General features: G+C 60.5%; 49 protein-coding genes (1 of these 49 running past the window's edge). 27 read left to right on the top strand and 22 right to left on the bottom strand.

The genetic code is table 11. The annotated features are described in order from the left end of the window. From ALTER154_RS04560 to ALTER154_RS04545, 4 genes are all read left to right on the top strand, one after another. On the top strand, positions 1-146 hold the 3' end of the coding sequence (locus ALTER154_RS04560) for an FxsA family protein (protein WP_160085436.1). The gene continues 304 nt to the left of window position 1, outside the view; the window shows 146 of its 450 coding nt (coding positions 305-450); the start codon falls outside the window, past its left edge; its stop codon occupies positions 144-146. Between the two features lie 224 nt (positions 147-370). Next, complete coding sequence (locus tag ALTER154_RS04555; RefSeq protein ID WP_090249058.1) at positions 371-664, top strand: co-chaperone GroES; 294 nt, start codon at positions 371-373, stop codon at positions 662-664. A 59-nt stretch (positions 665-723) separates the two neighbouring features. Continuing rightward, the gene (gene groL, locus ALTER154_RS04550) at positions 724-2,367 is read left to right on the top strand and encodes a chaperonin GroEL (protein ID WP_090249056.1); all 1,644 of its coding nucleotides are present in this window, start codon (positions 724-726) and stop codon (positions 2,365-2,367) included. A 595-nt stretch (positions 2,368-2,962) separates the two neighbouring features. After that, on the top strand, positions 2,963-3,187 hold the full coding sequence (locus ALTER154_RS04545; RefSeq protein WP_160085435.1) for a hypothetical protein: 225 nt from the start codon (positions 2,963-2,965) through the stop codon (positions 3,185-3,187). A gap of 59 nt (positions 3,188-3,246) precedes the next feature. On the opposite strand, the gene ALTER154_RS04540 is transcribed toward ALTER154_RS04545, so the two are convergent. The 7 genes from ALTER154_RS04540 to ALTER154_RS04510 form a co-directional block, all read right to left on the bottom strand. After that, positions 3,247-6,294: a multidrug efflux RND transporter permease subunit gene (locus tag ALTER154_RS04540; protein ID WP_160085434.1), complete on the bottom strand. Its 3,048-nt coding sequence runs from the start codon at positions 6,292-6,294 to the stop codon at positions 3,247-3,249. A gap of 27 nt (positions 6,295-6,321) precedes the next feature. Further along, a complete protein-coding gene (locus ALTER154_RS04535) occupies positions 6,322-7,458 on the bottom strand; it encodes an efflux RND transporter periplasmic adaptor subunit (RefSeq protein WP_160085433.1) in 1,137 nt (378 codons plus the stop codon). A 189-nt stretch (positions 7,459-7,647) separates the two neighbouring features. After that, positions 7,648-9,273 (bottom strand): methyl-accepting chemotaxis protein, encoded by a 1,626-nt coding sequence (locus ALTER154_RS04530; protein ID WP_160085432.1) that lies wholly within the window; start codon positions 9,271-9,273, stop codon positions 7,648-7,650. 190 nt (positions 9,274-9,463) lie between these two features. Then, positions 9,464-10,573 carry a DUF1513 domain-containing protein gene (locus ALTER154_RS04525; RefSeq protein WP_178126357.1) on the bottom strand — a complete coding sequence of 370 codons (1,110 nt, stop codon included), beginning with the start codon at positions 10,571-10,573 and terminating at the stop codon, positions 9,464-9,466. A gap of 9 nt (positions 10,574-10,582) precedes the next feature. Continuing rightward, positions 10,583-11,644: an imelysin family protein gene (locus ALTER154_RS04520; protein WP_160085430.1), complete on the bottom strand. Its 1,062-nt coding sequence runs from the start codon at positions 11,642-11,644 to the stop codon at positions 10,583-10,585. A gap of 10 nt (positions 11,645-11,654) precedes the next feature. Beyond that, entirely contained in the window at positions 11,655-13,070 is a 1,416-nt protein-coding gene (locus ALTER154_RS04515; protein ID WP_160085429.1) for a di-heme oxidoredictase family protein, read from the bottom strand. Positions 13,071-13,407: 337 nt separating this feature from the next. Then, entirely contained in the window at positions 13,408-14,742 is a 1,335-nt protein-coding gene (locus ALTER154_RS04510; RefSeq protein WP_160085428.1) for an imelysin family protein, read from the bottom strand. A gap of 200 nt (positions 14,743-14,942) precedes the next feature. Between ALTER154_RS04510 and ALTER154_RS04505 the strand changes: the two genes are divergently transcribed. Both ALTER154_RS04505 and ALTER154_RS04500 read left to right on the top strand, forming a co-directional pair. After that, positions 14,943-15,515, top strand: a complete 573-nt coding sequence (locus ALTER154_RS04505; protein WP_160085427.1) for a LemA family protein — start codon at positions 14,943-14,945, stop codon at positions 15,513-15,515. A gap of 3 nt (positions 15,516-15,518) precedes the next feature. Continuing rightward, positions 15,519-16,415 carry a GIDE domain-containing protein gene (locus tag ALTER154_RS04500; protein WP_160085426.1) on the top strand — a complete coding sequence of 299 codons (897 nt, stop codon included), beginning with the start codon at positions 15,519-15,521 and terminating at the stop codon, positions 16,413-16,415. A 60-nt stretch (positions 16,416-16,475) separates the two neighbouring features. Here ALTER154_RS04500 and ALTER154_RS04495 read toward each other — a convergent pair whose 3' ends face one another. Beyond that, positions 16,476-18,539, bottom strand: a complete 2,064-nt coding sequence (locus ALTER154_RS04495; RefSeq protein WP_090249034.1) for a bifunctional diguanylate cyclase/phosphodiesterase — start codon at positions 18,537-18,539, stop codon at positions 16,476-16,478. 256 nt (positions 18,540-18,795) lie between these two features. Here ALTER154_RS04495 and ALTER154_RS04490 point away from each other — a divergent pair, with 256 nt between their 5' ends. Next, on the top strand, positions 18,796-20,091 hold the full coding sequence (locus tag ALTER154_RS04490) for an ammonium transporter (RefSeq protein WP_160085425.1): 1,296 nt from the start codon (positions 18,796-18,798) through the stop codon (positions 20,089-20,091). A gap of 1 nt (position 20,092) precedes the next feature. Then, entirely contained in the window at positions 20,093-20,737 is a 645-nt protein-coding gene (locus ALTER154_RS04485) for a hypothetical protein (protein ID WP_160085424.1), read from the top strand. Between the two features lie 60 nt (positions 20,738-20,797). Here the strand turns inward: ALTER154_RS04485 and ALTER154_RS04480 are convergent, their stop codons facing one another. From ALTER154_RS04480 to ALTER154_RS04470, 3 genes are all read right to left on the bottom strand, one after another. Then, a complete protein-coding gene (locus ALTER154_RS04480) occupies positions 20,798-21,379 on the bottom strand; it encodes a superoxide dismutase (protein WP_090249029.1) in 582 nt (193 codons plus the stop codon). Between the two features lie 176 nt (positions 21,380-21,555). Then, positions 21,556-22,167 (bottom strand): LysE/ArgO family amino acid transporter, encoded by a 612-nt coding sequence (locus ALTER154_RS04475; protein ID WP_160085423.1) that lies wholly within the window; start codon positions 22,165-22,167, stop codon positions 21,556-21,558. 5 nt (positions 22,168-22,172) lie between these two features. Continuing rightward, positions 22,173-22,574, bottom strand: coding sequence for an ACT domain-containing protein (locus tag ALTER154_RS04470; protein ID WP_160085422.1), 402 nt, complete (start codon positions 22,572-22,574; stop codon positions 22,173-22,175). A gap of 90 nt (positions 22,575-22,664) precedes the next feature. Between ALTER154_RS04470 and ALTER154_RS04465 the strand changes: the two genes are divergently transcribed. Then, positions 22,665-23,570, top strand: a complete 906-nt coding sequence (locus ALTER154_RS04465) for a LysR family transcriptional regulator ArgP (RefSeq protein WP_256665683.1) — start codon at positions 22,665-22,667, stop codon at positions 23,568-23,570. A 4-nt stretch (positions 23,571-23,574) separates the two neighbouring features. Here ALTER154_RS04465 and ALTER154_RS04460 read toward each other — a convergent pair whose 3' ends face one another. Together ALTER154_RS04460 and ALTER154_RS04455 are read right to left on the bottom strand one after the other, a co-directional pair. Continuing rightward, positions 23,575-25,533: a methyl-accepting chemotaxis protein gene (locus ALTER154_RS04460; RefSeq protein WP_160085420.1), complete on the bottom strand. Its 1,959-nt coding sequence runs from the start codon at positions 25,531-25,533 to the stop codon at positions 23,575-23,577. 280 nt (positions 25,534-25,813) lie between these two features. Further along, complete coding sequence (locus ALTER154_RS04455; protein ID WP_160085419.1) at positions 25,814-26,869, bottom strand: trans-acting enoyl reductase family protein; 1,056 nt, start codon at positions 26,867-26,869, stop codon at positions 25,814-25,816. A gap of 166 nt (positions 26,870-27,035) precedes the next feature. On the opposite strand from ALTER154_RS04455, the gene ALTER154_RS04450 reads away from it, so the two are divergent. Further along, positions 27,036-28,028, top strand: a complete 993-nt coding sequence (locus tag ALTER154_RS04450) for an NAD(P)-dependent oxidoreductase (protein WP_160085418.1) — start codon at positions 27,036-27,038, stop codon at positions 28,026-28,028. 17 nt (positions 28,029-28,045) lie between these two features. On the opposite strand, the gene ALTER154_RS04445 is transcribed toward ALTER154_RS04450, so the two are convergent. Beyond that, positions 28,046-28,357, bottom strand: coding sequence for a hypothetical protein (locus ALTER154_RS04445; protein WP_090249018.1), 312 nt, complete (start codon positions 28,355-28,357; stop codon positions 28,046-28,048). A gap of 311 nt (positions 28,358-28,668) precedes the next feature. Between ALTER154_RS04445 and ALTER154_RS04440 the strand changes: the two genes are divergently transcribed. After that, positions 28,669-29,514, top strand: a complete 846-nt coding sequence (locus ALTER154_RS04440; protein WP_160085417.1) for an ATPase — start codon at positions 28,669-28,671, stop codon at positions 29,512-29,514. A gap of 204 nt (positions 29,515-29,718) precedes the next feature. Here ALTER154_RS04440 and ALTER154_RS04435 read toward each other — a convergent pair whose 3' ends face one another. From ALTER154_RS04435 to ALTER154_RS04425, 3 genes are read right to left on the bottom strand one after another with little or no spacing between them, the layout of a single operon-like run. Further along, positions 29,719-30,768 carry an alkene reductase gene (locus ALTER154_RS04435; protein WP_090249014.1) on the bottom strand — a complete coding sequence of 350 codons (1,050 nt, stop codon included), beginning with the start codon at positions 30,766-30,768 and terminating at the stop codon, positions 29,719-29,721. 17 nt (positions 30,769-30,785) lie between these two features. Then, complete coding sequence (locus ALTER154_RS04430) at positions 30,786-31,952, bottom strand: MFS transporter (protein ID WP_160085416.1); 1,167 nt, start codon at positions 31,950-31,952, stop codon at positions 30,786-30,788. Between the two features lie 38 nt (positions 31,953-31,990). Continuing rightward, a complete protein-coding gene (locus ALTER154_RS04425) occupies positions 31,991-32,293 on the bottom strand; it encodes a helix-turn-helix transcriptional regulator (protein ID WP_090382593.1) in 303 nt (100 codons plus the stop codon). 127 nt (positions 32,294-32,420) lie between these two features. On the opposite strand from ALTER154_RS04425, the gene ALTER154_RS04420 reads away from it, so the two are divergent. Next, on the top strand, positions 32,421-33,005 hold the full coding sequence (locus ALTER154_RS04420) for an ACP phosphodiesterase (protein ID WP_160085415.1): 585 nt from the start codon (positions 32,421-32,423) through the stop codon (positions 33,003-33,005). Here the strand turns inward: ALTER154_RS04420 and ALTER154_RS04415 are convergent. Together ALTER154_RS04415 and olsB are read right to left on the bottom strand one after the other, a co-directional pair. Beyond that, positions 33,002-33,781 carry a 1-acyl-sn-glycerol-3-phosphate acyltransferase gene (locus ALTER154_RS04415; protein ID WP_160085414.1) on the bottom strand — a complete coding sequence of 260 codons (780 nt, stop codon included), beginning with the start codon at positions 33,779-33,781 and terminating at the stop codon, positions 33,002-33,004. The two genes, ALTER154_RS04420 and ALTER154_RS04415, sit on opposite strands and share 4 nt — an antisense overlap. Before the next feature lie 83 nt (positions 33,782-33,864). Continuing rightward, positions 33,865-34,623, bottom strand: coding sequence for an L-ornithine N(alpha)-acyltransferase (olsB, locus tag ALTER154_RS04410; protein ID WP_090249004.1), 759 nt, complete (start codon positions 34,621-34,623; stop codon positions 33,865-33,867). 291 nt (positions 34,624-34,914) lie between these two features. On the opposite strand from olsB, the gene ALTER154_RS04405 reads away from it, so the two are divergent. The 6 genes from ALTER154_RS04405 (at position 34,915) to ALTER154_RS04380 (ending at position 40,310) form a co-directional block, all read left to right on the top strand. After that, the gene (locus ALTER154_RS04405; RefSeq protein WP_160085413.1) at positions 34,915-35,808 is read left to right on the top strand and encodes an acyl-CoA dehydrogenase; all 894 of its coding nucleotides are present in this window, start codon (positions 34,915-34,917) and stop codon (positions 35,806-35,808) included. An 87-nt stretch (positions 35,809-35,895) separates the two neighbouring features. Further along, entirely contained in the window at positions 35,896-36,681 is a 786-nt protein-coding gene (locus ALTER154_RS04400; RefSeq protein WP_090249000.1) for an MBL fold metallo-hydrolase, read from the top strand. 226 nt (positions 36,682-36,907) lie between these two features. Then, the gene (locus ALTER154_RS04395) at positions 36,908-37,999 is read left to right on the top strand and encodes a serine hydrolase (protein ID WP_256665682.1); all 1,092 of its coding nucleotides are present in this window, start codon (positions 36,908-36,910) and stop codon (positions 37,997-37,999) included. Next, positions 37,996-38,328 (top strand): amidase, encoded by a 333-nt coding sequence (locus tag ALTER154_RS04390; protein ID WP_160085411.1) that lies wholly within the window; start codon positions 37,996-37,998, stop codon positions 38,326-38,328. The genes ALTER154_RS04395 and ALTER154_RS04390 overlap by 4 nt, the downstream gene beginning before the upstream one ends. 123 nt (positions 38,329-38,451) lie before the next feature. Beyond that, a complete protein-coding gene (locus ALTER154_RS04385; protein ID WP_160085410.1) occupies positions 38,452-39,609 on the top strand; it encodes a phosphatidylserine/phosphatidylglycerophosphate/cardiolipin synthase family protein in 1,158 nt (385 codons plus the stop codon). Between the two features lie 89 nt (positions 39,610-39,698). Beyond that, a complete protein-coding gene (locus tag ALTER154_RS04380) occupies positions 39,699-40,310 on the top strand; it encodes a DUF2846 domain-containing protein (protein ID WP_160085409.1) in 612 nt (203 codons plus the stop codon). 75 nt (positions 40,311-40,385) lie between these two features. Here ALTER154_RS04380 and ALTER154_RS04375 read toward each other — a convergent pair whose 3' ends face one another. After that, entirely contained in the window at positions 40,386-41,561 is a 1,176-nt protein-coding gene (locus ALTER154_RS04375; protein ID WP_160085408.1) for an acetyl-CoA C-acyltransferase, read from the bottom strand. 182 nt (positions 41,562-41,743) lie between these two features. On the opposite strand from ALTER154_RS04375, the gene ALTER154_RS04370 reads away from it, so the two are divergent. The 4 genes from ALTER154_RS04370 (at position 41,744) to ALTER154_RS04355 (ending at position 50,086) form a co-directional block, all read left to right on the top strand. After that, positions 41,744-43,426, top strand: coding sequence for a fatty acid--CoA ligase (locus ALTER154_RS04370; RefSeq protein ID WP_160085407.1), 1,683 nt, complete (start codon positions 41,744-41,746; stop codon positions 43,424-43,426). Positions 43,427-43,787: 361 nt separating this feature from the next. Then, positions 43,788-45,683: a DUF1302 domain-containing protein gene (locus ALTER154_RS04365; protein ID WP_160085406.1), complete on the top strand. Its 1,896-nt coding sequence runs from the start codon at positions 43,788-43,790 to the stop codon at positions 45,681-45,683. Between the two features lie 34 nt (positions 45,684-45,717). Further along, positions 45,718-47,085 (top strand): DUF1329 domain-containing protein, encoded by a 1,368-nt coding sequence (locus tag ALTER154_RS04360; protein WP_160085405.1) that lies wholly within the window; start codon positions 45,718-45,720, stop codon positions 47,083-47,085. A gap of 277 nt (positions 47,086-47,362) precedes the next feature. Further along, entirely contained in the window at positions 47,363-50,086 is a 2,724-nt protein-coding gene (locus tag ALTER154_RS04355; protein WP_160085404.1) for a LuxR C-terminal-related transcriptional regulator, read from the top strand. On the opposite strand, the gene ALTER154_RS04350 is transcribed toward ALTER154_RS04355, so the two are convergent. Next, positions 50,075-50,941 (bottom strand): hypothetical protein, encoded by an 867-nt coding sequence (locus tag ALTER154_RS04350; RefSeq protein ID WP_090251223.1) that lies wholly within the window; start codon positions 50,939-50,941, stop codon positions 50,075-50,077. The genes ALTER154_RS04355 and ALTER154_RS04350 overlap by 12 nt on opposite strands. A 99-nt stretch (positions 50,942-51,040) precedes the next feature. On the opposite strand from ALTER154_RS04350, the gene ALTER154_RS04345 reads away from it, so the two are divergent. Together ALTER154_RS04345 and ALTER154_RS04340 are read left to right on the top strand one after the other, a co-directional pair. Further along, positions 51,041-51,721, top strand: a complete 681-nt coding sequence (locus ALTER154_RS04345; RefSeq protein ID WP_160085403.1) for a TetR/AcrR family transcriptional regulator — start codon at positions 51,041-51,043, stop codon at positions 51,719-51,721. Positions 51,722-51,800: 79 nt separating this feature from the next. Then, a complete protein-coding gene (locus ALTER154_RS04340; protein WP_160085402.1) occupies positions 51,801-52,742 on the top strand; it encodes an alpha/beta fold hydrolase in 942 nt (313 codons plus the stop codon). Between the two features lie 106 nt (positions 52,743-52,848). Here ALTER154_RS04340 and ALTER154_RS04335 read toward each other — a convergent pair whose 3' ends face one another. After that, a complete protein-coding gene (locus ALTER154_RS04335) occupies positions 52,849-53,688 on the bottom strand; it encodes a metal-dependent hydrolase (protein WP_090248979.1) in 840 nt (279 codons plus the stop codon). A 388-nt stretch (positions 53,689-54,076) separates the two neighbouring features. On the opposite strand from ALTER154_RS04335, the gene ALTER154_RS04330 reads away from it, so the two are divergent. From ALTER154_RS04330 to ALTER154_RS04320, 3 genes are all read left to right on the top strand, one after another. Further along, positions 54,077-55,096, top strand: a complete 1,020-nt coding sequence (locus tag ALTER154_RS04330) for an AraC family transcriptional regulator (protein ID WP_160085401.1) — start codon at positions 54,077-54,079, stop codon at positions 55,094-55,096. Positions 55,097-55,098: 2 nt separating this feature from the next. Next, a complete protein-coding gene (locus ALTER154_RS04325; protein ID WP_160085400.1) occupies positions 55,099-55,746 on the top strand; it encodes an MBL fold metallo-hydrolase in 648 nt (215 codons plus the stop codon). A 107-nt stretch (positions 55,747-55,853) separates the two neighbouring features. Continuing rightward, positions 55,854-56,510 carry an OmpA family protein gene (locus tag ALTER154_RS04320; RefSeq protein WP_160085399.1) on the top strand — a complete coding sequence of 219 codons (657 nt, stop codon included), beginning with the start codon at positions 55,854-55,856 and terminating at the stop codon, positions 56,508-56,510. The last annotated feature ends 84 nt before the right edge of the window (positions 56,511-56,594 follow it).

Below are 56,594 nucleotides of genomic sequence, written 5' to 3'. Positions count from 1 at the left end.
TCACCCGCCGCTTGCTGGTCAACAAGGTGCGTCTGCGCGCCGCCGAACAAGCCATGCGTCAGCGCGCCTTTTTTGACGACCAGGCCGCACGCTCCGGGCAAGTTCGTCCCAATGTGCTGGAAGGCGAATTTGAGCGCCGCGACTGATTTTCGGCTCATAAGAAAAGCCTGTAGATCGTAAAAATTTCACCCTCAGCCCTTGAAATCCCCTTGTGCGCCCTTATGTAGCGGTCACCGCAAGGTTTTCTGTCGTCAGACAGATTCAGACTTCAGCGCTGCGCCTGGCGTAGCGCTACCGGCCTCGCCGGACTTTGCTAACCCGCCGGTGATTGCACCGGCCGCTGTAAACCACCTATTGGGAGAGATCGACAATGAAGCTTCGTCCTCTGCATGACCGCGTCGTAATTCGTCGCAGCGAAGAAGAAAAGAAAACCGCAGGCGGCATCGTGCTGCCAGGTTCCGCTGCCGAGAAAGCCAACAGCGGTGAAATCCTCGCTGTCGGTACTGGTCGCGTGCTGGACAACGGTGAAGTGCGTGCCCTGGCCGTTAAAGTCGGCGACAAAGTGGTGTTTGGCCCTTACTCCGGCAGCAACACCATCAAAGTTGACGGCGAAGACCTGCTGGTAATGAGCGAGAGCGAAATTCTCGCTGTCGTTGAAGGTTGATTTCAGCGCTCCGTCGCTACGAATTCCGCTCTATTTGAACGAATCAAGGAATAACCATCATGGCTGCTAAAGAAGTTAAATTCGGCGATTCCGCCCGCAAGAAAATGCTCGTCGGCGTTAATGTTCTGGCTGACGCAGTAAAAGCCACCCTCGGCCCGAAAGGCCGTAACGTGATCATCGAGAAGAGCTACGGCGCTCCGACCATCACCAAGGACGGCGTTTCCGTTGCCAAAGAAATCGAGCTGAAAGATCGCTTCGAAAACATGGGCGCGCAACTGGTTAAAGACGTTGCTTCCCGTGCCAACGATGACGCGGGCGACGGCACCACCACTGCTACCGTTCTGGCTCAAGCCATCGTCAACGAAGGCCTGAAAGCCGTCGCTGCCGGCATGAATCCAATGGATCTCAAGCGAGGCATCGACAAGGCGACCATCGCCATCGTTGCTGAGCTGAAGAAGCTGTCCAAGCCTTGCGCTGACACCAAAGCCATCGCTCAGGTAGGTTCGATCTCCGCCAACTCCGACACTTCCATCGGCGAAATCATTGCTGAAGCCATGGAAAAAGTCGGTAAAGAAGGCGTGATCACCGTTGAAGAAGGCTCGGGCCTGGAAAACGAACTGTCGGTTGTTGAAGGCATGCAGTTCGACCGTGGTTACCTGTCCCCGTACTTCATCAACAAGCCAGACACCATGGTGGCTGAGCTCGACGGCCCGCTGATCCTGCTGGTCGACAAGAAGGTTTCGAACATCCGTGAGCTGCTGCCAGTTCTGGAAGCTGTGGCCAAGTCCGGCCGTCCGCTGCTGATCGTGGCCGAAGACGTTGAAGGCGAAGCCCTGGCGACTCTGGTTGTGAACAACATGCGCGGTATCGTTAAAGTTGCTGCCGTTAAGGCACCAGGCTTTGGCGATCGTCGTAAGGCCATGCTGCAGGACATCGCTGTGCTGACTGGCGGTACCGTAATCTCCGAAGAGATCGGTCTGAGCCTGGAAAGCGCCACCCTGGAGCATCTGGGTAACGCTAAGCGCGTGATCCTGAGCAAAGAAAACACCACCATCATCGACGGCGCTGGCGTTCAGACTGATATCGAGTCTCGCGTACTGCAGATCCGTAAGCAGATCGAAGACACCTCGTCCGACTACGATAAAGAGAAGCTGCAAGAGCGTCTGGCCAAGTTGGCTGGCGGTGTTGCGGTGATCAAAGTCGGTGCAGGCACCGAAGTTGAAATGAAAGAGAAGAAAGCCCGCGTTGACGACGCCCTGCACGCGACCCGCGCAGCCGTTGAAGAAGGCGTGGTACCTGGCGGTGGCGTGGCTCTGGTTCGCGCTCTGCAGGCCATCAGCGAGCTGAAAGGCGACAACGCCGATCAGGACGTGGGTATCGCTCTGCTGCGTCGTGCTGTTGAAGCGCCGCTGCGTCAGATCGTTTCCAACGCCGGCGGCGAACCGAGCGTTGTGGTCGACAAGGTTAAGCAGGGTTCGGGTAACTTCGGCTTCAACGCCGCGACCGACACCTACGGCGACATGATCGAGATGGGTATTCTCGATCCGGCCAAGGTCACCCGTTCGGCGCTGCAAGCTGCAGCTTCGATCGGCAGCCTGATGATCACCACCGAAGCGATGATCGCTGAAGTGGTAGAAGACAAGCCGGCCGCTGGCGGTATGCCAGACATGGGTGGCATGGGTGGCATGGGCGGCATGATGTAAGCCAGCCCGGCTCCCGCAGGCCATCGCCAGATGGCCTGCATGCAGTAAAGAAAACCCCGTGCCTGTCACGGGGTTTTCATTTTTCTCGGCTATAACAGTCCCTCGCGGCAAAGCGGTACGCCAATTGCTTTGTGTGATGCGCGCTCCCGGACTGGAGCCTGTCAATCTGCGCTGTGCTGCTGCTACGCATGGTCGCTCCGTGTTTTGACCTCACCTGGATGTGCTCTACCACGCCGTTTTCAATGGATGGTTGGAGATTGTGCCGGTTACGGTTTTGCCTGCGATTGTTTTAAAACCACAGGTTCTATTGCGCACCACGCTGATGCAATTGGGCAATTAAGTGACTGTGAGGGTGTTACCGCCAGGTGCGGTGATGCGATCCCCATCCTTGGTTTGCTCAACGATTGAACCAACGGTGCGAATCTGGCTCGAAGCCTGGCCTGCTGAATGGCTGCGTGTGGATCAGGATGATCAGAATGGCATTGCCGGCAGCGTCCGGCAGTAACGACCACTTGTCGCCCGATACGGCGCGGTGGTTAACAGTGATCTAGGGTCTACAAACAGCGTTTGGCAGCGCTATCAAGAGGTTGCAGTGATGAAGCTAGAAATCGCACGAGGTTTGTTCCTGGTGACTGCGCTCAGCGTGGCCTCGCTCGCGGCGGCGGCTTGGCAGGAAGCCAGTCCCCAGGTCATCACACTCAACGAGCGCGGCTACTGCCCGTTGCCGCCCCAGGCGCGAACGGCCGAGGTGCTAAAACCGGACCAGGACCTGCTGCTGTTTATGTTCAGCCTGTCCCAAGGCGCCCGTTCGCAAGGTTGATCCTGCTGACCAAGCAATTCGACAGATAGAAAAAAGCCCTGCACTGCAGGGCTTTTTTGTTAGTGGGCCTTGGCCGTTGTCGGTGGCGCATCGGGCTGCGCCAGCAGGCTGTACACGCAGGGCAGCACAAACAGGGTGAACAACGTGCCAATCGACATGCCGGTGGCGATCACCAGGCCGATGTCGAAGCGGCTGACTGCACCAGCACCGGTTGCCAGGATCAGTGGCACCATGCCGAAGACCATCGCGGCCGTTGTCATCAGCACCGGACGCAGGCGAATCGCTGCGGCCTCTTCGACCGCCTCACGTCGCGACAAGCCCTTCTCACGGCGTAGCTGGTTGGCGAACTCGACAATCAGGATGCCGTGCTTGGTGATCAGACCGATCAGCGTGACCAGGCCCACCTGGGTGTAGATGTTCATGCTCGACAGGCCCAGGAACAGCGGAATCAGCGCGCCACAGATCGACAACGGCACCGTGACCATGATCACCAGCGGGTCGCGGAAACTCTCGAATTGTGCCGCCAGCACCAGGAAGATCAGCGCCAGGGCTAGGCCGAAGGTGATGTACAGCGCGTTGCCTTCCTGCACCAGCTGGCGCGACGCACCGGCGAAGTCGTAGGCATAACCGGCTGGGGCTTCCTCCAGCATGATCTGCGTTACCGTCTCGACGGCTTCACCCATGCTGACGATGGGTACGCCCTGGATGATCGCCGAGTTGAGCTGCTGGAACTGGTTGAGCTGGGTCGGCCGCGCACGGTCGCTGACCTTGACCAGTGTCGACAGGGCCAACATTGCGCCGCTTTCGCTCTTCACGTAGTAGCTGCCGAGCCACTCCGGGTTGTCGCGGTAGGCGCGTTCGACCTGAGCAATAACCTTGTAGCTGCGGCCGTCGATGGTGAACCGATTGATCTCGCCTTCACCGAGCAGGCTGGCCAGGGTCAGGCCGAGGTCTTCCATGGACACGCCCATCTGCGCAGCTTTTTCGCGGTCGATTTCCACCACCACTTCCGGCTTGTCGAAGGCCAAGTCGACGTCGAGGAAGGCGAACTTGCCGGACTCCACGGCGCGTTGCTTGACCCGTTCGGTCACTTGCAGCAGCGACTGGTAGTCGTTGGGTGTGTTGATCACGAACTGGAACGGTAGGCCCTCACCCGTACCCGGCAAGGACGGCAAGTTGAAACCGAAGATCTGCAGGCCGGCGATCTGCGACAGGCGACCTTGCACCTCCGGGAGAATCTCCATCTGAGTGCGTTCGCGCTCGTTCCACGGCGTCATCAGGAAGCCGCCAATACCCGACTGCACACCGTTGAAGCCGTTGATCTGGAACGAGGAGTAGTACTCCGGGAACTCCTTGAAGATGCTCACGAACTCGTCGGTGTACTTGTTCAGGTACTCCAGGTTGGTCGGTTGCGGTGCGTTGGCAATCATGAAAATGATGCCCTGATCTTCTTCCGGGGCCAGCTCGCTCTTGGTGAACTTGAGCAGTACCGGAATCAGGCACATGACGATTACCGCGAATACCAGCACCACCGGACGGGTATCCAGGGTGCCATGCAACGCCCGCTGGTAGCGTTTCTTGAGTGCGTCGAAAATCTGGTCGAGCTTGTGCGCCAGGCCCGACGGATTCTCCTCATGGCGCAGCAGCTTGGCGCACATCATCGGTGACAGGGTCAGGGCCACGATGCCGGAGATGATCACCGCGCCGGCCAGGGTCAGGGCAAACTCTTTAAATAGCGCGCCCGTGAGGCCCTCGAGGAAGCCGATAGGCGCGTATACCGCCGCCAGGGTGATGGTCATCGACACCACCGGCACGGCGATCTCGCGGGCGCCTTCAATGGCCGCATCGAACGGCGTTTTGCCTTCTTCGATATGTCGGTGAATGTTCTCCACCACGACGATGGCGTCGTCCACCACCAGGCCGATGGCCAGCACCATGGCCAGCAGGGTCAGCAAGTTGATCGAGTAGCCCATCAGCTGCATGAAGAACATCACGCCGATCATCGACAGCGGGATGGTGATCACCGGGATCAGTACCGAGCGGAACGCACCGAGGAACAGGAACACCACCACGATGACGATCAGCACCGCTTCGCCAAGGGTCTTCACCACTTCGTCGATGGAGGCCTGGATAAACAGCGTGGCGTCATAGGCGATGGAGACTTTCAGGTTGGGCGGCAGCTGCGCTTCGAGGTCCGGCATGACCTTGCGCACTTCCTTAATCACGTCCAGCGGGTTGGCCCCCGGCGTGCCCTTGATGGCGATGTACACCGATGGCGTACCGTCGAAGGAACTGATCGCGTCGTAGCTTTCCGCGCCCATTTCCACCCGCGCCACATCGCGGATCAGCACGCGGCTGTCCCCAACAGTTTTCAGCGGGATGGCGGCAAAGGCCTCGGCCGATTTCAGGTCGGTTTCGGCGTTGATGCTGGTGACCACGTACTCGCCCTTCACTTCACCGGCTGCGGCGAGGAAGTTGTATTTGCGCACCGCGTCATTCACGTCGCCTGCGGTCACGCCGTAGGCGGCCATTTTCACCGGGTCGAGCCACAGGCGCATGGCAAACACCTGGTTGCCGAGAATCTCAGCTTCGGCCATGCCAGGCAGGGTGGCCAGCTTGGGCTGGATGACTCGCGACAGGTAATCGGTGATCTGCGGGTTGCTCAGTTCCTGGCTGTAGAAGCTGATGTACATCAGCGCCGTGGAGTCCGCGGCTTCCTTGCTCAGCACCGGGTCTTCGGCGTCCTGCGGCAGTTGGTTCTTCACCTCGTTGGCTTTTGCCAGCAGTTCGGTGAACAAACGGTCGCTGTTGGCACCGATGCGCGCATAGATCGAGATGATCGACACGTTCTGCCGGCTAACCGAAGTCATGTAGTCGATGCCGTCGGCGCTCGCCAGGCTCTGCTGCAGCGGCTGGGTGATATAGCCCTGGATGGTCTCGGCATTGGCCCCGGGGTAAGCCGTGGTCACCGTGATCAGGGCGTTTTCCATCTGCGGGTACTGGCGGATGGTCAGTTTGCTGAATGCCTGGAAGCCAAGCAGGATGATCAACAGACTGACCACGGTCGCCAATACCGGGCGACGGATAAAGGGATCAGTAAAAGCCATAAATAAGTTCCTGTGTGCCGTGCTCGATTACTCGGCGCTCGGCTTGGCCTCGACAAGGGCATTGGCGATGCTGACGTGGGCGCCGTTATCCAGCTTCAGCTGACCGGCAGACACCACCTGCTCACCGGCCTGCAGGCCTTTGAGAATCACCACCTGGCCTTCGCGGCGCTCGCCGGTTTCGACGAAGCGGCGTTCGACCTCCAGTTCGGCCTGGCCTTTGTCGTCTTTGACCACCTGGCCGTCTTCCCCTTTCTTCTCGCCGATCACGTACACCGAGTTGCCGTAGAGGGTGTAGGTGATGGCCGTTTCCGGAATGACGATCTGTGCCTGTTCGCCGGGTAGCAGCACTTCCAGGTTGGCAAACATGCCGGGCAGCAGCTTGCTCTCCGGGTTGGCCAGCATGGCGCGCACCTGCACGTTACGGGTGGTGTCTTCGACTTTGGGGTTGATTGCGGCAATCTCGCCTTCGAATACTTCGTCCGGGTACGCCGCTACGCTGAAACGCACGCGCTCACCGATTGCCAGCTTGGGCACCGCCTGCTCGGGCAGGAAGAAGTCGACGTACAACTTGCTCAGGTCTTGCAGGGTAGCGATGGTCGTGCCCGAGGCGAGGTAGTCGCCGACATCCACCTGGCGAATACCGATGGTCCCGGCGAACGGCGCAAGGATGCGTTTTTTCGCCAGTTGTGCCTGCAGCTGGGCCACGCTGGCGTTGGCTTTCTGCAGGCTGGCGGAGAGGCGGTCGAACTCGCTTTTCGAGATGCTCTGACGGCTGACCAGGCTGCGGCCGCGCTCATATTCCACGCGGGCCAGACCCAGTTCGGCCTGAGCGGTGGCCAGGCTGGCCTGCTCGACATCGCTGTCCATCTGGATCAGGGGTTGTTGCAGGCTGACCTGCTCACCGGAGCGGAACAGCACTTGCTGCACCGTGCCACCGACTTCCACAGTCAGGTCAACGCCCTGAAAAGCCTTGAGCGTGCCGATAGCGGGCAGACGACCCTGCCATGGACGTTCTTCTGCTGTCGCGGCGTCGACGCTGATGGCCGGCTGCGGTGCGGAGAACATCTGCACTTGTTGGTAGATGGAGAAGCCTTTGTAGGCGGCGAGGGCGAGTACCACGACGAGTACTGCGCCGAGCATAAAGAGCATACGGCGGAGCAACATATTCCGGATCCTTGGCGAGGCGGATAGAGGCCTGGGAATAGGCAAGACGGGCACATTAGACCTCGCGCAGGGGCCTGTCAAAGATTCGCATTTGCAAAACATTGTTGTGCAAAAGTTGCCTCAAGGTTCAAGGCGATATTAAGCAAAATGCCAGCATCGGCTGACATTTTGTTGTACGCAGGTCGGGTGTCAGGCACTCAAGCGTTGGGTGACTTCATTCAGTTGCCCGGAGAGGACGTGCAGGTTTTGCCCGGCGCTTTCGGTGCGTTGCACGTTTTCCTGGTTGGCAGTGGCAATTGCGGTGATCTCGGTCAGGTTGCGTGAAATGTCTTCGGCTACCGAGGTCTGTTCTTCGGCGGCAGTGGCGATTTGCCTGTTCATGTCGCGAATGGCTTCCACCGCACTGGTGATCAACTGCAGCGTGGCGCCGGCCTGGGTCACCTGGGTTACACCTTCCTCGCTGCGGTTCTGACCACTTTCAATGGCGCGCACGGCATTCACCGCCCCAGTCTGCACAGTGTCGATGATCTGGTGGATTTCTGCGGTCGACTCGGCGGTGCGCTGGGCCAGGGTGCGTACTTCATCCGCCACCACGGCAAAGCCGCGGCCCTGTTCGCCGGCACGCGCCGCTTCGATGGCGGCGTTAAGCGCGAGCAGGTTGGTCTGCTCGGCGATGCCGCGAATCACTTCCAGCACTTTGCCGATGCGCCCGCTGTCGGCTTCCAGGCGACGAATCACCTCCGAAGTGTTGCTGATCTCACCGCGAATGTCGGTGATGGTCTTGATGGTGGCCTGCATCACTGTTTCGCCCTGGCGTGCGGCGCTGTCAGCGGCATCGGCGGCGCCGGCGGCTTCGGCGGCATGACGCGCGACTTCCTGGGCCGTGGCGGACATTTCATGCATGGCGGTGGCGACCTGGTCGGTGCGCGAAAACTGTTCACGCGTGCCCTGGGCCATCAGCGTGGCGATGGAGTTGAGTTCGCCGCTGGCAATGTCTAGGTCAGCCGTGCTGCGCTTCAGGCGGGTGAAGGTGTCCGAGAGGAAGTCGCGCAGAATGTTCGCAGCAATGGCCAGCTTGCCCAGCTCATCCTGACGGGTCGCGTCGACATGCTGGCCAAAGTTACCGTGGCTGAGTTGGGCAATGTGCTCGATCAGCTCGCGGATCGGGTTGATCAGGTTGCGGTTGACCAGCCACAGGCTGAACAGCGCGATCACCACAGTGGCCCCCAGCATCAGCAGTGTGCCAAAGGTGATGGTGCGCTCGGCCGAGGCATTGATCAGGCCGGCTTGCTCCAGGCTCTGCTTATGCAGCTCGCTGGACAGGGCTTCCATCTGTTGGGCGGTATTGCGGTCAATGCCTGACACCGCCTTGTCACCCACCGCAGCGTCGCCGCCGGCCGCGACAAAGGCATCACGCCCTTTGCGGTAGTTGGCGCCGAGCGTCTGGTGCTCGCTGCGCAGAGCGTCAACCTTGCTCTTCAGCGCGCGATCGTTGTTGGCCAATTCACTCAATTGGCCCAGTAAGTCCTGAACCTTGCGCTCCTGCGCTTCAAACTGGCCCCAGTATTTGTCCAGTTGCGCCTTGTCGCTGCCGCGCAGCAGAACGTTTTTCCATTCCTGTACCTGGGTCTTGAAGTTCAGGTTGGTCGAGTCGATCAGGGACGACGCTTCAAGTGGGCCCTCAAGTAGGCTGCGGTAGGCCTGCATGCCATTGGACAGAAAGCTGAAGCAGGCCAGTGCCGTGACCAGAATCAGCGCCAGACTGCCGCCAAGTAAGGCGAGAATCTGCGCGCGCAAGGATTTTTGCAGAAACATGGGTGATACCCCTGAGTGTGGAAGGCGGGATGCCAGTGACGCTGAGCGCGTCCAAACTGCGAAGATCCCTATCGACTGGTACCAGCTGGGCCGGATTGCCGGAAGCAGCAGCTAGTCAGGAGTATAGATCGGCTCTGCGGCAGCGTTCTTTAGCGTGCCGCAGGCGTATTACAGGTTTAGCTGTACGGTGTTAAACCAGGCGCAAGTGGTTGTCCCACAGGCCGGCCGGCAGGTGCAGTGGGGTGCTGCTGATTTGGGGATTGCGGCAGTCGTACAGGCGACAGCGCCCGACGCCGCTGCTGACCACAAAGCCATTCGCCACGGCGCCAACACCGGCGCAATCAGCCAGCGGCGCGTCCAGGCGCAGCGCGGCGCTGTCAAGGTCCCAGATAAATACCCGGTTGCCGCGCGGGGCGGTCAATGCCAGCAGGCGTAGCTCGCTGTGAATCGCCACGCTGGCGGTGTACTGGCTCATCAGCTGACGTTGTGCGTCGGCCACGGGGAAATGCTGGAAGGGCTGGTCAGGGCGTTTGATCGCCAACAGCGGCACCGCATCGCTGAGTTCGCCCATGTATTGCTGGCCGGTGACCAGTGTGCCGTCGTTGGCCACGGCCATATGACGCACGCTGTTCATCCGTTCCGGCAGTTGCTCCTTGCTGACCAGGCTGCCGTCGCGGCGCAGCAGCACCAGGCTGGACTCCATGGCGTTGAGGTTCATTTCCACCCGGCTGTCAGCCTCGGTGCGGATACCGCCGTTGGCCACCGCCAGGGTTTCACCGTCGGGCATCCAGAGCAGCTGGTGCGGACCGATGCCATGAGTCGACAGTTCGCTTACACGTTGCAATTGCTCGCCTTGCAAGCGGTAAACGCCCAGTACACCGCGACCGGGATCGGAGGTGTCGTTCTCGGTGGCGTACAGCCATTCGCCATCCTTGTGGAACACCGCGTGACCATAGAAATGGCGCTGTTCGGGTGAGTGAACGGTTTGCAGCAGACGACCGTCACGGGTGTCGATCAGGTAGCTTTGCGTGCTTGGACGGCGACCGACAAACAGCGCCATCGGCAGAAACGGGTGGCCGATGACATCGTGGCAGCGCTCGTTCACCTGAGTGGCAAATACCTGGCTGCCATCCAGTCGGTAGCCGACCGCGAAGTGCTTACCGGCGCTGTCGTTACGTGCCGACAGCAATAGCGGCTGCGCGCCGCTGTGCATCAGCGTCCAGCCACCGTAAGTACCGGCGGCCGCTGCCGTAGCGGCAACAGCAGCGATGCTCAGCCCTAGAAAGGCACGGCGATTGATCTGCATGACTCAGTCACCGTCGTGAGCGTTAAAGCCCAGCTGGATGCCCAGGGTCTTGGCCAGCTCGGATTCATGTAGACGATGCAGCACATTCAGGCTGTCATACAGGGCGTTGACCTCGGCGCGGCCGGCTTCGTCGCTAAGCAGCTCACCGAGCGGACGCTGGGCGGCAGCCAGGCGCTGGCGGGTGTCGCTGTAGGCGGCGTTGATGCGTTGTTTCAGTGCGTCGTGATCACTGCCGAGCAGCGCCTGGATGCCATCCTGTTCGGCGCCCAGCCAGATGCGTTCGGCGCTGGCCAGGCTGGCAGCGAGGTTGGTCAAACTGGCGTTACTGCGCCAGGCTTCAGCCTGATAGGGCTGCGGTTGGCCTTTGCTCTGGCGGCCGAGTGGCGTGCCGAGCTTCTTCTTAAGTCCGTCGATGGCGCTGACCTGGGTGCGCAGCAGTTCGGCCACCGCTTCCGGGGCTTCGGCGTAGCGCGCGTTGGGGAAATCCTTGAGCAGCGCGGCCATTCCGTCCTTAGCTTGCCACTGGCTTAGCACATCGGCGGCGAGGACTTGCTGGTGCTGACCGATGGCAACGATCAGCGGGCAGTAGCGGGCTTTCTGCTCGGCGACGTTCAGATCAATGGCCGGGTCGAACAGCAGGTATTCATAGGCGGTAAGGCCTTGCACCACGACGCTGGATTTATCCAGATCGGCTGGGGTCAGCTCGGGTTTGCTGTTGACCAACGCTTCAACCTGGCGCGCTACCAGGTTCTTCTTGTCCGGCCAGAACTGCACCTGCCAGGCGCGGTTGCCTTCTGCCAGCGGGCCGAAGGCCACCGGTTGCACGGCTGCCCAGGCACTTTGCGCGCTGGCAAAGGCCTGGCGGGCCTCGGCGAGATTCTGTTGGCCAGCGCAGAAGGCTTGGCCGCTGGCGGCCAACTGGCGGTCAGCTTCGCTCCAGGCGCTGTAGATCGGTAGCAATACGCCATCGGTGAGTGCGCGGCTGACCTGTTGCTGCGGGTCGCTGGGGCTGCAGGCGGTGAGCGTGATACTGAGCAGGGCGAGCGTGAGGGGTGAGCGGATCATCTGCGGCTCCTTACAACGAATTCAGAAAAGCCAACAGCGCGGTGCGCTCTTCGGCATTAAAAGTCATGACCTGCTGCTTGGCTGCCTCGGCCTCGCCGCCGTGCCAGAGAATGGCCTCAAGCAGGTTGCGGGCGCGGCCGTCATGCAGGAACTGGGTGTGGCCGTTGACAGTTTCGGTCAGGCCGATGCCCCAGAGTGGCGGGGTGCGCCATTCGCGGCCGCTGGCGAGAAACTCCGGGCGGTTGTCTGCCAAGCCTTCGCCCATGTCATGCAGCAGCAGGTCGCTGTAGGGGCGAATCAGCTGATTGGCCAACTCAGGCTCGGCAGCATCGGCAGCGGTGGTGAATTGCGGGGTGTGACAGCCCTGGCAACCGGCCTGGTAAAACAGGTTTTTGCCGGCCAGCACCTGCGGCGTATCGGCGCCGCGGCGTGCCGGCACGCCGAGGTTACGGGTGTAGAACAGCACGCTGGCAAGGATGTTATCGCTGACCTCTGGCTCGCCGCCATGGGGCGCGCTGCGGCAGTCGGTCTGCGCCATTGTGCAGTTGTCATGGGCCACCAGCGTGCTGGTAAGGCCCATGTCATTGGCAAAGGCTTCAGCATTCTGCTGATTGAGCGTGGGCTGGCCGGCCTTCCAGCCAAAGCGGCCGAGCACCGTGCGTTGTTGCTCACGGTCCCAGACCTGGTTGGCGCGCCCGGAAATGCCATCGCCATTGCTGTCTTCGGGGTCGGCATTGGCCAGAATGGCTGCTTCGGGAATGGCCTCCAGCAGACCCAGACCGATCATCGGCGGGGCGATGCGTGCGGAAAATAGCGTGTCGGGATGCAGGGCGCCGTAACCGAGCTGGCTGATTTCCAGATTGGGCTTGCGCAGCTCGACCTGGAGGCCGTCGGCAAAGCTGACCAGCTGCGTGCTGTAACTGACGCGTACCTTGCCTTCTGGTGCGACACCTGGATTAGCCATGTCCTGCAGTTGGCCGCCGTAGGTGGGTTCGGCGAGCACGCCGAGGCGCTGGATAATCTCGGCATGTTCGCTGCCGGCAGGAATCGACAGGCGTACCAACATTGACACTGAGCTGATCGCATCAGGCGCTGGCGGATGGCCGCGACCATCCTTGATATGGCAGTTCTGGCAGGCGTTGGTATTGAACAGCGGGCCGAGACCATCGCGCGCGGTAGTAGTGGCCGGTGCGGTGACCCAGGGATTGCGGAAGAAACTGTTGCCGACGCTGAAATCCAGGCGACGTGACGGCGACAGGTTGGCTGAAGGCAGGGAGAAGGCGTTCTGATCGGCCTTGCGCACGGTAGTGCTGCCCGCAGACAGGGCTTCGCCAGGCTCGGCTTGGGTGAACTGTGGGGTTTTATCGCAGGCGGCCAGGCTCAGGCCCAAGGCCAACAGCAGCGCAACGCGATGCGGCGCAAACATGAAAGGACATCCGCAGCAGAAAAACAGGCGGCTGATCTTAACAGTCTGATCAGTTTTAAATAAGACGGATTTGCATTATCGGTGGCGGTCAAAGGTCGCAGGCATTAAAAAGCCGCGGCTCCGGTTTAGGAGTCGCGGCTTTTTATGCACTACAAATTTTCGGACTTCGCGAGTTTTAGCTAGTCCATGTGCTTCTTAGAGCCTGTTCACGATCTCGCGAGCTAGAGACCTGCAAGGCAAAAACAGGCGAGGAAGCGGAGCGTACTGTTGTACATGAGCATTCCGAGCCTGTTTTTAACGCCGCAGGGCCGACGCGCAGCAGATCGTAAATAGGTGCTTAGAAGCTGTGGTCAGCGGTATCCGGATTGAGATCACTGATACCCAGCTTGCCAGCGGCCTGCTCGATTGCGCCGGTCTGTTTGACCAGCGCGGCGATTGCATCACGAACGATCTGCTGGCCTTCGGCGTTGTCGGCAGCGATCAGCTGATCGAAGTGCTTGCCGTTGCCCGCGCTGTCGACCAGAGCCTGCAGCTTGCCTTCGGTGGCTTCGAGGTCGGCTTTCAGAGTGCTGTCGGCGGCGGCGTCAACCTTGGCTACCAGCGACGACAGGCTTGGGCCGGTCAGGGTGGTGCCATCGACCTTCTTGTATTCGCCCAGGTAAACGTTGCGAATACCTTTGCCGTTGTAGAAGTGCGAGTTGTGGGTGTTGTCGCTGAAGCAGTCGTGCTCGTCTTCGGTGGAGTTGGCTTCCAGTGCGACCTTCATGCGCTCGCCTGCCAGCTCGCCGAGGGACAGGCTGCCCATGCCGAACAGCATCTTGCGCAGGCCGTTTTCAGCCGTGTCGGCTTCCAGCGTGGCGCGGTAGTTGTCGGTTTTGCCGGCTTGCCACTGCACAACCATGGCGTCGAGGTCGCTGACCAGCAGGTCGGCGGCGGCTTTGATAAAGGCGCGGCGACGCTCGTTGTTGCCGCCAGTGGCGCCTTCACCGACGACGAAATCGCTGGCTGGGCGCTCGCCGGCACCTGGGCCGCTGCCGTTCAGGTCTTGGCCCCAGAGCAGGAATTCGATGGCGTGGTAGCCGGTGGCGACGTTGGCTTCTGAGCCGCCCAGCTCATTCAGGCTGGCCAACAGTTCCGGGGTGATGGTGGTGACATCGAGCTTGTCTTCACCGACCTGCAGTTCGGTGTTGGCGATGATGTTGGCGCTGGCGCCTGGGTTGCCCAGGGCGTGCTGGTAGTCCTTGGCGACGTAGTCGATCAGGCCTTCGTCCAGCGGCCAGGCGTTCAGCTGGCCTTCCCAATCGTCGACCACGGCGTTGCCGAAGCGGAACACTTCAGTCTGCATGTAAGGCACACGGGCTGCCAGCCAGGCTTCGCGGGCAGCTTTCAGAGTGTCGTCATTCGGGTTGGCGAGCAGAGCATCGATGGCGCCTTGCAGGGTTTTGCCGGTGCTGGCGGCGTCGCTGAATACGGCCAGGGCCAGGTCGGCGTAGTGGCTGACCACCGCTTTGCTGGCGGCTTCATCGACTTGGCTGGTGGCGGCTGCCGGGGCGCTGGCGCTGCTGGCAGCAGGTGCGGCAGCTTGGGTGGCTGGCGCTTTGTCTTCACCGCAACCGGCGAGTGAGATGGCGATGGCGAGCAGGCTGGCAGAGGCCAGTGGCATACGGAGCATGGCGGAATCCTTTGCTGGTGAGAGTAAGCACCCACGTAAGCGGGTACAAAAACCGAAACATAATGCGAAAGATTTTCATTTTGCGCAAAGGGTCAATGCAGCTTTTTCACCGCGAGCTGTGTGCAAAGTCTGCGAACGGGCAATTCGATAGGGCTAAAATGCCAGCACAGCTGCCTTCAAGAACCATTCAGGAGTCCCGCATGAGCCTTACCAGTGTTGTCGTCATTGTGCTGTTGGCCCTGCTCGCGGCGTATGCCGTGATGCTCTACAACGCGCTGGTGCGTTTGAAGCATGGCGTCAGCAAGGCTTGGTCGAATATTGATGTGATGCTCAAGCAGCGCCACGAGGAATTGCCCAAGCTGGTGGAAACCTGCAAGCAGTACATGCAGCACGAACGCGGCACGCTGGAAGCGGTGATTGCCGCACGCCAGGCGGTTTCCAGCGCCCAGGCCAAGGGCGATATGAATGCCCTGGGCAAGGCCGAGACGGGCCTGCGTGCTGGTCTCGGTCAGCTGTTCGCCTTGGCGGAGAACTACCCGGAGCTGAAAGCCAATGAGAGCTTCCAGCATCTGCAGCAGCGCATCAGTGGTCTGGAAAACGGTATTGCTGACCGCCGCGAGTTGTACAACGAGGCGGTTAACCTGAACAACGTGCGCATCGAGCAGTTCCCCGACGTGATCGTCGCTCGCGCTTTCGTTTTCAAGGAGGCCGCGCTGCTGGAGTTCAGTGAGGGCGAAAAAGCCGACGTCGACCTCAAGTCGCTGTTTGGCTAAACCGTGGATATTCAAGGACAGCTTGTTGGGCTGGCCTGCAGCGTGGCGGTCAGCGCGGGCGGGGCGTGGTGGTTTTTGCGGCGTTTCTCCCAGGCGCGGCATCTGCTCGATACGCCGACATCGAAGATTCGTTCTGCGGCTCAGGGATATGTCGAATTCTATGGCGTACTGCATGACAGCACCGAGCCTCCACTGCTCGGTCCGCTGACCAATACGCCCTGCTTGTGGTGGCGTTACAAAATCGAGGAATACACCTCAAACGGCAAAAAGCGCAGTTGGCGCACCTTGGAAAGCGGCAGCAGCGAGGCGTTACTGAAACTCGACGACAGCACCGGCAGTTGCCTGATCGATCCGCGCGGCGCACAGGTGCGGCCGCTTACTCGTGAAGTGTGGAAAGGCAGCTTGCGTCATCCTCTGGGCGCGGCGAAAACCGGTTGGCGCGCGCTGTTCAGCAATGATGAGCGCTATCGCTATACCGAGGAGCGTTTGCATGCCGGCCAGCCGCTGTATGCCATTGGTGATTTTCGCAGCAGCGGTGGCGGCCGTCAGGGCCTGGATCTGCCGGCCGCTCAAGGCGCAGTAATTCGCGAGTGGAAGGGTGACTTCGGAAGCCTGCTGCAGCGCTTTGACAGTGACGGCAATGGCCAGCTGGATGAGCGTGAGTGGCAGCGCGTGCAGTTGGCTGCGAGCCTGGAGGCCGAAGACAGGCATCGTCGGCAAAGTACTAAGCCGGTGCAGCATCACCTGGCGAAACCGCGTGAGGCGCAGCCGTTTATTCTCTCCTGTGCTGGAGAGGATGAACTGGTGCGTCAGTTCTACTGGCAGGCGGCTGGTGGCGTCGTGCTGTGTCTGGCCGGCGCGCTGGCAGCGGCCTGGTTGCTGGGTATCAACAGCTTCTAGGTAAAAGCGCCGCGTATAAAAAAGCCCGCCTGTTGGCGGGCTTTTCGTAGGCGTCTGGCGTCAGAGAGTCGCGGGATTGGCGGCACTGTTAAGTCGCCGGGCCTGTTTCAAGTAGGTCGTCAGTTCGCGTGCCGGCAGCGGCTTGCTGTAGAGGTAACCCTGCCCCTCGTTACAGCCCTGGGCGATGATATAGGCCTCCTGCTCGACGGTTTCCACGCCCTCGGCGATGACCTGCATGCCGAGGCTCTTACCCAGCTGGATGATGGCGCGCACGATGGTGGCATCGTCTTCGTCTTCCAGCAGGTCCTGCACGAAGCTCTTGTCGATCTTGATCTTGTCCAGCGGCAAGCTCTTCAGGTAACTCAGTGAGGAGTAACCAGTACCAAAGTCATCGATGGCGATCAGTGCCCCGGAGCGACGCAGGCTGAGCAGGTGCTGTGCGGCGGTGTTGATGTCTTCCATCAGGCCGGTTTCGGTGACTTCCAGCTCCAAGCTGCGCAGCGGCAGGCGGTAGACCTGCATCAGATTGTTGACCACCCGTGGCAGCTCGGCGTGGTGCAGCTGCACGGTGGACAGGTTGACCGCCATGCGCAGTTCGGTGAAACCTTGGTCGTGCCATTCGCGCAGCTGGCGGCAGGTCTGGTCGAGAATCCATTCGCCAATCGGGATGATGGTGCCGTTCTGTTCGGCCAGCGGGATAAACAGATCTGGCGGCACGAAGCCATGTTGCGGATGCTGCCAACGCAGCAGCGCCTCGACACCGACCACGCTGTGGTCGCGGTAGTCGACCTGCGGTTGGTAAACCAGGTGCAGTTGGTTAAGCGCCAGGGCGTCACGCAGGTCTTTTTCTAGCTCGCGGCGGCGGCGCATTTCGCTGTCGACGCTGGCGATATAGAACTGGTAGCGGTTGCGCGACCGGCTCTTGGCCAGGGTCATGGTCTGTTCGGCTTTCTGCAGCAGCTTCTCGGTGCTATCGCCGTCTTCCGGGAACAGGGTGATGCCTATGGTGGCGCGCAGACGAACCTGCTGCTGATCGAGCATAAAGGGGTTGTCGAGGTCGTCGAGGACGCTCTGCGCCAACTCAGCCGCCTCGTAAGGCTGCTCGATATCAGCCTGTACCAGCGCGAACTGATCGCCTCCCAAACGGGCCAGGGCGCCGAGGCGGCCACTGTGACTGCGCAGGCGGTCGGACAGGGCCAGCAGCAGCTGATCGCCGGTCTGGTAGCTGAACTGTTCGTTGATGCCTTTGAAGTCATCTAGGCCTACGCACAGCACGGCCACGCGGCGCTGCAGGCGACCGGCGTCTCCCAGAATTTGGTCAAGCTGTTGTTGCAGCTGCTGGCGGTTGGGCAGACCAGTGAGGAAGTCATACTGGGCCATACGCAGCAGGCTATTTTCTGCTTCACGGCGCAGGTTGGTGTTGCGTTCGATGGAAGACAGCAGCTGGTTGGCGGTGTTAATCCAAAGCCCCAGTTCATTCTTCTCGTTGCCCTTGAGCATCGGTAGCTTGTGCTCGCTGGGGCGGTCCGGGTTGATATTGGTCAGGTGCTCGATGATCTTCGACAGCGGTTTGGTCAGCAGCCAGTGATAGACCAAATACAGCACCAGGCCCATGGCCAGCGCACGCAGCACGCCTGAGATAAAGATGATGACGGAGTTGGTAACAAAGCTTTCGCCGTAGGGCGCGGTGTCGAGGGTGATGCTGAGGTCGCCGTAATACTCGCTGTAGGGGCCGCGGCCGACCAGCTGGGTGGTGAAGTTCTGTTCTTTGCCGAGAATCGGGTCGGTGAGCCAGCGTGTGGGGATGTCGACCTGCTCTCGGGCTTTCTCCGCCAGCATCGGCTCGTTGGGGTGACCGATAGCCGCCATTCGCACGGATTCGTGCTGGAACAGGCCCTCAATCACCTGCATGCCCATTTCCCGGTCCAGGCTGTAGACCGCCTGCGTGGAGGGGTCACGGAACATGCCGAGAATACGGTGCGCGTCATTGGCGACTGCCTGACGTGTTTTGTAAACGTCGAAAACAATCTGGGCAAGACTCAAGACCACGCCAACGATCAGCGCTGAGAGCAGCACCACGCGGAGTAACTTAAGTGACAAGCTGTTTTTGAGTTCCAGCTTCAAATGACGGTTCCTTGTTCGGGCCTTCGGCGTCACACGCTAGTGAGTATTGGCAAAGTCGCGCTTGCAGTCAAAGGGCCATTACTAAAGTTTGTCGAACAAATTATCTGCGCGGCGATGGCGCGGCTGCTGACCGCTGTATTGGCCTGCTGCACTGTGTCGGTGCGAGTTGCCCGAGGCTTGAGCGCCGTTTGGCGGTTTCTTGCTTGGCATGAGAGTTGCGAAGCCCCGTGTATTCACCTTCATGGGGGACGCTGCAATGAAAAGTCGACTGATAGGGATAGCGGTATTTGCGGTTTCGCCACTGGCTCAAGCGGCCAGCGATGAGGCACTCAACACCGCCTGGCTGGTGTTGGCCAGCGTGTTGGTGTTTTTCATGCAGGCCGGCTTTGCCTTGCTGGAAAGCGGTATGTCGAGGGCCAAGAACGCCGTCAATGTGATGATGAAAAATTACATGGATGGGTGCGTGGGGGGCATCACCTTCTGGCTGTTCGGTTTTGGCTTGATGTTCGGCAGCAACATCACTGGCTGGTTCGGCATGAGTCATTTTGCACCGCACGATGGCGAGCCGTGGGATTTCACCTTTCTGCTGTTTCAGATGATGTTTGCGGCCACGGCGGCGACCATCGCCAGCGGCGCGATGGCTGAGCGTACGCGCTATTCGGCCTACCTGATTGGTGCGGTGGTGATCAGTGGGTTTATCTACCCGGTATTCGGCAGCTGGGTATGGAGCGGCATCTATGGCGGCCAGGGCTGGTTGGCGGCGCTGGGGTTTATCGATTTCGCCGGTTCGACCGTGGTACACAGCATCGGCGCCTGGTGTGCGTTGGCCGGTATTCTGGTGCTTGGGCCGCGTCTGGGGCGTTTTGCTGCGGACGGCACACCGCGCAGCATTCCTGGGCATAACCTCAGCCTGGTCGCGCTGGGCGGTTTTATCCTCTGGGTCGGCTGGTTTGGCTTTAACGCCGGCAGCAGTCTGGAGATGAATGTCAGCCTCGGCCTGATTGCCTTAAATACTCATCTGGCGGCATCAGCCGGGGCGTTGGGGGCCTTTCTGGCGCAGCGCAGCACCTCCAGCCCGGTGCTGCTGACCACTACGGTGAATGGCTCACTCGGCGGCCTGGTCGGCATCACCGCCGGTTGCGCAACCATGTCGCCGCTGTTTGCCCTGCTGACCGGACTGGTGGCCGGTGGTGTGGTGGTCTTCGGCATGCGTCTGCTGGAGCGCTGGCAGCTCGATGACGTGGTCGGTGCCGTACCGGTGCATGGCTTTGCCGGTGTGTGGGGCACTGTCGCGGCCGGACTATTTTTCAGCGGTGACCTGTTCAACTGGTCGCGGGTTGGTGTGCAGCTGCTCGGCGCGGGTGTTGCGTTTGTCTGGGCCTTCCCGCTGGCGCTGATGCTCTATCTATTGCTGGCGAAAACCCTCGGCCTGCGTACCTCGACCCAGCATGAGCAGCGTGGCTTGGATTATGCCGAGCATGCCGAAGTGGGCTATCCCGAGTTCAACCTGGCTGTGACCTTCGACAGTAACGACCTGCCGAGGAGGGTGTGACATGAGCCTGGCAACTCGCCGACGGGCGATCTACACAGGGCTGGCAGGCCACTTTGCTGAAGACGAACTGCTGGCTGTGCTGGCACTGTGGGAAAGTAAATACGCGGACAAACCGCCGTTTGCACTGAATGAGTTTCTGGGTGAGGTGGCGGCGACCTGCGAGCGCAAGTTGGAGCGTGCCAAGCTCTACCGCGAGCTGGTGGGGGCGCTCACGGGGCCGTTATCGGCGTTGTTGCCGGACCCGGAGCCGCAGCTGCTCAGCTGGCGGCAACGCATGGGCCTGAGCGCACCGCCGAGCAATACGGCAGATGTGCATGCACGGTATACCTTTGAGGCGTTAAGCCGAGTGCTATTCAACGGACTGGACGCTGGACTGCTGCCACGTCTACAGCATTTCGCCGCAGGTAATCTGAGCAACCTGCGGGGCAGCAATGAGCAGCGTTTGCGCGTGCGGGCCTGGCTGGAGCAGGGTGCCGAGTTGGAAGTGGCCAACCTGGGGCTGGAGCAACTGCGGCAACTGCTCAACCTGCTGTATATCGGGCTGTGTGAATACCTGGGGCCAGTGGTGGCCGATCAGCGTCTTTCTATGGCTGTGCAGCAAGTGGAGGCGCTGCACCTGGCATTTGCTCCGCGCAAACTGCTGTAAACCTTGGCCCCGACAGCAAAAAACCCGGCGCAAGGCCGGGTTTTTTGTAGGTAACGCAGGTTACGCGGCGTAGTTTTTCGCCACGAAGTCCCAGTTGACCAGGTTCCAGAACGCTTCAACATACTTCGGACGCAGGTTGCGATAGTCGATGTAGTAGGCGTGTTCCCAAACGTCGCAGGTCAGCAGCGGGGTGTCACCGCTGGTCAGCGGGCAGCCGGCGCCGATGGTGCTGGCCAGAGCCAGAGAGCCGTCAGCCTTCTTCACCAGCCAGCCCCAGCCGGAACCGAAGGTGCCGATGGACACTTTGCTGAACTCTTCCTTGAACTTGTCGAAGGAACCGAACGCGGCATTGATCGCGTCAGCCAGTGCGCCAGTCGGTTGACCGCCAGCGTTAGGGGCCAGGCAGTTCCAGTAGAAGGTGTGGTTCCAGACCTGAGCGGCGTTGTTGAAGATGCCGCCCGAAGAAGTCTTGACGATTTCTTCCAGGGTTTTGCCTTCAAACTCGGTGCCTGGGACCAGGTTGTTCAGGTTCACGACGTAGGTGTTGTGGTGCTTGTCGTGGTGGAATTCCAAGGTTTCCTTGGAAATGTGCGGCTGCAGGGCGTCATGTGCGTAGGGCAGCGGCGGCAATTCGAAAGCCATTGTCTATCTCCTAATCAGGTCAGGTGCGGTGTGCGCGAGGCCGATCACGGGCGGCCATCTCAGCGGCGTGAGTTATCTCTTTGCGCCGCAAGCCCTTGATCATAGCACCGGGACTGCGCCTTAAACACGCGGCAACTGTGTGGAAAACCGCCTCGGCATGTTGCATCAGTGCCGTTTTAGAGCATGCCGGGGTTGCTCATTAGCTGCCAGGCAATGCTGAACATCATCAAGGCCACGCCCAGGTCGATAAAACGCCAGGTGCTCGGGCGCGCCAGCCAGGGGGCGAGCCAGGCCGCGCCCAGAGCCAGGCAGAAGAACCAGAGCAATGAAGCGCTGGCCGCGCCCAGGGCATAGGCGCCGGGTACCGGCTGTTGGGCGCCGAGTGAGCCGATCAGCAGGACCGTGTCGAGGTACACATGCGGGTTGAGCAAAGTCACCGCCAGGGCCGCCAGCAGTACGGCCTTGCGTGAGCGCGGGCCGCTGTCGGCGTTGTAGCCCATGGCCTGCGGGCGGCTGGCGCGCAGCAGGGCCTGAGCGCCATACCAGAGCAGAAAAGCCGCGCCGCCCCAGCGAGCGATGCCCAGCAGCAGCGGACTTTGCGCCAGCACAGCGGCCAGGCCGAAGACTCCGGCGGCCACCAGTAGGGCATCGCAAACCACGCAGAGCAGCGCCACCGGCAGGTGATGTTCGCGGCGCAGGCTTTGCGCTAACACGAAGGCATTCTGCGCACCGAGGGCGATGATCAGCCCTGCGGCGATCAGTAATCCGTTGCTGTAGCTTTGCCACATCTCGGTTACTCCGTCTGTGCACTGAGCTGTTGCAGAACCGCCAGTGCGCGCGGCCCATCGGCATGGGCGACGAACAGGTGATCGTGGTAGAAGCCGGCGATCACGTTGCAGCTGATCCCGGCTTGCGCCAGGGCGCTGGCAACGGCAGCCGTCAAACCGACGGCTTCCAGCGCCGAATGCACATGCAGTGTCAGCCAGGCGGCCACGTAGCTGAAGGGCAAGCCCAGATGCTCGGCTTGCTGGCGCTGCACGATCACCGTGAGACCTTCTGCTTCTTGAAAGCTGCCCAGCGATTGCAAGCCCTTCAGTTGCGCGGCATCGCTTAAACAGCAGAACACGTATGCGCCATCGTTCAACTGCGGGCTCATGCTGCGCAGTAGCGTTGTCAGTGAGGTTTCGCCGGCCATGCGGATTGCCTTATTCAGGGTGGGGATGCTGGCCAGTCTGCTGTGACTGGGTATATAAGAGAAACCAATAATCCTGATCTGTCATTAGGAATTCTTATTTTGTTGGATTACAAACTACTCGCCGCTTTGGCCGCTGTTGTCGAGCAGGCTGGCTTCGAGCGGGCGGCGCAGGTACTGGGTTTGTCGCAGTCGGCGGTGTCGCAGCGGATCAAACTGCTCGAGGCGCGCGTTGGTCAGCCGGTGCTGGTGCGTGCGGTGCCACCAGCGCCCACGGAAATTGGTCGGCGTCTGCTTAACCACGTACAACAGGTACGTTTGCTGGAACGTGATATTCAGGCGCAGGTGCCGGGGCTGGATGAGGGCGGTTTGCCGGAGCGCCTGCGTATTGCCCTAAATGCTGACAGCCTGGCCACCTGGTGGGCTGGCGCTGTAGGCGCGTTCTGCACCGAACAGCGCTTGCTGCTGGATCTGGTGGTGGAAGATCAGGAGGTCGGCCTCAAGCGCATGCGTGCCGGAGACGTGGCGGCCTGCGTGTGCGCCAGCGAGCGTCCCGTCGCCGGTGCCCGTGCCGTGTTGCTGGGGGCGATGCGATACCGCGCTATGGCCAGCCCAGGATTTATTGCCCGGAACTTCCCGACAGGCGTGACCGCGCAGGCGTTGGCCCACGCGCCGGCCATCGTATTCGGCCCGGATGATCTGCTGCAGCACCGCTATCTGTCCGGCCTCGGCGTGGAGGGTGGGTTTGCCCACCATCTGTGCCCGTCATCTGAGGGCTTTATCCGTCTGGCTCAGGCCGGGTTCGGCTGGGGGCTGATCCCGGAGCTGCAGGTGCAGGGTGAGATGGCCCGTGGCGAGCTGGTCGAGTTGATCAGTGATCGGCCAATCGATGTGCCGCTGTACTGGCACCATTGGCGCAATGGCGGTGAGTTACTGGGCGAGCTGACCCGCCATCTGCAGCAGCATGCGGCCACCTGGCTGGTGGCCGCTCCGGGCTAAAAGGTCAGAGCTGAAAGTGCGCCAACAGATGCTGCTGGTTGCCGGCGACATTTTGCAGATGCTCACCGCACTGGCGGGTATTGGCGGCGTTTTCCCGGTTGTCTGCGGTCATGGCGCTGAGCTGGTGCATATGCTGGTTGACCTCCTGGGTAGTGGCCGCCTGCTGTTCGGCAGCCGCGGCGATCTGGAAGGCCAGGTCATGTACGGCCTGGAGCGAGTGATCCAGATGGCCGAGTGAGCCCAGTACGGCTTGGGTCTCATCTTCCAAGGCGCGGGCTTGGGCGGTAGAGCCTTGCATGCTGGCCAATGCTTGCGCAGACGAGTTGCCAAGGGTGCCGATGATCTGCACCACCTCTTCGGTGGCAGTGCGGGTGCGCATAGCCAGGCTGCGCACCTCATCGGCAACCACGGCAAAGCCACGGCCCTGCTCGCCGGCGCGTGCCGCTTCAATGGCGGCATTGAGGGCCAATAGATTGGTCTGCTCGGCGATGGCGCGAATCACCTCCAGTACTGAGGCGATCTGTTGGCTATTGCCGGCCAGGGTCTGCACGACCTGATCGGCCTCGCGCAGACCACCAAGCAGTTGGTCCTGGCGGCCGATCATGCGCTGCAGGGTGCCTTGCATCGTGGTGAAGGCGTGGCGTGCAGCTTGGCTGCTGTCGGCACTCTGGCTGGCGCTGGCGGCAATTTCCTGCACGGTGGCGGCCATCTGATCGACCGCACTGACCACCATCTCCAAAGCTTCCTGCTGTTGGTCAAGGCGTTGGCTGGTCTGCCCGGCGGCATTGAGAATATCGCCGCTGGCATGACCCACGGCATTGCTGGCCTGGCGCAGTTGTTCGATCACCACGCGCCATGCATTGGCCATATCGTGCAGGGCGTGCATCAGGCCATTGCCCTGGCCGGGCTGCTGACTGATGCGCAGCTCGCCGGCGGCCAGACGTTGTGCCAGCTGAGCCATGGTGCCCGGCTCGCCGCCCAGTGGGCGCATCACACTACGACTGACCAGCCAGGTAGCGAACAGCACGGCGGCGATGGTCAGCAGGGCGAGTAGTAGGATTTGCCACATCAATTCGTGCACCGGAGCAAATGCCTGGGCCTGGTCCATTTCGGCGATCAGCGCCCAGTGCTGGCCATCAAACTCCAGGGGGACAAAGGCCTTCAGTGCAGGCTGACCGCTCAGCCCCGTTTCTGCCAGTTGCCCTTGCTCGCCGTTCAGTGCACGGGTGATGGCGTCGCCCTGCAGAGCGCTTGGGCGCTGTTCGGTGCGCTGCACCTGATGCTCACTGAAACGCGCGGAGTCCGAACGCAGCAGACCGTCGGCGCCGACCAGGTAGGTTTCGCCGGCGTCGCCGAGGCCCTGGCGGGTCTGCATGACGTTATTCAGCGGTGCAATTGGCAGTTCGAGCATCAACAGCGCAATCAGCTCACCTTCGCTGATCACTGGGTTGATCAGAAACTGGCTTGGCTCACCGGTTTGCGGGTTGATCGTTAGGTCGCTTATCAGGCTGGCCTGACGGTTCAGTCCAGCACTGGCCAACTTGCCCATGGGCAGCTCACGCCATGCGCCCTGAGTGAGATTCTGCTGATAATCATCGCCGCGCAGTACGCTGAAGATCACAGTGCCGTCGCTGGCGATCAACTTCAGCTCGCGGTAGCCGTAAGTCTGGATAAAGTTCTCGTAGATCGGCCGGTCGTAATTGGAGGCGCTGATCAGCGCCATTCCAGTCAGCCCGCCGTAACTGGTGCCCAGGTTGTTGGCCAGGGTGCTGAGCTGGTCGCGGCGCGCCTGCAGGTTGTCCAGTAATTGTGCTTGTTTGATATTTGCTACAGCCTCAAGTGAGTTAAGTGTTTGCTCCTGCAACGCCTTGCTGGCTTGCCAATACACCGTGAGGGCCATAGCCAGCACGGGAAAAAGCCCAATAAATAAATAGCTCAGGGCAAGCTTTAGGCGTAGCGGCATATCCAGAGGCTCCAGGCAGACGGCGTTAACGGATGGTCGTGTTGATTATTCTGCAAGGATCGTGCGAATTGCTTGACGGTCGCGTAAATAAAATCGATCGCAAGCCTAAGGGCGGCTCGAAAACCATCTACTGAGGGTGTGTGGCAACGCTTGGCCGCCTGACAGGCGAAGGGCGAGGTGACGATTGGTCAGGCTGAACCTGGCGCAATATGGTGCGTTACCTTGCGCTTATGGGGCGGAAGGTAACCATGTTGAAGCACGCTCGTTTGGCAACGGTCCGCTAGTTGATGTTGACCTTGCCCGAGCCCGGCAGCTGTTCCACGCAGCGCTCGCCAAGCAGCTTGGTAGGGGTGAAATAGCCGCCGGGACCGCTGTAATCGAGTAAGTGCCGCACGGCCAGCAGGGCTCCGTGCACGGTGACGTCGTAGCCATTGGCGGTTTCCAGGCGCGCGGTTTTTACCTCACCGGCTGCATTGCGCGCCTCGCCCCAGAGCCAGGTGCGCTGACGTGCGCGGCTGCTTTCATCGGGGCCGCTGACGCGTTTTTCGATCAGCCGCTTGAGCCAGTTCTGCACCGCATCCAGGCCCAACAGGGCGCGCAGCGGGTCGATCAGGCGCATGACAATCGCGGCCGCTGTCGGTGTCGGCAGGTACACCTCGATATTGTCGATGCCGGTGGAGTGGTAGGCGGTGGAGACATCGCCCCAGGGAATCGTCACCGCCGGTTTTTCACCACGGCCGAAGTTGATGGCACGGCGTTTATAGCCCAGCGGCACATCGGTGATCACGCCTGCGCGACGTACCTTACCGCCAAACTTCAGACCTTCCACCGAGGTTTTCGCCGTACCGGGCGACAGCCCGCTGCCAGAGTCGAAGCCCAGCGCCAGGTGCGTGGCATCGGGCAGGGCCTGGTGCAGGCAAGCGGCGAGGCAATCGCTGGGGATCACATCGAAGCCCACGCCGGGGCAGACCACCACACCCAGCTCGCGGGCTTGCTGATCACGCTGGTGAGCGGCTTCAAACACGCTGATTTCGCCGGTGATGTCGACATAGTGGGTGGCGCTGGCCAGGCAGGCATCGAGCATCGGTGTGCTGGTGGCCGAGAAGGGCCCCGCGCAGTGTGCAACTACGGCAATATCCGCCAGAGCTTCCTTGGCGCGATCCAGTTGGTGGATATCGAATATCCGGCATTCCAGGCCCAGCAGGCTGCCCAGTGCGTGTACGGCGGCCGGGTTGCGTCCAGCCAGAATGGGCGTGAGTCCCTGGCGCTTGGCTTCGGCGGCGATCAAGTGGCCGGTGTAGCCGTTGGCGCCATAGATCATCCAGTGCATGGCCATCCCGTTGTCCTCCAATGCTGTGATGTTGGGGCACAGCTTAGCGGTTACCGCAGCGTGTGCGTGCCTATCGCAGGGTGTGTGCAGTCGTTGTTCTGGCTTGCAATGCCACGGCAGCACCCTTCGTGCGCTGCTAGAGTGGCCTGCAATCACGGCAAAGGGGGCGGCAATGAAGATTCTGGTAACCGGAGCCAGTGGCTTTATCGGCGGGCGTTTCGCCCGCTTTGCCTTGGAGCAGAGCCTGAGTGTGCGGGTCAACGGTCGGCGTGCCGAGGGTGTTGAGCATCTGTGTGCGCGTGGCGCGGAGTTTGTCCAGGGCGATCTGTCCGACCCGGAACTGGTGCAGCAGCTGTGCCGGGATGTCGAAATGGTGGTGCACTGCGCCGGCGCGGTCGGCGTCTGGGGGCGTTACGAGCATTTCTATCAGGCCAATGTCACGGTCACCGAAAACGTGGTCGACGCCTGCCTGAAACAGAAGGTGCGGCGCTTGGTGCACCTGTCGTCGCCGTCGGTGTATTTCGATGGCCAGGCGCATGTCGGTCTGCGTGAAGAACAGCTGCCCAAGCGGTTTTCCGATCACTACGGCAAAACCAAGTTTCTCGCTGAGCAGCAGGTGTTTGCCGCCCAGGAGTTCGGCCTGGAGGTACTGGCGCTGCGTCCGCGTTTTGTCACTGGGGCGGGTGACACCAGTATCTTTCCGCGCTTGATCAATATGCAACGCAAGGGGCGGTTGTCGATCATCGGCAACGGCCTGAACAAGGTTGATTTCACCAGCGTGCACAACCTCAACGAAGCGCTGATGAGCTGCCTGCTGGCGGCCGGCCCGGCGCTGGGGCAGGTCTACAACATCAGCAATGGCGCGCCAGTGCCGCTGTGGGATGTGGTCAATTATGTGCTGCGCAAACTCGATCTGCCGCCGGTCACTCGTCATCTGCCTTATAGCCTGGCATATGGCGCGGCGGCGTTGAATGAAGGTGTGTGCAAGCTGCTGCCGGGGCGACCTGAGCCGACCCTGTTCCGCCTGGGTGTGGCGGTGATGGCTAAGGATTTCTCCCTGGATATCAGCCGCGCGCAGCAGTATCTGGAGTATGAACCCAAGGCCAGTTTATGGAGCGCACTGGATGAGTTCTGCGCCTGGTGGCAGGCGCATCACCCGAGTTGACTGCCGGTAAACAGGTCTCAGGCGTAAACGCGCTGACCGCGATACATGCGCACCGAGGCGCTAGACGGGCGGTGTGCGTTTTCTTCCACCAGCAGCGGGTGTCCGGCCTGCATGCGTGGTGTGCTCGCAGGCTCGCCGAAGGGGCGGTCGCTGTATTGGGCTAGCAGTTGCCCCAGTTGCCGGGTTTCCTCACTGCTTGAGGTGAGACAGGCGCTGAGCATGCTGTTGATTGCATCCGGCTGGCTCATGCGGATGTCCACCGTCAATTCTTCGCGCAGCCTGCGGCGCAAGCTCATCATGCAATCCAGTACTTCTCTGTTCAGCTCCATGGACCTTTCCCCCGTCAGTACAAGTGGGCTGGGTGTCATCCATCCTGAATGCCACCGGCCTGGTCTCGCCGCGTTTCCCGCGTGCGGATCGCGCCTGCAACACCTTTGCTCCCTGGTGCTACGAAAACGTCGCAAATAGACAAGTGCAAAGCGCGTACCAGCTCACATTCTGCGGAACTGCGCGGCTTACAGCGGGTCGATGGCCTGAGCCGTGCCCTTCGTCGGTGCACCTTGCACTGGCATGGCGCGACACTGAAGCCCTGCGCGCGAATCGGTATACTGCGCGGCATTCTGCTACTGAAGGTTGACCCATGCGTAACGATGCCAACGACGAACTCGATCACGTGCCTAGCCTGCGGGCAGATCACCGCGATCACGATGACTATGCCGCCGAGCAGTCGGAGCCTGCGCGCAGCCCTGCCAATGGCCGTGCGGCGGCCGTTGCGCCGGTGAAGTCGGCCAGCACTGGCCCGCTCTGGGCGCTGGTTGGTGCCTTGATGATTGCCCTGGGTGGGCTCGGCTGGTGGAGTTTCCAGCAGATCAGCCTGATGGAGCAGCAACTGGTGGCGACCCAGGAAAGCTTTGCGCGCATCAGCGAGGAAGCCGCCGGTCGTATTCAGGATATTTCCGGCAAGGTAGTGGCTACCGAATCCTCGGTCACCAGCGGCAGTGAAGCGCTGAAGCTGCAGGTCAAGCAACTGGAAAGCAAATTGGCCGAGCTGAGCAAACAACAGCAGGGCGCCAGTGGGCAGAACACGGAACAGAGCAAGCGCCTTGAGCAACTGGCCGCGCAGCTGAAAGGCCAGGAAGGTGGTGGCGAAAAGCTCGAAGCCACTCTGAAGAAGCTCACTGCCGAGCAGGCCGCGCTGAAAAGCGAGCAAGCCACCCTGAAAAGCGCACTGGCCGGGCAGAGCAAGTTCGACGAGAAAATTGCCGGTCTGCGCAGCGAGATCGATGCGCTGAAGAAACAGGGTAATTCCAGCCAGGCGATTGCCCGTGTGGAGCAGGACCTGCTGGTGTTGAAAAGCGACCTGGAAACCCGTTCCGCCGGCAGCAGCACCGCCGAGTTCGATGCCTTCCGCGCGCAGATGAGCCGCAATATCAGCACCCTGCAGGCGCAGGTGCAGAATTTGCAGCAGCAGATCGACGCACGCTGAGAACCAGCGTCGGATCTGCTGCGCGTCGGCCCTGCGGCGTTAAAAACCGGCTCGGAATGCTCATGTACAAAAGTACACTCCGCTTCCTCGCCGGTTTTTGCCTTGCAGGACTCTAGCTCGCGAGATCCGAAACAAGTTCTAAAGTTGCAGCAACGAAAAAGCCCGCCAATTGGCGGGCTTTTTTATGCAGGTTTTATCACCGCGTTACAGTGTTGGGTAGTCGAGGTAGCCGACCGGGCCTTTGCCGTAGAAGGTTTCCGGGTGCGGCGTGTTCAGCTCGGCATCCTGCGCCAGGCGCGCCGGCAGGTCCGGGTTGGCGATAAACGGAATGCCGAAGGCCACTGCATCGGCTTTGCCTTCAGCCAGCCAGGCATTGGCTTGATCCTTGGTGAATCGCTCGTTGGCGATAAACACGCCGCCGAAGGCTTGTTTCAGGCTTGGCGACAGGCTGTCGTCAGCTTCCTTCTCACGGGCGCAGATAAAGGCGATGCCGCGTTTGCCCAGTTCACGGGCGACGTAGGTGAAGGTCTCGGCGCGGTTGGCGTCGCCCATGTCATGGCTGTCGGCACGCGGTGCCAGGTGCACACCTACGCGGCCAGCGCCCCAGACTTCAATCGCTGCATCAGTGACTTCCAGCAGCAGGCGTGCGCGGTTTTCCAGGCTGCCGCCGTAGCGGTCGGTGCGCTGGTTGGTGCTACTCTGCAGGAACTGGTCGAGCAGGTAACCGTTGGCACCGTGGATTTCTACGCCGTCAAAGCCGGCGGCCTTGGCGTTTTCCGCGCCCAGGCGATAGGCCTCGACGATGTCGGCGATTTCTTCAGTTTCCAGGGCGCGCGGGGTGACGAAGTCCTTCATCGGGCGCACCAGGCTGACGTGACCCGCCGGCTGGATGGCGCTCGGTGCGACCGGCAGTTGACCGTTCAGGTAGATCGGGTCGGAAATGCGCCCAACGTGCCACAGTTGCAGGACGATCTTGCCGCCTGCAGCGTGCACGGCCTTGGTCACATTGCTCCAGCCGCGTACCTGATCATCCGACCAGATGCCGGGGGTGTCCGGGTAGCCGACGCCCATCGGGGTTACGGCCGTGGCTTCACTGATGATCAGGCCGGCGCTGGCGCGCTGCACGTAGTACTCGGCCATCAGCGCATTGGGTACGCGGCCTTCATCGGCGCGGCAGCGGGTTAGCGGGGCCATGATGATGCGATTGTTGAGTTGCAGATCGCCAATCTGGATCGGGTCGAAAAGTGTGGTCATGGGACGGTCCTCTCAGGTTATTCGTTGAGTGCAAGTTCGGGTTCAGGGCTACGGGTACTGAAGGTCAGCAGGGTGGCCAGCAGCGCCAGTACAGCCAGGGCTGCAGCGGCCAGGGGTACGCGGGTCAGGCCGAAGCCTTCGGCGATCACCAGGCCGCCAACCCAGGCGCCGAGGGCGTTGCCGAGGTTGAAGGCGCCAATATTCAGGGTCGACACCAGGTTCGGCGCGCCGCTGCCAAAAGCCACCACATTGACCTGCAAGGCCGGCACGGCCGCGAAGGCGGCGGTGGCCCAGAGGAACAGGGTGATTTCGGCGGGGATCAGCGCCTGGCTGGTCCAGCTGAACAGGGTGGAAATCACCGCCATGGCGACGAATACGCCGATTAGGGTGGCTTTCAGGCTGCGGTCGGCCAGGCGCCCGCCGAGCACGTTGCCCAGGGTCAAGCCAAGGCCGATCAACAGCAGGGTCCAGGTTACGCCGTTGGGCGATACGCCAGTGACTTCGCCAAGCAGCGGCGCGATGTAGGTGAACAGGGCAAACATCGCCGCAGAGAACAACACCGTGGTGCTCAGCGCCAGCCATAAGCCGGCACCGCGCAGGGCGCGCACTTCACTGGCGAAGTCGGCCTTGGTTTCATCGGTTTTGCTCGGTAATACTCGCCACAGGCCAATCAGGGCAATCACGCCAATCAGGGTCACGGCCCAGAAGGTCGAGCGCCAGCCGGCGTACTGACCCAGGGCGGTGCCCAGTGGCACGCCCAGCACGTTGGCCAGGGTCAGGCCGGTAAACATCAAAGCGACTGCTGACGCGCGGCGATTGGCCGGCACCAGGCTGGCGGCCACCACCGAGCCGATACCGAAGAAGGCACCATGGCAGAGGGCGGTGATGACCCGGGCGAGCATGAGCATCTGGTAATCGCTGGCCAGGGCGCAGAACAGGTTGCCGGCGATAAAGATGCTCATCAGCGTCAGCAGTGAGGCTTTGCGCGGCCAACTGGCGGTGGCCAGGGCCATAAACGGTGCGCCGATTGCCACGCCCAGGGCGTAACCGGTGACCAGCCAACCGGCGCCGGGAATCGACACGCCGAGGTCGCCCGCCACTTCTGGCAGCAGGCCCATGATGACGAATTCCGTGGTGCCGATGGCAAACGCGGACAAAGCGAGGACGAGAAGCGCTGCAGGCATGCCGTCAGCTCCTGAAAAAAGTGAATGTAAAAGTTGGTTTAGAGCGCTTGGCTGATATGGTTAAGGAACGCCTGGATGGTCTCTTCATTGCGTTTGAAGAAGTTCCACTGGCCGACCTTCTTGCTGCTGATCAGGCCGGCGCGCTGCAGAGTTGCGAGGTGCGCAGAGACCGTCGATTGCGACAGACCTGTACGCTGGTCGATCTTGCCGGCGCATACGCCGATTTCCAGCGGATGATCCTGGTCGGCGAAATATGCCTGTGGGTCCTTTAGCCAGTGCAGGATGTCGCGCCGCACCGGATGGGCCAAGGCCTTGATCACTTCATCGATGTCGAGTTGCATGCGGGTTATCCCCTGTGTGCTATAACGCCATATCGCGATGGGGCGAACTTTATATCGGCTGCTGGCGATATACAGATCGTTCGTGGCGATAGTCATCATCACGGCGGCTGATGTGTAAGCTGTGGCCATGAATTACCTCGCACATTTACACCTCGGCGGCGACGCACCGGCACAACTTCTGGGCAGTCTGTATGGCGATTTCGTCAAAGGGCCGCTGGCCGGGCAGTGGCCGGCGGATATCGAGGCGGCGATCCGTCTGCATCGGCGCATCGATGTGTTCACCGACAGCCACCCGCTGCAAGCGCAGGCACGGGCGCGTTTTGCCATTGAGCGGCGCCGCTACAGCGGCATCTTGCTGGATGTATTTTTCGATCACTGCCTGGCGCTGAATTGGGGCGACTATGCCGCCGAGCCATTGCCGCGCTTTACCGGGCGGGTTTATCAGGTGCTGGCCGCCGAGCCTCAGTTGCCCGAGCGCTTGGCGCTGATCGCGCCACGCATGGCCGCACAGGATTGGCTGGGCAGTTACCGCGAATTTGCCGTGCTGGAGCAGGTGGTCGCGGGGATTGATCGGCGGCTGTCGCGGCCTGGGTTGTTGGCGGGCGGTGCGGCCGAGCTGGAGCGGCTGTATCAGCCGCTGCTAGAGGATTTTCGCCAGTTCTATCCCGAGCTGCAGGCCTTCGTGGCGCGCGAGCGTGGACTCGTTGATTAAGCGGCCCGGCTTTCTTCCTCGCGTAGTTCAGCTGTGCCAAACAGCGCCTGGCTGATCGCTTGCTGCGCCGCGCGAGCCAGGGCATTGCGGTTTAGCTCACGGCTGGCAATCGGTGTCAGCAGCTGGATCTGCACTTCACCCAACTCGCTGCCGAGCAAGCGCAGCAGGTGCGAGAGCATGTCGTCATCGCCGATAAACGGCGCCACGCTGCAGGGTTTGCCATCACGCAGGTAACGGATGGCCACTGGCTGTATGTAAACCCCGCTGTCGATCGCGCTGCTCAGCAAGCGGCCGTGGAAGGTGCGCAGTCCCAGCCCATCAGTGGTGGTGCCTTCGGGGAAGATCAGCAGGTTACGCCCGCGTTGTAAGTGGTTGCCCAGCTGTTGGCTGAGCAGGCCGCTATCACCCGAGCCGCGGCGTATAAACAGGGTGCCGGCCTTGTGCGCCAGCCAACCGGCCACCGGCCAGGTGCGTACCTCGGCCTTGGACAGGAAGGACAGCGGAGTGAGCATGCCGAGCAGCGGAATATCGGTCCAGGACACGTGGTTGCTGACCCACAGCATCGGCTGGCGCGGCAGCTCGCCCTGCACCTGCAAGCGGAATGGCAGCGCTCCTGCCAGGCGCGCGAGAAACCAGCGAGTCAGGCGCTGACGGGTTGGCATCAGGTCATGCTGCACCAGCCGTTCGAGCAGGGTGATGCCTGCCGCCAGCAGGGTGCCGAAGCTGATCACCAGCAGCAGGCGCGCCAGGCGCAGGTACAAACGCACTTTCTTCATCGAACACTCTCGCGACAAAAACACAAACGCCGGCACTGTCTACAGAGTGCCGGCGAGTTGTGCAACATTGCTCCGACCTGCTGTTAAACAGCAGCTTTGAAGTGCCGTGCATAGCGCGGGCACAGCTCGTCACGCTTGAGCAGGATAAACACGTCAGCGACCTGGAAATCCTGGTCCCAGCACGGCTCGCCACAGATCTTCGCGCCCAGGCGCATATAGGCCTTGAGCAGCGGCGGCATTTCGGCGATCACGTTGCTCGGCACATCCAGCGCCGGCAGCGGAGTTTTCGGTTCGGCGCGCAAATGTTCGGTGCACAGGTAGCGTTCGCGTAGGCGCTGCATGATCGCCTGGGCCTGGATGCCACCGTCCTGCATGGAGATGCTGGCGCAGCCCATCAGGTAGCGGTAACCGCCTTCGTTAAGCACTTCGGCCAACTCGCCCCAAAGCACGGCGATGGTTGCGCCGTTGCGGTAGGCCGCGTCGACGCAGGTGCGGCCGATTTCCAGCACCGGGCCTTCGAGGTGCGGCAGGCCGTGCAGGCTGAATTCTTCTTCGCTGTAGAAGCGCCCCAGGCTGGCGGCAGCGCGGTGGTCGAGCAGGCGGGTAGTGGCCACCAGCTCACCGCTGTTGAGATCACGCACGCCGATGTGTTGGCAGTGAATGTCGTAGTCATCCATGTCCAGGCCCAGTTCGGCACCCTTGAGCTTGGCATCGAATTCGGCGCTGAATACGCGAAAGCGCAGCGCCTGGGCTTCGCGCAGGGCGGCAGCGCCGTGTAAGCGCTCGGCCTGCAGGCGACGAGCTGGGGTGGTGCGGTCGCGGGTGATTGCCATTTGGGTCATGCCGTCATCTCCATTTCGGCCGTGTGAAAACTACTGCGCTCGGTTATGCCGCGTTGAAAGCAACCTCGGAATGCTCATGTACAACTCGTACACTCCGCTTCCTCGCTTGCTTTCGCCTTGCCTAACCTTCGCTCGCGACGTTTTCACTTGGCCTAGTTAGCCGGCTTTTTGCCTTGCAGCCGGTCGATCTTGTTGGGCAAGCTCAGGCTAGGTAGCGGCGGTGTCACCTCCGTGAATCTTTGGTGATGCTTGTGTGACAGTGACTTCGATAACCCCAACAAGGAGCAATGCATGCCCTGGCAACAGTTGTTGAGCCCGCAAACGCGTCTGCCGGTCGCGGGGCTGGAGGAGTGGTACGCCAGCCTGCTGGAACGCATCGGCCACCCGGCCCCGTTGCAGCTGGCCTTGCTCGGAGGACGACTGGCGGCGACACCGGGGCTGGCGTTTCTCGCCGGTTACCAGGGCGCATTGCGCGCACTCTGGCCGGCAGCGCCCTGGACCCTGGGCGCGTTGTGCGTCACCGAAAACCGCAGCACCCGCCCGGCTGATATGACGACGCGGATCGATGCGCTGAGCCTTGATGGCCGCAAGGATTTTGTCACCGCCGCCGAAGCCGCTGACTGGCTCTTGGTGGCTGCGCGTGAGGAAGCTGGCGATGCGCCGGTGCAGCTGGCCCTGGCCCTGGGCGTGGTGCGCAATGGCGCGCCGGGTGTGCAGATCGAGACGCTGCCAGCGTTGCCGTTGATGCCGGATGTCAGCCATGGCCGTCTGCATCTGCAGGGTGCGCAGTGCGAACGTCTGCCCGGCGATGGCTGGGATGACTACGTAAAACCTTTCCGCACATTGGAAGACACTCACGTGCTGGCGGCGCTGACCGCCTGGCTGTTTGGTGTGGGCCAGGAGTCGGCCTGGTCGCAGGCCCTGCAATTGCGCTTGCTCGGCTTGCTGGCCGGCTGCGCGGAAGTGGCGCGGCAATGCCCAAGTGCGGCGGGCAGTCACGTGATGCTGGCTGGGCTGTTTGCCCAGTTCGACAGCCTGCGCCCTGATTTGGGCAACGCCTTTGCTGCGGGTGATGCGCATTGGGCGCAGCTCTGGCAGCGCGACAAAGGCCTGCTGGCGATTGCCGGCAGCGCGCGCAGTAAACGTCTGCAGAAGGCGCAGGCTGTGCTCGGCATCAACCTTTAACTCGGCATGGCGTGCCGGCTTGATCCAGATCAGTAAGGCTGAGCCGCTGCGTCAGTAAGCTCGCGGGCTTTCGGGAGAGAGCCTGCCATGCGACGCGAGCCCATAGTGCTGTTCGATAACGGCGAGCATCAATGCATGATGTTCGATGATCTGGTCAGCGGGGAGGGCGTGCAGTCCAACCAGTTTCTGATCACCGACAACGAGCAGTACCTGCTGCTCGATCCGGGCGGCGATCTGACTTACACGCCGTTATCGCTGGAGCTGTCCAAGCACATCCCGGTGCAGGACCTGACTTACATCTTTGCCTCGCACCAGGACCCGGACATCATCGCCTCGCTGGACAAATGGCTGCTGCACACGCGTGCGCGGGTGATCTGCTCCAAGCTCTGGGCGCGTTTTCTGCCGCATCTGACGGCCAACTACCTGGCACTCAGCCGTGGCATCAACACCTTTGACCGGATCATCGCGCTGCCAGATCGCGGCCAGTCGTTTGCCCTGGGCAAATGCACGCTCAAGGCGGTGCCTGCGCACTTTCTCCACTCGGTGGGCAACTTCCAGCTGTATGACCCGGTGAGCAAGATCCTGTTTTCCGGCGATATGGGCGCCTCGATGGTTGATGACGCGCACCCGGTGAGCGACTTCGTCAACCATGTGCCGAACATGCTCGGCTTTCACCGACGCTATATGGCCAGTAACAAGGTCTGCCGCCTGTGGGCGGCGATGGTCCGAGAGATGGATGTGGCGATGATCGTGCCGCAGCACGGCCGGCCTTTTGTCGGCGCGGAAATGATCAATGCCTTCCTCTACTGGATCGAGAACCTGGAGTGCGGCATGGATCTGATGGGGCCGGAAGATTTCCGTTTGCCTAAATAAGTGCGAGCTTGAAGTCTGCTGCGCGTCGGCCCTGCAGCGTTAAAAACAGGTTTCTCGTTCGCGAGACTTTTAACAGCTTTTCGCACAGTGACTTTTCGCGCCGAATCACCGGCTAAACCGGCGTGTTCGGCGCTTTTTGTCGTCATCAGCGCCATGCTACGGTGCCGCCTTCGATCCCAGCAGAGGCGGCTCTATGTCCTTTACTCCCTTTCCCGCGCGGCGGCTGATGCTGGCGTGCATCTTCGCCCTAGGCTGCGCCACGGCGCACGCCGAGAATTGGCCTGGCAACGACTGGGACAGCCAGTTGGTCGCGCCCAGCGCCGCGCTCAGCGAGCTGGAAAACTATGCCTTCCCGGCCCGCGATGACGCCACCCGCAAGGGCGTACGTACCGATGCCCTGTTGGTGATCCGCGATGGCCAGGTGGTTTACGAGCGCTACGCCGCGCCGACCACTGCCGCCACGCCACACCTGACCTGGTCGATGGCCAAAAGCCTGTTGGCCACCACCATGGGTGTGGCCTATGGTCAGGGCCTCTTCCGTCTGGATGCGCCGGTGGCGGATTACTACCCGCCGTTTTCTGCACACCCGCAGATCAAGGTCGGGCATTTGCTCAACTGGGCCTCGGGCCTGGATTGGCAGGAAGACTATGAATATGCGCCGCTGAAATCCTCGGTGGTGGCAATGCTCTATACCCGCGGTCGCAGTGATATGGCGGCGTTCACCGCCGCGCACAGCGCCGATGCCGAGCCGGGCGAGCGCTTCCGCTATTCCAGTGGCGATACCAACGTGCTCGCCGCTGCGTTGAAAAACATCGTAGGCGAAGCGGCTTACGCCGATTACCCCTGGACTGCATTGTTCGATCCGCTCGGCATTACCACTGCCGTATGGGAGCGTGATGCCGCCGGCACCTTTGTTGGTTCTTCCTACGTCTATGTGAGCGCCCGCGACCTGGCCCGTGTCGGCCTGCTGATGCAGCACGATGGTCGCTGGGGCGAGCAGCAGTTACTGCCAAAGGCCTGGGTCGACTTCAACCGCACGCCCTTTGCCAACTACCAGCCAAAAGCCGACAAGCCCGGCGAAGCAGTACCGGGCGGCCAGTGGTGGCTGAACGCGGCGGTAGCCGGTGCGGGCAGGCCGTGGCCGGATGCGCCGGAGGATACTCTGGTGGCGTCCGGGCACTGGGGGCAGGGCTTGTATGTGATCGCCAGCAAGAACCTGGTGATCGTGCGCTATGCCGATGATCGCGATGGCAGCTTTGATCGCAACCATTTCCTCAAGTTGGTTCTCGCCGCGTTGGCCGATGAGGTGCAGCCATGATTCGTCGTCGTCCGTTCAGCAGCCTGTTGTTGCTGATTGTGCTGTTGCTCGCTGCTCTTGCCTGGCAGAACCGCGCACACCTGCAAGCCTTCCCCGGCATCATCGGCGCCTACTCGGCCAAGGAATATTGTTCGTGCCGCTATGTGGCGAACAACCCGGCCGACTACTGCGAGGCGTATGTGGCGCAGTATGTTTCGCTCTCCGGCTTTTTCGACGACCAAGCCAACAAGCGTGTGACCGCGCGCGGCCTGGGCAGCACCCAGAGTGCTCAGTGGCTGGGCTCGCGTCAGGGTTGCCAGTTGTTACCGCAGGCTGCGCCGCTGCCGTAACAGGGTGGCGACCTGTTCGTCCCGCCGGCAGGGTTTGCAAGGCCCTGCTGGGCGGCTATGGTGGCGTCTCCATTCCCCATGCGTGAGACGCAATGCGCAGAATCAACTGCAACGTGAACTGTCATGCCGCATAACGTCTTTCCTTGGCGCCGCGGTAACGCACTGACGCTGCTGATCGACGGGCCGCAGTTTTTCGTGCAGATGCTGGCGCGCATCGACGCCGCGCAGCGACAGGTCGAACTTGAACTCTATCTGGTGGAAAGTGGAGCCTGTGGCAAAGCCCTGCTCGAGTCGCTCTGCACGGCGGCTCAGCGTGGTGTTGCCGTGCGCTGTTTGTTGGATGCCTTTGGCGCGCAGGGGCTGCATGCGGCGGATCGTCAGCTTCTGCAGGCGGCCGGCGTGCAGGTGCAATGGTACAACCCGCTGCGCTGGAAGCACGGCGTGCGCAACTTTCACCGTGATCACCGCAAGCTGCTGCTGGTCGATGGGCAATTTGCCTTTGTCGGCGGTACGGGCGCGACCGATGAATTCTGGCAGCCGGAGCAAGACAGCAGCCGTTGGCATGAAGTCATGGTGGAAATCAGCGGGCCGCTGGTGGCCGACTGGCAACAGTTGTTCGAGCGTCAGTGGCAGGCGTCTCAGGCGTGGATCGCCTGGCGACCGCGCATGCCGTTACGCCTGAAGAATCTGCCGGCTTTGCCAGCGCTGGGGCAGGGCTTGGGTCGGGTGGCCTTTGCCGATGCGTCGCAGCACCGCGACATCCTGCTCTCTCTGGTGCGCGCCTTACGTGGCGCCAAGCAGCGTATCTGGTTGGCTACACCGTATTTCCTGCCGACGTGGCGGGTACGCCGCACCTTACGCCAAGCGGCCAAACGGGGTGTAGACGTGCGCCTGCTGCTGGCCGGGCATCACACTGATCATCCGCCGGTGCGCTTTGCCGGGCAGCGCTATTACGCCAGTCTGCTCAAGGCTGGGGTGCAGATCTTCGAGTACCAACCACGGTTTCTGCACCTGAAGATGGTGCTGGTGGATGACTGGGTCAGTGTCGGTTCCTGCAACTTCGACCACTGGAACCTGCGCTTCAATCTGGACGCCAACCTCGAAGCGCTCGATCCTGCCTTTACCGCCAGCGTGGCGGCGAGCTTTCAGGCGGACTTTGCCGATAGCCAGGAAATCACCCTGGCCGATTGGCGCGCACGGCCCTGGTGGCGCCGGCTGCAGCAGTCCATCTGGGGCGCGCTGGATCAGTTGCTGGTCAACCTGCTCGATCGTCGCCGCTAACCCGCACTTTTCGGCCCGCACTTTTGTCTGGTGTAGGCCGGGCAGGGCGCCGCTATGCTCGGCCTATAACTCGAATAAGGATGCTGTCGATGCGTGGTCTGCCCTGGCTTGCGGTGCTGTTGGTGGTTGCCTTGAGTGGTTGCTCGACCCCTGGGGCGTTCTTTGGCGCCACCGAGGGCGAAGCGTTTCGTGAGCATGTGCTCAGCGATGACAACCACGCGCTGGTTTACTTCTACCGCCCGCAGAGCGACTGGGCGGATCAGGAGCTGGAAGCTCCGGCGCTGTTTCTGAACAACGCGCGTATCGGCAGCCTGCCGAGCAATGCCTACATGGTGCTGGAGTTTGATATCGCCAGTTATCAGCTGGAAATGCGCCGGCCTTTGTTTGGCACGCACTGGACCTTCTTCGCTGACGGTCCGCTGGACTTCACCCTGATCAGCAGCTTTACCCTGGACGCCGAAGCCGGTGGTATTTACTACCTGCGCTATGACGAACTCAACCCGCCGCCAGTCAATGAGCAGGCAGTCAGCCAGGGTGATGGCCCGCTGCAACTGGTGTCCCGCGAAGTGGCCGCAACAGAAATCAGCACTACCCGTGAGATCCAGCCTTTCGAGCGCATTGCAGCCAGCGGCGAAACCGAGCGCATGCAGCGCAGCTTCTGGCGCAAGGTCGGCAAGTCGCTGGATAAGATCGGCATCTAAAACGCAACGGGCCAGCGCAAGGCTGGCCCGTTACCGCAACGTGAGCATGGCCATTGCGGCCATGCGTCGATCCTTTTAGATCAGCTCAACCGCTACAGCTGTAGCTTCGCCGCCACCGATGCACAGCGAGGCGATGCCGCGCTTGCCGCCGGTGTTCTTTAGCGCGTTGATCAGGGTCAGGATGATCCGCGAGCCGGTGGAACCTACCGGATGGCCCTGGGCGCAAGCGCCTCCGTAGACGTTGACCTTGGCGTGATCCAAGCCGTGTTCACGAATAGCCAGCATGGTGACCATGGCGAAGGCTTCGTTGATCTCGTACAGGTCAACGTCGGCCTTGTCCCAACCGGTTTTCTTCAGCAGGTTAGTGATCGAGCCAATCGGCGCGATGGTGAACTCGCTTGGGTCCTGGCTCTGCGTGGCATGGGCAACGATCTTCGCCAGCGGCGTGAGGCCACGTTTGGCGGCTTCTTCAGCGGTCATCAACAGCAACGCCGAGGCGCCGTCGGAGATCGAGCTGGCGTTGGCCGCGGTGATGCTGCCGTCCTTGCGGAAGGCCGGTTTCAGGCCGGGGATTTTCTCCAGATTAGCGTTCAGCGGCTGCTCGTCATCCTTGACCACGACATCGCCCTTACGGCCGCTGACGGTGATCGGGACGATTTCCGCATCCAGCGCACCGCTGGCGATGGCGGCCTGGGCGCGTTTCAGCGACTCGATGGCGTAGGCATCCATCTGCTCACGGGTGATGCCGTACTGGTCAGCGGTTTCCTGGGCGAAGGAGCCCATCAGGCGGCCGGTGCGTGCATCTTCCAGGCCGTCGAGGAACATGTGGTCCTTGATCTCGCCGTGACCCATGCGCAAGCCTGCGCGGGCCTTGGTCATGATGTAGGGCGCGTTGGACATGCTTTCCATGCCGCCGGCGATCATCACGGTGTTGCTGCCGGCTTTGAGCGAATCAAACGCCATCATCACCGCTTTCATGCCCGAACCGCAGAGCTTGTTGATTGTGGTGCAGCCGGTGGCAGCGGGCAGGCCAGCGTTCAGCGATGCCTGGCGCGCCGGGCCCTGCTTGAGGCCAGCCGGCAGCACGCAGCCCATGATTACTTCCTGCACGTCGGCAGGAGCAATGCCTGAACGCTCAACTGCCGCGCGAATGGCGGCCGCACCCAGGTCAACCGCAGCAATGCTCGACAGGCTGCCTTGAAAACCACCCATCGGCGTACGTGCGCCGCTGACGATGACGATATCGGACATCGGGAAACTCCTCGTTTTTGTATTAGGTCGCAGGTCACACACATCGAATGCGAGCGTTCGATTCTACTGCGTGACTAAAAATGCCCAAAGAGTCACACAAAAAATCATTCTTTGGGCTGATTTGAGCCGGCTGCTAGGCCTCTAGATTGGGCCCACTGAAAAAACCAACAATAGGTATCGCCATGCTGCAGACCCGTCTGATTGCTCCCGCTGACAATGCTCACAATGCGCCGCTGCTGATCAAGCGGCTGCTGCTGTCGGGCATTCGCTACGAGAAAACCCGCGAAATCGTCTACCGCGATCAGCTGCGCTACAGCTACGCGACCCTCAACGAGCGTGTGGCGCGCCTGGCCAATGTGCTCACCGAGGCGGGGGTCAAGGCCGGTGACACCGTGGCCGTGATGGACTGGGATAGCCACCGTTACCTGGAGTGTATGTTCGCCATCCCGATGATCGGTGCCGTGCTGCACACCATCAACATCCGCCTGTCGGCGGATCAGATCCTCTACACCATGAACCATGCCGACGATAAGTTCGTGCTGGTCAACAGCGAGTTCGTACCACTGTACAAAGGTATCGAAAGCCAGCTGACCACGGTGGAGAAGACCATCCTGCTCACCGATGCGGCTGAGAAAACCGCCGACTTGGGCGGCCTGGTCGGTGAATACGAAAACCTGCTAGCCGCCGCCAGCCCGCGCTACGACTTCCCGGATTTTGACGAGAACTCGGTCGCCACCACCTTCTATACCACCGGCACCACCGGCAACCCCAAGGGTGTGTACTTCAGCCACCGCCAACTGGTGCTGCACACCATGGCCGAAGCCAGCGTGCTGGGTAGCCTGGACAGCATCCGCCTGCTGGGCACCAACGATGTGTATATGCCGATCACCCCGATGTTCCATGTGCATGCCTGGGGTATCCCATATGTGGCCACCATGCTGGGGATCAAGCAGGTCTATCCCGGTCGTTATGAGCCAGATCTGCTCTGCCGGCTGATTAAAGATGAAAAGGTCACCTTCTCCCATTGCGTGCCGACCATTCTGCAGATGGTGTTGGCCGCACCAGGCGCTCAAGGCCATGATTTTGGCGGTTTGAAGATGATCATTGGTGGCAGCGCGCTGAATCGTTCGCTGTATGAGGCCGCCAAGGCCCGGGGCATCCAGCTGACTGCCGCGTATGGCATGTCGGAAACCTGTCCGCTGATTTCCTGTGGCCATATCAACGATGAGCTGATGGCCGGTAGTGAAGATGAACGCACCACCTACCGCATCAAGGCCGGCGTGCCGGTGCCATTGGTGGAAGCGGCAATCATGTCTGCCGACGGCACCCTGTTACCTGCTGATGGCGAAACACAGGGCGAACTGGTGTTGCGTGCGCCGTGGCTGACTCAAGGCTATTTCCGTGAGCCGGAGAAGGGGGCAGAACTGTGGGAGCACGGTTGGCTGCACACCGGTGACGTGGCGACCATCGATGACTTCGGCTTTATCGATATTCGCGACCGCATCAAGGATGTGATCAAGACCGGCGGCGAGTGGATTTCCTCCCTGGAGCTGGAAGACCTGATCAGCCGTCACCCGGCAGTACGTGAAGTAGCGGTGGTCGGTGTGGTCGATCCGCAGTGGGGCGAGCGGCCGTTTGCCCTGTTGGTATTGCGCGAAGGTCAGAGCTTGGATGCCAAGGGCCTTAAGGAACACCTCAAGCCTTTTGTCGATCAGGGCAGCATCAACAAATGGGCGATACCATCGCAGATTGCCCTTGTTACCGAAGTTCCCAAGACCAGCGTCGGCAAGCTGGATAAGAAACGTATTCGCTTGGATATCGCCCAGTGGCAAGCATCCGGCAGCCCATTTCTATCCACAGTCTGAACACCTTGTGTTACGGGCGAAGCGCATGCCTCGCCCGTTGAGTTTTCAGTCTCAACGCTAGTTGTTTAGGGGCTTCCAGGGGGACGTTAAACAATTTACCGGGGCGGGTTACAGGGTGTTGTTCACTCCTCGATGCACGTCATCCCAAGTCCGTGTCGGTGACTGGTCAGTCAAACAAGCGTTTGGCTTGCTAATTGCTCATTCCAAGCCATTCTTGGCTCTGCCGGCTGTGCTAACCACGCCGAAACCTGCGAGCCAGAGTGCCTGGGGGCTGCAAATCACACTTTAGAGGGATCAAGCAGAAGTACCCGCTGGCTATAGTCCGCACCATCCATAACAAAAAACACATGGAGTAGCGTCGATGACAAAAACAAAACAAACCTGGCGCCTGGCAAAACTGCCACTGGCCGTCAGCCTCGCATCCACCCTCGCCGCACCTGCATTCGGCGTTACTTTCAATATCGGTGAAATCGAAGGTCAATTCGACTCGTCCCTGTCGGTTGGCGCGAGCTGGTCGGTGCGTGGCGCGGATCCAGATCTGATTGGTTCTAATAACGGTGGTGACGGCCTATCGCAGACCACTGATGATTCGCGTCAGAATTTCAAGCGCGGTGAAACCTTCTCCAAAATCTTCAAAGGTATTCATGACCTTGAATTGAAATACGGTGATACCGGTGTGTTCGTACGCGGTAAGTACTGGTATGACTTCGAACTGAAAGATGAAAGCCGCCTGTTTAAAGACATCAGCGATAGCAATCGCAAAGAAGGGGCTCAGTCCTCTGGTTCACAGATTCTCGATGCGTTTGTCTACCACAACTATGCTATCGGTGATCAGCCAGGCTCGGTTCGTTTAGGCAAACAAGTTGTAAGTTGGGGTGAAAGTACTTTTATCCGCAACAGCATCAACGAGATTAACCCAGTTGATGTATCGGCCTTTCGCCGCCCAGGTGCCGAAATTAAAGAGGGTTTGATTCCGGTCAATATGTTCTATGTATCCCAGAGCTTGACCGAAAATCTTTCAATGGAGGCTTTTTATCAGCTTGAGTGGGATCAAACTGTAACTGATAACTGCGGTACTTTCTTTGCTCAACCAGACATTATTGCTGATGGGTGCACCGATAACCTGGCTGTATTGAGTAATAATCCGGCTGCTCGAGCCGGTATCAATAACACTGTGGGTCTCTTGGGTCGCTCAGACCTTGCTATTACTCAAACAACTGAAGGTGTTGTTGTAAAGCGTAGCGGTGATCGCGATGCTCGTGATAGCGGCCAGTTTGGGACAGCTTTCCGTTATTTCTCACAGGCACTCGATACAGAGTTCGGTGCCTACTTTATGAACTACCATAGCCGTACGCCTGCTTTTAGTGCTGCTGGGCCTGGTGCAGATGTTTATGCGATCGCAAACAGCGCGCCTTTTACTACTAACGTTAACTTACAGCCTTTACGTCCGTTGCTAATTGCTGGGAACTCGAATTATTTTCTTGAGTACCCAGAAGATATTCAGCTTTACGGTTTGAGTTTCTCGACAACGCTACCTACTGGCACTGCTATGGCTGGTGAGGTTAGCTATCGTCCTAATGCCCCGGTTCTATTTAACACAACTGATATCCTATTCGCAGGTGTCAACCCACTGGGTGGATTGTTCGGTAACGCATCACTCATTGACGGGCAGCCAGGCCAAGAGGTTAACGGTTATAAACGTAAAGAGATCACTCAGTTCCAGACAACATTTACTCACTTCTTTGATCAGGTAATGGGCGCTAGTCGTCTTACCTTGGTTGGCGAAGTTGGGATTGTGCATGTTGGGGGACTCGAAAGTTCGAGTGATATCCGTTACGGTCGTGATCCTGTCTTTGGTCCTGGTCCTTTGCCTTCTACTGGCGGCTTGAATACCTGTAGCACGCTCAATGGAAGTACTTTGGGTACTGCTAGCCGCGAAAACCAGTCCAAGTATTGTGAAGATGATGGCTTTGTTACTTCTACTGCTTGGGGCTATCGCGCTCGTGCTATCTGGGATTATCCCGATGTCTTCGCAGGCGTGAACCTGAAGCCAAGTGTTTCCTGGTCGCATGACGTTGACGGCTACGGTCCAAATGGCCTGTTCACTGAAGGTGCCAAGGCTGTCAGCCTGGGCCTGGATGCTGACTACCAGAACACCTATACCGCCAGTTTGGCCTACACCGACTTCTTTGGTGGTAAATACAACACTTCAATTGACCGCGACTTTGTTGCGCTCAGCTTTGGCGTGAACTTCTAAGTAAGCGGACGAGATTTTGAGGACGACTATGACTATGAAAACAACAAAAAGTCTGCTGCAAACTGGCGCCCTGACACTTTCGCTGTTGGCGAGTGGTGTGATGGCGGCAGTATCGCCGGATGAAGCAGCCAAACTGGGTACCACGCTGACACCAGTCGGCGCGGAAATGGCCGGTAACGCTGACGGTTCGATTCCAGCTTGGACTGGCGGCCTGCCAGCCAGCGCGGGTACTGCGGATTCCGCAGGCTTCCTGTCGGATCCGTTCCCAAGTGAGCAACCGCTGTTCACCATCACTGCGCAAAACGTTGATCAATATAAAGACAAGCTGACCCCAGGTCAGTTGGCGATGTTCAAGCGTTATCCGGAAAGCTTCAAAATGCCGGTGTTCCCAACTCATCGTACGGCAACCATGCCGGATGCTGTTTTGGCTGCTGCGAAGAACAACGCCGTCAACACCAAGATGGTTGAGGGCGGTAACGGTCTGGAGAACTTCGACCAGGCTTACCCCTTTCCGATTCCAAAGGATGGCCTGGAAGCCATCTGGAACCACATCACCCGCTACCGTGGCGGCAGCGTGAAGCGTCTGGTCACCCAGGCGACTCCTCAAGCGAATGGTTCCTACAGCCTGGTGTATTTCCAGGATGAGTTCACCTTCCGTGGCGCATTGCAGGATGCTGATAACAGCAAGCCAAGCAACGTACTGTTCTACTTCAAACAGCGCGTAACGGCTCCGTCGCGTCTGGCAGGTAACGTGTTGCTTGTACACGAGACCCTCAACCAGGTGAAAGAGCCACGTCTGGCATGGCTGTACAACGCCGGTCAGCGCCGCGTGCGTCGTGCACCGCAGGTGTCTTATGACGGTCCAGGTACCGCTGCTGATGGCCTGCGTACGTCCGACAACTTCGACATGTACAACGGTGCACCTGACCGTTACGAGTGGAAGCTCAACGGTAAAAAGGAAATCTACATTCCTTACAACAGCTACCGTCTGGACTCGCCGAAGTTGAAGTACGACGAGATCATCAAGGCTGGCCACATCAATCAGGATCTGACCCGTTACGAGCTGCACCGCGTATGGAATGTGACTGCGACCCTGAAGTCGGGCGAGCGTCATATCTATGCCAAGCGTGACTTCTACCTCGACGAAGATACCTGGCAAGCTGCTGTCATCGATCACTACGACGGTCGCGGTACCCTGTGGCGTGTGGCTGAAGCCCATGCTCAGTACTACTACGATAAGCAAGTGCCGTGGTACAGCATCGAGACCCTGTACGACATGCTGTCTGGTCGTTACCTGGCTCTGGGTATGAAGAACGAAGAGAAGAGTGCCTACGAGTTCGGCTACCCAGCCAAGGAAAGCGATTACACCCCAGCGGCCCTGCGCCAGGCTGGCGTGCGCTAAACCTGACTCACGCTGCATAAAGAACCGGCCCATTGGGCCGGTTTTTTTATGGCTTACCATTCTTGGCGGCACCCCGTCGGGTTCTCGCTAGGCGCCGTTAATAGTGGCTTTCGGCTATTTTTTAGGCCTGGACAACGCCAGTGATCATCCAGCAAATGGATAATCAATCATTGCTGTTTGCTACTGGATGGTCGCAAGGGCTTCAAATGCAGGCATCAAGCGGCTAGTCTGCGGGGCATTGGTAGTGCCTCTGCCTGACTACTACAAGAACTGGCTGATGACTGATCTATCCCGTATTTCTGGCTTAGTGGCTGCGCCTAGTGGGCTCGGCGGGCATTTCTATCGCCCACCCTTGCCGGCCAGTTATGTGCCGCGCCCAGGGTTGTGTGAGCGTCTGCTGGGCGGTCTGGTGGGTCGTTTGCTGCTGGTTACTGCGCCGGCCGGTTTCGGTAAAAGCTCATTGGCCACTGAGTTTTGCGAGCATCTGCCAGAACAGTGGCAAAGCCTGTGGCTGGGTTTGAGTTCGCGGGACAGTGACCCTGGGCGCTTTCTGGAGCGTTTGCTGAGTGGCCTACAGCAGTTCTTCCCTGAGCTCGGGCAAGAAGCACTCGGACTGCTGCGGCTGCGGCAACGGCATCAGCCGTTTGCTTTCGAAGAATGGCTCGATGGCCTGCTTGATGAGCTGGCGCTCTGTCTTGACCCGCAGAAACCGCTGTTGCTAGTGCTGGATGACTATCACCTGGCTCAAGGTGCTGTGCTCGACCGTTGTTTGCAGTTTTTTCTGAGCCATCTGCCAGCTGGCCTGGTGATGCTGGTGACCAGCCGTCAGCGCCCGGACTGGCATTTGGCGCGGCTGCGTTTGTCGCGTCAGTTACTGGAGCTGCATGAGCAGGACTTGCGCCTGACGGACACTGAAAGCACTGAGCTGCTGAGGTTGCAGGGGGCTGAGCTGTCGGCTGATGCGCTGACAGCCTTGTTGTTGCGCAGTGAGGGTTGGGTCGCAGGGTTACGCCTCTGGTCCCTGGCTATCAGTGAGGCACAGGAGTCGACCGCGCTACCGGCGCATGTGCAAGGTGGTGATGGGTTGATTCACGACTACCTGCTGGAGGAGGTGATAGAGCGCCAGCCGGCGGACGTGCAGGCTTTTCTCTATGAAACAGCCAGCCAAGAGCGCTTTTGCGCAGAACTGTGCGATGCCCTGCGTGATGCCCATGACAGCGCTGCGATACTTCGCCACCTGCAGGCGCATCAGGTATTTCTGGTGCCGCTGGATGAGCAGGGCAAATGGTTTCGCTATCACCACCTGTTTTCCGACCTGCTGCGCAGTCGTCCGCAGCCCACTTCCGGCCTGCACTTGCGCGCATGCCGCTGGTTCAGTGCCGAAGGTTTGTTGGATGAGGCCATTGAGCAGGCGTTGCGTGCCGGCCAACCGGATGTGGCCGCGAACCTGGTACAGAACCTCTCCGAAGAGCAACTGCTGGCCGAGCAGAATGTCGCCACTTTACTGCGCTGGAAGATGGACTTGCCGGACAGCCTGCTGACCAGCACGCCGCGTCTGATTCTGCTGTATGGCTGGGCCCTGGCGTTGGCTTGCCAACTGGATGCTGCCGAAGAACTGCTGGCTGAGCTGGGGCGCTTTCTACCTGCCCGTGAGCGCAACGAGCAAGAAGGCCTGCTGGCACAGTGGTTGGCCCTGAGCGGGGTGATTGCGCGGGGGCGCGGTGACAGTGCCAAGGCCCAGGCCTATTGCAGCGAAGCGTTGAGTTGCTTGCCGTTGGACCGTTATGGGCAACGCCTGATGTGCCTGTCTAGCCTGGCCAACCTGGCGATCGTGCACGGTGATCTGTGGCGTGCCCGTGGGCTGAACCGCGAAGCATTGGAGCTAGCGCAGCGCGTTGGTAACCCGTTGTTCGAGGCGCTGGCCCATTATGATCGCGCGCGGGTGTTGCAAGCCCGCGGCGAAGTGCTGCGGGCGCTCGATGAGGTGCGTCACGGCCAGCAACGCCTGGCCCGTCTGCCGGCTCAGCGGCAGTATGCAGCGCGCGGGCGACTGACCCTCTATGAAGGTTATCTGCTGAGCCTGCGCCTGCAACCGCAACAGGCCCGGCAACGTTTGCTGGCTGGGATTGCCGAAGCGCGTGGCTGCCGTGATATCAGCGTGTTGATCGGTTACTGCGTACTGGCCAGTCTGGAAGGGCGCAGCGGTAACTTGCCGGAGGCCTTTGCTCAGCTGGCCGAGGCTGAGCGGCTGATGCATATCTGGGACATTCCGCCGATCTATTACCTGGCGATGATCACCCTGACCAAATGTGAGCTGTGGCTGCGCCAGGGGCAAGCCGAGCTGGCGGGGGTCTGGCTGAGTCGTCTGTTGGATACCTACGGCGGTGAACAGGCCGCTGCGGCCCCGGAGTTCCATCCGCAGCTGCCGCTGCATATCCAATTGCATCTGGCCACCCACGAACGTCTGCAGGGTGAAGACGAACTCGCCGAGCGGCGTTTGCGCGGTTTGAGCCAGCTGGCGCAGAACGCCGGCGGTCAGCTGCTGGGGGCGATTGCGCAGATGCAGCTGACCGCCTTGCTGTGCGACAACGGGCGTGAGCGTGAAGCACAGCAGCAGTTGCGCAGTGCGCTGCAGGCAGCGGCCGGTGGCGGTTTATTACCCTTTCATGGCCTGCTGACTCGGCAGCCTGAGTGGTTGCGTGAGCAATTGCTGGCGTATGAAGCCAGCCCGTTAATTGAAGCCTTGTTGCAGCACTTGCCGCAGTCAGCGAACGTCGTCAGCCACGACGATTACGCGGGAGTGGTCGATGCATTGAGTTCGCGTGAATTGTCCGTGCTGCAATTAATCGCCCAAGGCTGCTCCAACCAGGAAATCAGTGACAGCCTGTTTATCTCCCTGCACACGGTGAAAACCCACGCCCGGCACATCAATAGCAAGCTTGGGGTGGAGCGGCGCACCCAGGCCGTGGCGCGGGCCAAGAGCCTGGGGCTATTGCGCTGACTCAACGGGTACTGACAGGTCGAGGCTACGCGTAGGTGCCTTGCGCGGTTGTGCTGCGGCGGCCGCGAGCTTCTCCTGAACATCCTGCTGAATGCTCAGCAGCACTGGCTGCAGTTCGCGCATGTTCGCCTGTACTTCTGCGTAGGCATGCTGCTGCGCCAGTTGCTCGACGCGTTGCAGCAGGGTTTCACGCACCTCCCCACTCAAATGAATAAACAGCTCTGGCAGCTGTTTGCTCAGCTCGGCGCTGTAGAGCACCAGTTCTTCACGGCCAAATTGTTTGGTCAGGCCCAGGTAGTCCAGTGCGCTGGACGTGAGCATGGCCGCCGCGGCCTTGGTTTCATGCAGGCCTTGCAGGCGTACCGGGTTGCTTTGCTCACTTTCCGAGAGGGTCATCCAGAATTCGGTGGTCAGGGTAAACAGCACCGCCTGCTGGCGCAGTGAATAACTCATCAGGCCCAGCGCCTCGGCGGCATAGGGCTGTTGCACGGCGCGGAAATCAAAGTACAGGCGCATCAGCTCTTTGAGGCGAAACAGCGCTTCGCGGGCTTCGTTCTGCCGCAGTTCCAGGGGTGCGTAGATGTTGAGCTGAGGACGGAAGTTCTCTTCGCTGACCATGCGCTGGTAGATCGGCCCGGTGAACTCGCCGCTGCGCCGGGGGAGGGCGTTGAGCTGGGTGTTGTCGACCTTGTTCAGCGCTTCCAGCAGTTGCTGGTAGTCGGCGCTGTTCCAAGGCTTGTGGATATCGGGAATCTTCTGCCCGAGGTAGAACAGCTCAGTGGCCTGTACGGGTGTTAGCAGAACCAGCAAAAGGATGGCCAGCGGTAGGCAAAGGCGGCGTGGTAGCGTGGTCAGCACAACAATAATCCTGCGGCGATGGCGTTCAGAGTAATCAACTGCAGAGTAACCAGCTTGCTCTGCTGCGTCACCCGCGCCTTGGTTGGGAAGTGTGCAATGCAGCAAGCCTTGGCTGAGCTCGGTGCTGTTCGTGCGGTGTTTGAGGATCTGGGTGGTTACGGCGCGGTGGCCCAGCAGCAGGAACAGGATGGCGACGGGCCGCTGATTGGCCATCTACAGCGCACCAATATCCAGTTGGCGGCGATCCCGGTGTTTGCGCGCAAGGGCCTGGCAGATACCACGGTGAATGACCTGCTGGCGGCGGCCAATGTGTCGCGCCGCACCTTCTACAAGTACTTCGAGAACAAGATGCAAGTGCTAGAAGGCATCTACCAGACGGCGGTGTCCCTGCTGTTGTCGCGTTTCAGTGAAATGCAGAGCATCGCCGGCAGCCCGCAGGCCTGGTTGCAGGGCATGGTCGGTCGTTATTTCGACTATCACCTGGCGGTCGGGCCGATTATTCGCCTGATGCAGGAAGAGGCTCTGCGCGCCGACTCACCTTTGGCCGCCCACCGCCAGCGGGCACATGCCGAGATGGCGCGGCTGCTGGCTGAGCGTCTGCATGGCGATACTCAAACCGCCGAGCCGCTGACCTACCGCGCGCTGATTTGGGCCATGGAAGCGGCATCACTGGAACTGCTTGGCCGCGCCGCCAGTCGCGCGGAAATCGAACAAGCCAAGCGCGTGCTCAGTGAGCTGCTGATCGCCTCGCTGTGTCCTGCGCCCCGCTCAACCTAGGTTAGGCGTCAGGTTTAAGTGGGCGTGCTCTGATAGACCGGATACGTCTTTCCCATAACAACAATCTAGAGGTGCCTGCATGTCTGCTTCCAGTCTCTCGCTGACGCCACCGCTGGCGGCCGGTTTTGCCCGTCTGGGCTTCGGCGCCCTGCCGCTGGAGCGCCTCAAAGCGCGCTATGGCAATGCCGCCAATGGCTCGCGTTACATCGAACTCGACGGTTTCAATCTGCACTACCGCGACGAGGGCAGCCGCGATAAGCCGGTGCTGGTCTTGATCCACGGTGTGGTCGCCTCGCTGCACACCTGGGATGACTGGTTGCCAGCCTTTGCCGCTGATTACCGGGTGATTCGCTTCGATGTGCCGGGTTTCGGCCTCACCGGCCCGGCCCGTGATGGTGTGTATTCCGCTGAGCGAATGATCAAGGTCTTCGGCCTGCTGCTCGACTACCTCGGCGTGAGCAAGGCGTCGATTGTCGGCAACTCGCTGGGCGGTTATATCGCTTGGAACTTCGCCCTGGCGCAGCCGCAGCGGGTTGAGAAGCTGGTACTGATCGACCCGGCCGGTTATCACATGCACAAGGTGCCGTGGATGATTGCCGCCGCTGCCTTGCCTGGTGCCACCGTGGCGATGCCGATGTGGATGCCACGTGCGTTGATCGCCCAGGGCATCAAAGAAGTCTACGGCGAACCGGCACGGATCAAACCGGGCGTGGTGGATCGTTACAACGACCTGACGCGCCGGCCGGGCAATCGCCGGGCGATGATGGATATCTTCCGCGTGCTGCTCAAGGTCAATAAGGAAGAGCTGCACGGTACTTCGGCGCGGGTCGCACAGATTCAGGCGCCAACCCTGCTGCTGTGGGGCGAGCGTGATCGCTGGATTTCACCCAAGCATGTGCCGCTCTGGCAACGTGACCTGCCGGGGATTCAGGTGAAAACCTATCCGGGTGTTGGGCATATTCCGATGGAAGAAATCCCGCAGCAAAGCGCGGCTGATGCCCTGCGCTTTCTCCAGGGCTGATAAAGCAGAGTCCGACTGCGGCGGCAGCGCTGTCGCAATCGGTAAATAAAGAAGAATAAAAAAGGGAGCCAGCTGGCTCCCTTGTCGTTGTACTTCAGCGTTTGGCTCAGGCCGCCTGGCTTTGCACGGGCAGGTCGAATTCGCTGCGGGTCTGGTAGAGCAGCTCCAGGTTGTTGTGCTCCCAGGGATGAAAGTTGGGTTTGAAGAAATCGCGGTAGGTGCTGATCAGCGGGCGGAACACGCCTTCCTTGCCCCACATCCACTGAATGCCGTCGCGCCACACGCGCCAGTTCCACAGCAGGCCGTCCTGTTTGAGCATATGCGCCAGGCCGCGAGTGGTATCGAGCACGAAGAAGAAGGTGCCCATGATCATCGCCCGACGCAGCAGTTTACGGCTGCCGCAAACTTGGTTGTACACGTCGAAGGCCACCGCCTTGTGCTCGGTTTCCTCCAGCGCGTGCCAGCGCCACAGGCGCACCATGGTGGGGTGGGCACCTTCCAGGTGTTTCGGGTCCTTGAGCAGGCCGTCGGCCATGATCGCGGTGATGTGTTCCAGCGCGGCGGTGGCCGCCAGTTGCCGCTGCGGCGAGAACTTCTTCTGGGTATAGCGAATACGTGCCTGCGCGCGCTTTTCGATACGGGTGATGTTGTAACCCAGGTCGCGCAGGCGATTGCTGTATTCCAGATGCTCGCGGCTGTGGTGGCCTTCCTGGCCGATAAAGCCACGGATCTGCTCTTTCAGCACCGGGTCATCGATCTGGTCGCGGAAGTGCCGCACCGAGTCGATAAAGAAGCGCTCGCCGTCGGGGAACAACACCGACATGGCGTCGAACAGATGGCTTTTGAAGGCATCACCGCTGTGCCAGTGGCGCGGCAGCGGGTTGGGGAAATCGAAATCCATATGCCGTGGACGAATCTGCAAACCTGCCGGGGTAGTGCTGACCATGCTGACTCCCTGAGTCTGTGACTGAAGCGTGGCCTAACTATGGATTCGCCCCATGCTTCGGCAAAGGTTCACAACAGCCAATCTTTCGGTCATATGTGGCCAATATTGCACGTGTGTACCAAACGTAATGGTTTATTGGAGCCGTGGCCATGATGCCAAGCCGCAGTGCTAGAGGGCTTACAGGGCGTTGAGGGATTTCGTGGCCCGCGTGCGCCCAACCTTCGGTTGTGGTGATCGGTCGATTAAGTCCTGAGTATGGCCAAAGCCTTCGCACAACCGACGCAGGCGACTGACGTGGCACGGTGCGGCGGGGTGCCCTTGTCGGCTTTTGTCGAACAAGGTTATCGTCGCTGCCAGTGGTCATATCTGGCCAGATAATAAGAAGCCCATGAAGCCATCATTGAATTTCTCCGCTGAACTGGTTCCCGTTGCCTACGCCGCCGCCTTGCTCGACCTGGTCGAGGAGCTGGGCGTACCGCGCGCGCAGCTGTTTGCCGAGGCGCGGGTGCGCGCCGAAGTGCTGGGCAACCCGCAGGGGCGGTTGTCCTTTGTTGATTTCACCCAGCTCACCAGCAGCGCTTTGCGCTTGTGTGATGAACCAGCGCTTGGCCTGCTGCTAGGCCAGCGGCTGAATGTCTCGACCCACGGCATCCTCGGTTATGCGGTGCTCTCCAGCGCCAACCTGGGCAAGGCCATGCAGTTCGCCCTCAAGTATTACCGCGTACTTGGCCTGACCTACGAACTGGAAATGGTCGAGCTGGGCGCGCGGATCGAACTGCGCGCCAGTGAGACCATGCCATTGGGTCCGCTCAGTCGCTTTGCTGCTGAAGGTTTGCTGACCAGCCTCTACACCATTGCGCGCTTTCTGGTGGGCGAGCGTTTGCAGGAGGTCGAAGTGGGCTTTGCCCATGCCGCGCCGCATTACGCCGAGCGCTATGAACGGCTGTTCGGCGTCGCGGTGGCGTTTGAACAGCCCTATCACCGCCTGAGCATGCCGATCACCTACCTGGACCGGCCGATGGCGCTGGCAAACCCGGCCACGGTGCAAATGTGCGAGCAACAATGCGAAGCCCTGCTGGCAAGCCTGGATGTACAAGACGGGCTACTGACCCGCGTGCGCCGCTTACTGCTGGCGCGGCCCGGCGACTTCCCCGACCTGGCTAGCGCCGCCAGTGCCCTGCACACCAGTGGCCGCAGCCTGCGCCGACACCTGTCCAGCATGGGCACCAGCTACCAGCAAGTGCTTGATGAAGTACGCAAGAGCCTGGCCCTGCAATACCTCACCACCACCCACTTGCCGTTGTATGAAATCGCTTACCTGCTGGGCTTCAGCGACCCGTCGAATTTTCGCCGTGCGTTCAAGAAATGGACGGGTAAACTGCCCAGCGATTACCGCGCTGAGGAATAACCATGAGTTCTGCCGCAACCCCGACCCTGATCCGCGAAACCTTCCCCGTCGGGCCTTTGCAGTGCAACTGCACGATCATCGGTGACCCTGTGACCAAGAAGGCCATTGTGGTCGATCCCGGTGGCAATCCTGATCTGATCATGGCGCGTCTGGAGGCGCACGGGTTGAAGGTGGTGAGCATCATCCATACCCACGCGCATCTGGATCACTTCCTCGCCTCCGGGCAGATGAAGGAGAAGACCGGCGCGACCCTGCATTTGCATAAAGAAGACCAGTTCCTTTGGGACAGCCTGGAAATGCAGTGCCGCATGTTTGGTGTGCCTTACACGCCGGTTCCCGCGCCGGATCAGTGGCTCAGTGATGACGAGGAGCTGGCTTGCGGCTGTGGTGTGGCGTTGCACACGCCGGGGCATACGCCAGGTTCGATGAGCTTCTGGTTTGCCGATGCCAAGTTGCTGATCGCCGGTGACACCCTGTTCAAGCGCGGCATTGGCCGGACAGATTTGTGGGGTGGGGATTATTCGACCATCGAGCGTTCGATCAAGCAGCGGTTGTACAGTTTGGATGAAGACGCCACCGTGGTTACGGGGCACGGTGCCGATACGCGCCTCGGTGATGAGATGCGTGAGAATCCATTTGTTCGTGCTTAGCCGGTTGCTGGTCGGCGCAATGATCCCTGGCAGTGAACTTTAGCCAGGTATTGGGCTCGAAACCCGACGGTAAGCTTGTCCCGATCCGATATTCAAAGGAAGTACGCATGAAACTTTGGCGAAATCTGGCTGTTGTGACCCTCGGTCTTGGCGTACTCGCCGGCTGTACCACCAACCCCTATACCGGTGAGCGCGAGGCAGGCAAAGCGGGCATCTACGGTGGTGTTGGCGCAGTCACCGGTGCGGTGATTGGCGCAGCCACATCGAGCAAAAAGGATCGCGGCAAAGGTGCCTTGATCGGTGCAGCAGTGGGTGGTGCGGCTGGTGGTGGCTACGGCTATTACGTCGACACCCAGGAAGCCAAGTTGCGCCAGACCCTGCAGGGCACTGGCGTGCAAGTGCAGCGCAATGGCGATGACCTTAAACTGATCATGCCGGGCAACATCACCTTTGCCAGCAACTCGGCGGATATTTCCAGCAGCTTTTATCCAACCCTCAATTCTCTGGTTAAGGTGTTCAAGGAGTTTGATAAGAACGGTGTGGATATCGTCGGCCATACCGACAGCACCGGCTCGTTGGAGTTGAACCAGAACCTCTCCAACCGTCGTGCGCAGAGCGTCGCCTCTTACCTAAGCGCCAATGGCGTTGCGGCTTCGCGGTTGTCGTCTTATGGCGCCGGTCCGAATCAGCCGATTGCCAGCAATGCCAATGAAGCCGGTCGCGCACAGAATCGCCGGGTAGAAATCAACCTGCGTCCGCTGTAACTGCAAGCTGTAAAAAAGCCGTGCACTCAGTCGAGTGCGCGGCTTTTTTGTGCCTGCGATTCAGGCTCGGTCAGCCGTTCAAAT

This window comes from Pseudomonas sp. 9AZ, from assembly GCF_902506525.1.
Taxonomy (GTDB): domain Bacteria; phylum Pseudomonadota; class Gammaproteobacteria; order Pseudomonadales; family Pseudomonadaceae; genus Aquipseudomonas; species Aquipseudomonas peli.
Note: the sequence above shows the minus strand (reverse complement) of the source record. Positions and strands in the feature narration are given on the sequence as shown.

Excerpts from the sequence above, each read along its gene's own strand:
- ALTER154_RS04415 (WP_160085414.1), bottom strand. The coding sequence starts at position 33,781 with ATGAAGAAAGTGCGTTTGTACCTGCGCCTGGCGCGCCTGCTGCTGGTG.
- ALTER154_RS04445 (WP_090249018.1), bottom strand. The coding sequence starts at position 28,357 with ATGGAGCTGAACAGAGAAGTACTGGATTGCATGATGAGCTTGCGCCGC.
- ALTER154_RS04425 (WP_090382593.1), bottom strand. The coding sequence starts at position 32,293 with ATGCAACTCGACATCGATGAAGTGATCAAGGCCTTGGCCCATCCGGTG.
- ALTER154_RS04355 (WP_160085404.1), top strand. The coding sequence starts at position 47,363 with ATGACTGATCTATCCCGTATTTCTGGCTTAGTGGCTGCGCCTAGTGGG.
- ALTER154_RS04450 (WP_160085418.1), top strand. The coding sequence starts at position 27,036 with ATGAAGATTCTGGTAACCGGAGCCAGTGGCTTTATCGGCGGGCGTTTC.
- ALTER154_RS04540 (WP_160085434.1), bottom strand. The coding sequence starts at position 6,294 with ATGGCTTTTACTGATCCCTTTATCCGTCGCCCGGTATTGGCGACCGTG.
- ALTER154_RS04370 (WP_160085407.1), top strand. The coding sequence starts at position 41,744 with ATGCTGCAGACCCGTCTGATTGCTCCCGCTGACAATGCTCACAATGCG.
- ALTER154_RS04475 (WP_160085423.1), bottom strand. The coding sequence starts at position 22,167 with ATGTGGCAAAGCTACAGCAACGGATTACTGATCGCCGCAGGGCTGATC.
- ALTER154_RS04365 (WP_160085406.1), top strand. The coding sequence starts at position 43,788 with ATGACAAAAACAAAACAAACCTGGCGCCTGGCAAAACTGCCACTGGCC.
- ALTER154_RS04385 (WP_160085410.1), top strand. The coding sequence starts at position 38,452 with ATGCCGCATAACGTCTTTCCTTGGCGCCGCGGTAACGCACTGACGCTG.
- ALTER154_RS04470 (WP_160085422.1), bottom strand. The coding sequence starts at position 22,574 with ATGGCCGGCGAAACCTCACTGACAACGCTACTGCGCAGCATGAGCCCG.
- ALTER154_RS04440 (WP_160085417.1), top strand. The coding sequence starts at position 28,669 with ATGCGTAACGATGCCAACGACGAACTCGATCACGTGCCTAGCCTGCGG.
- ALTER154_RS04380 (WP_160085409.1), top strand. The coding sequence starts at position 39,699 with ATGCGTGGTCTGCCCTGGCTTGCGGTGCTGTTGGTGGTTGCCTTGAGT.
- ALTER154_RS04480 (WP_090249029.1), bottom strand. The coding sequence starts at position 21,379 with ATGGCTTTCGAATTGCCGCCGCTGCCCTACGCACATGACGCCCTGCAG.
- ALTER154_RS04490 (WP_160085425.1), top strand. The coding sequence starts at position 18,796 with ATGAAAAGTCGACTGATAGGGATAGCGGTATTTGCGGTTTCGCCACTG.
- ALTER154_RS04340 (WP_160085402.1), top strand. The coding sequence starts at position 51,801 with ATGTCTGCTTCCAGTCTCTCGCTGACGCCACCGCTGGCGGCCGGTTTT.
- ALTER154_RS04535 (WP_160085433.1), bottom strand. The coding sequence starts at position 7,458 with ATGTTGCTCCGCCGTATGCTCTTTATGCTCGGCGCAGTACTCGTCGTG.
- ALTER154_RS04320 (WP_160085399.1), top strand. The coding sequence starts at position 55,854 with ATGAAACTTTGGCGAAATCTGGCTGTTGTGACCCTCGGTCTTGGCGTA.
- ALTER154_RS04360 (WP_160085405.1), top strand. The coding sequence starts at position 45,718 with ATGAAAACAACAAAAAGTCTGCTGCAAACTGGCGCCCTGACACTTTCG.
- ALTER154_RS04455 (WP_160085419.1), bottom strand. The coding sequence starts at position 26,869 with ATGGCCATGCACTGGATGATCTATGGCGCCAACGGCTACACCGGCCAC.
- ALTER154_RS04345 (WP_160085403.1), top strand. The coding sequence starts at position 51,041 with ATGCAGCAAGCCTTGGCTGAGCTCGGTGCTGTTCGTGCGGTGTTTGAG.
- ALTER154_RS04335 (WP_090248979.1), bottom strand. The coding sequence starts at position 53,688 with ATGGTCAGCACTACCCCGGCAGGTTTGCAGATTCGTCCACGGCATATG.
- ALTER154_RS04390 (WP_160085411.1), top strand. The coding sequence starts at position 37,996 with ATGATTCGTCGTCGTCCGTTCAGCAGCCTGTTGTTGCTGATTGTGCTG.
- ALTER154_RS04505 (WP_160085427.1), top strand. The coding sequence starts at position 14,943 with ATGAGCCTTACCAGTGTTGTCGTCATTGTGCTGTTGGCCCTGCTCGCG.
- ALTER154_RS04420 (WP_160085415.1), top strand. The coding sequence starts at position 32,421 with ATGAATTACCTCGCACATTTACACCTCGGCGGCGACGCACCGGCACAA.
- ALTER154_RS04520 (WP_160085430.1), bottom strand. The coding sequence starts at position 11,644 with ATGATCCGCTCACCCCTCACGCTCGCCCTGCTCAGTATCACGCTCACC.
- olsB (WP_090249004.1), bottom strand. The coding sequence starts at position 34,623 with ATGACCCAAATGGCAATCACCCGCGACCGCACCACCCCAGCTCGTCGC.
- ALTER154_RS04405 (WP_160085413.1), top strand. The coding sequence starts at position 34,915 with ATGCCCTGGCAACAGTTGTTGAGCCCGCAAACGCGTCTGCCGGTCGCG.
- ALTER154_RS04555 (WP_090249058.1), top strand. The coding sequence starts at position 371 with ATGAAGCTTCGTCCTCTGCATGACCGCGTCGTAATTCGTCGCAGCGAA.
- ALTER154_RS04545 (WP_160085435.1), top strand. The coding sequence starts at position 2,963 with ATGAAGCTAGAAATCGCACGAGGTTTGTTCCTGGTGACTGCGCTCAGC.
- ALTER154_RS04395 (WP_256665682.1), top strand. The coding sequence starts at position 36,908 with ATGCTGGCGTGCATCTTCGCCCTAGGCTGCGCCACGGCGCACGCCGAG.
- ALTER154_RS04330 (WP_160085401.1), top strand. The coding sequence starts at position 54,077 with ATGAAGCCATCATTGAATTTCTCCGCTGAACTGGTTCCCGTTGCCTAC.
- ALTER154_RS04485 (WP_160085424.1), top strand. The coding sequence starts at position 20,093 with ATGAGCCTGGCAACTCGCCGACGGGCGATCTACACAGGGCTGGCAGGC.
- ALTER154_RS04515 (WP_160085429.1), bottom strand. The coding sequence starts at position 13,070 with ATGTTTGCGCCGCATCGCGTTGCGCTGCTGTTGGCCTTGGGCCTGAGC.
- ALTER154_RS04430 (WP_160085416.1), bottom strand. The coding sequence starts at position 31,952 with ATGCCTGCAGCGCTTCTCGTCCTCGCTTTGTCCGCGTTTGCCATCGGC.
- ALTER154_RS04435 (WP_090249014.1), bottom strand. The coding sequence starts at position 30,768 with ATGACCACACTTTTCGACCCGATCCAGATTGGCGATCTGCAACTCAAC.
- ALTER154_RS04510 (WP_160085428.1), bottom strand. The coding sequence starts at position 14,742 with ATGCTCCGTATGCCACTGGCCTCTGCCAGCCTGCTCGCCATCGCCATC.
- ALTER154_RS04375 (WP_160085408.1), bottom strand. The coding sequence starts at position 41,561 with ATGTCCGATATCGTCATCGTCAGCGGCGCACGTACGCCGATGGGTGGT.
- groL (WP_090249056.1), top strand. The coding sequence starts at position 724 with ATGGCTGCTAAAGAAGTTAAATTCGGCGATTCCGCCCGCAAGAAAATG.
- ALTER154_RS04325 (WP_160085400.1), top strand. The coding sequence starts at position 55,099 with ATGAGTTCTGCCGCAACCCCGACCCTGATCCGCGAAACCTTCCCCGTC.
- ALTER154_RS04530 (WP_160085432.1), bottom strand. The coding sequence starts at position 9,273 with ATGTTTCTGCAAAAATCCTTGCGCGCGCAGATTCTCGCCTTACTTGGC.
- ALTER154_RS04460 (WP_160085420.1), bottom strand. The coding sequence starts at position 25,533 with ATGCCGCTACGCCTAAAGCTTGCCCTGAGCTATTTATTTATTGGGCTT.
- ALTER154_RS04400 (WP_090249000.1), top strand. The coding sequence starts at position 35,896 with ATGCGACGCGAGCCCATAGTGCTGTTCGATAACGGCGAGCATCAATGC.